This window comes from Dyadobacter bucti (assembly GCF_005869225.1).
Taxonomy (GTDB): Bacteria; Bacteroidota; Bacteroidia; order Cytophagales; family Spirosomataceae; genus Dyadobacter; species Dyadobacter bucti.
The window spans coordinates 227,157-284,827 of record NZ_SWFP01000002.1 but is presented as its reverse complement, the minus strand read 5'-3'; the positions used below and the strand labels follow the sequence as shown (position 1 = coordinate 284,827).

General features: G+C 45.7%; 52 protein-coding genes (2 of these 52 cut by a window edge). 19 read left to right on the top strand and 33 right to left on the bottom strand.

The window, feature by feature from the left end:
* Positions 1-2,626: the 5' portion of a DNA ligase D gene (gene ligD / locus FBF61_RS06500; RefSeq protein WP_138476398.1), read on the bottom strand. 77 nt of this gene lie to the left of the window's left edge; 2,626 of the gene's 2,703 nt are visible here — the first part of the coding sequence; the start codon lies at positions 2,624-2,626; its stop codon lies off the left edge, out of view.
* 145 nt (positions 2,627-2,771) lie between these two features.
* Here ligD and FBF61_RS06495 point away from each other — a divergent pair, with 145 nt between their 5' ends.
* The 9 genes from FBF61_RS06495 (at position 2,772) to FBF61_RS06455 (ending at position 12,586) form a co-directional block, all read left to right on the top strand.
* Positions 2,772-3,122 (top strand): hypothetical protein, encoded by a 351-nt coding sequence (locus tag FBF61_RS06495; RefSeq protein WP_229214936.1) that lies wholly within the window; start codon positions 2,772-2,774, stop codon positions 3,120-3,122.
* Positions 3,123-3,249: 127 nt separating this feature from the next.
* Positions 3,250-4,656, top strand: a complete 1,407-nt coding sequence (locus FBF61_RS06490; RefSeq protein ID WP_138476397.1) for an ATP-binding protein — start codon at positions 3,250-3,252, stop codon at positions 4,654-4,656.
* 27 nt (positions 4,657-4,683) lie between these two features.
* Positions 4,684-6,345 carry an NAD(P)/FAD-dependent oxidoreductase gene (locus FBF61_RS06485; protein ID WP_138476396.1) on the top strand — a complete coding sequence of 554 codons (1,662 nt, stop codon included), beginning with the start codon at positions 4,684-4,686 and terminating at the stop codon, positions 6,343-6,345.
* Positions 6,345-6,614: a UBP-type zinc finger domain-containing protein gene (locus FBF61_RS06480; protein WP_138476395.1), complete on the top strand. Its 270-nt coding sequence runs from the start codon at positions 6,345-6,347 to the stop codon at positions 6,612-6,614. The genes FBF61_RS06485 and FBF61_RS06480 overlap by 1 nt, the downstream gene beginning before the upstream one ends.
* Before the next feature lie 36 nt (positions 6,615-6,650).
* Positions 6,651-7,556 (top strand): helix-turn-helix domain-containing protein, encoded by a 906-nt coding sequence (locus FBF61_RS06475; protein ID WP_138476394.1) that lies wholly within the window; start codon positions 6,651-6,653, stop codon positions 7,554-7,556.
* A gap of 93 nt (positions 7,557-7,649) precedes the next feature.
* A complete protein-coding gene (locus FBF61_RS06470) occupies positions 7,650-8,414 on the top strand; it encodes an SDR family NAD(P)-dependent oxidoreductase (protein ID WP_138476393.1) in 765 nt (254 codons plus the stop codon).
* Positions 8,415-8,496: 82 nt separating this feature from the next.
* Positions 8,497-8,919, top strand: a complete 423-nt coding sequence (locus FBF61_RS06465; protein WP_138476392.1) for a response regulator — start codon at positions 8,497-8,499, stop codon at positions 8,917-8,919.
* 29 nt (positions 8,920-8,948) lie between these two features.
* Complete coding sequence (locus tag FBF61_RS06460) at positions 8,949-10,286, top strand: sigma-54-dependent transcriptional regulator (protein ID WP_138476391.1); 1,338 nt, start codon at positions 8,949-8,951, stop codon at positions 10,284-10,286.
* 440 nt (positions 10,287-10,726) lie between these two features.
* Positions 10,727-12,586 (top strand): T9SS type A sorting domain-containing protein, encoded by a 1,860-nt coding sequence (locus FBF61_RS06455; protein ID WP_138476390.1) that lies wholly within the window; start codon positions 10,727-10,729, stop codon positions 12,584-12,586.
* A gap of 94 nt (positions 12,587-12,680) precedes the next feature.
* Here the strand turns inward: FBF61_RS06455 and FBF61_RS06450 are convergent, their stop codons facing one another.
* From FBF61_RS06450 to FBF61_RS06380, 15 genes are all read right to left on the bottom strand, one after another.
* Positions 12,681-13,544: a helix-turn-helix domain-containing protein gene (locus FBF61_RS06450; protein ID WP_205748241.1), complete on the bottom strand. Its 864-nt coding sequence runs from the start codon at positions 13,542-13,544 to the stop codon at positions 12,681-12,683.
* Between the two features lie 67 nt (positions 13,545-13,611).
* Positions 13,612-14,622 (bottom strand): aldo/keto reductase, encoded by a 1,011-nt coding sequence (locus FBF61_RS06445; RefSeq protein WP_138476388.1) that lies wholly within the window; start codon positions 14,620-14,622, stop codon positions 13,612-13,614.
* 99 nt (positions 14,623-14,721) lie between these two features.
* On the bottom strand, positions 14,722-15,663 hold the full coding sequence (locus tag FBF61_RS06440) for an L-histidine N(alpha)-methyltransferase (RefSeq protein ID WP_138476387.1): 942 nt from the start codon (positions 15,661-15,663) through the stop codon (positions 14,722-14,724).
* An 18-nt stretch (positions 15,664-15,681) separates the two neighbouring features.
* The gene (egtB, locus tag FBF61_RS06435; RefSeq protein WP_138476386.1) at positions 15,682-16,839 is read right to left on the bottom strand and encodes an ergothioneine biosynthesis protein EgtB; all 1,158 of its coding nucleotides are present in this window, start codon (positions 16,837-16,839) and stop codon (positions 15,682-15,684) included.
* Positions 16,820-18,397: an ABC transporter permease/substrate-binding protein gene (locus FBF61_RS06430; RefSeq protein ID WP_138476385.1), complete on the bottom strand. Its 1,578-nt coding sequence runs from the start codon at positions 18,395-18,397 to the stop codon at positions 16,820-16,822. The genes egtB and FBF61_RS06430 overlap by 20 nt, the downstream gene beginning before the upstream one ends.
* A complete protein-coding gene (locus FBF61_RS06425; RefSeq protein WP_310590262.1) occupies positions 18,398-19,357 on the bottom strand; it encodes an ABC transporter ATP-binding protein in 960 nt (319 codons plus the stop codon).
* 72 nt (positions 19,358-19,429) lie between these two features.
* Positions 19,430-20,812 carry a mercuric reductase gene (locus tag FBF61_RS06420; protein WP_138476384.1) on the bottom strand — a complete coding sequence of 461 codons (1,383 nt, stop codon included), beginning with the start codon at positions 20,810-20,812 and terminating at the stop codon, positions 19,430-19,432.
* Positions 20,813-20,959: 147 nt separating this feature from the next.
* Entirely contained in the window at positions 20,960-21,895 is a 936-nt protein-coding gene (locus FBF61_RS06415) for a bifunctional riboflavin kinase/FAD synthetase (protein ID WP_138476383.1), read from the bottom strand.
* Positions 21,892-22,593 carry a tRNA pseudouridine(55) synthase TruB gene (gene truB, locus FBF61_RS06410; RefSeq protein WP_138476382.1) on the bottom strand — a complete coding sequence of 234 codons (702 nt, stop codon included), beginning with the start codon at positions 22,591-22,593 and terminating at the stop codon, positions 21,892-21,894. The genes FBF61_RS06415 and truB overlap by 4 nt, the downstream gene beginning before the upstream one ends.
* 32 nt (positions 22,594-22,625) lie before the next feature.
* Complete coding sequence (locus FBF61_RS06405; RefSeq protein WP_138476381.1) at positions 22,626-23,405, bottom strand: undecaprenyl-diphosphate phosphatase; 780 nt, start codon at positions 23,403-23,405, stop codon at positions 22,626-22,628.
* Complete coding sequence (locus FBF61_RS06400) at positions 23,402-23,617, bottom strand: DUF3098 domain-containing protein (RefSeq protein ID WP_138476380.1); 216 nt, start codon at positions 23,615-23,617, stop codon at positions 23,402-23,404. The genes FBF61_RS06405 and FBF61_RS06400 overlap by 4 nt, the downstream gene beginning before the upstream one ends.
* Before the next feature lie 60 nt (positions 23,618-23,677).
* Positions 23,678-24,556, bottom strand: coding sequence for a cell division protein FtsX (locus FBF61_RS06395; protein WP_138476379.1), 879 nt, complete (start codon positions 24,554-24,556; stop codon positions 23,678-23,680).
* 135 nt (positions 24,557-24,691) lie between these two features.
* The gene (locus FBF61_RS06390; RefSeq protein ID WP_138476378.1) at positions 24,692-25,288 is read right to left on the bottom strand and encodes a bifunctional nuclease family protein; all 597 of its coding nucleotides are present in this window, start codon (positions 25,286-25,288) and stop codon (positions 24,692-24,694) included.
* 350 nt (positions 25,289-25,638) lie between these two features.
* Complete coding sequence (locus FBF61_RS06385; RefSeq protein WP_138476377.1) at positions 25,639-26,613, bottom strand: electron transfer flavoprotein subunit alpha/FixB family protein; 975 nt, start codon at positions 26,611-26,613, stop codon at positions 25,639-25,641.
* Between the two features lie 46 nt (positions 26,614-26,659).
* Positions 26,660-27,397: an electron transfer flavoprotein subunit beta/FixA family protein gene (locus tag FBF61_RS06380; protein ID WP_138476376.1), complete on the bottom strand. Its 738-nt coding sequence runs from the start codon at positions 27,395-27,397 to the stop codon at positions 26,660-26,662.
* 97 nt (positions 27,398-27,494) lie between these two features.
* Here FBF61_RS06380 and FBF61_RS06375 point away from each other — a divergent pair, with 97 nt between their 5' ends.
* Positions 27,495-27,821 carry a tetratricopeptide repeat protein gene (locus FBF61_RS06375; RefSeq protein WP_138476375.1) on the top strand — a complete coding sequence of 109 codons (327 nt, stop codon included), beginning with the start codon at positions 27,495-27,497 and terminating at the stop codon, positions 27,819-27,821.
* A gap of 174 nt (positions 27,822-27,995) precedes the next feature.
* Positions 27,996-28,352, top strand: a complete 357-nt coding sequence (locus FBF61_RS06370) for a hypothetical protein (protein ID WP_138476374.1) — start codon at positions 27,996-27,998, stop codon at positions 28,350-28,352.
* A gap of 220 nt (positions 28,353-28,572) precedes the next feature.
* Here the strand turns inward: FBF61_RS06370 and FBF61_RS06365 are convergent, their stop codons facing one another.
* From FBF61_RS06365 to FBF61_RS06355, 3 genes are all read right to left on the bottom strand, one after another.
* The gene (locus FBF61_RS06365; RefSeq protein WP_138477067.1) at positions 28,573-29,877 is read right to left on the bottom strand and encodes a Gfo/Idh/MocA family protein; all 1,305 of its coding nucleotides are present in this window, start codon (positions 29,875-29,877) and stop codon (positions 28,573-28,575) included.
* 18 nt (positions 29,878-29,895) lie between these two features.
* Positions 29,896-30,717 carry a purine-nucleoside phosphorylase gene (locus FBF61_RS06360; protein WP_138476373.1) on the bottom strand — a complete coding sequence of 274 codons (822 nt, stop codon included), beginning with the start codon at positions 30,715-30,717 and terminating at the stop codon, positions 29,896-29,898.
* A 61-nt stretch (positions 30,718-30,778) separates the two neighbouring features.
* Positions 30,779-32,077 carry an acetylxylan esterase gene (locus FBF61_RS06355; RefSeq protein WP_138476372.1) on the bottom strand — a complete coding sequence of 433 codons (1,299 nt, stop codon included), beginning with the start codon at positions 32,075-32,077 and terminating at the stop codon, positions 30,779-30,781.
* Between the two features lie 165 nt (positions 32,078-32,242).
* Here FBF61_RS06355 and rluF point away from each other — a divergent pair, with 165 nt between their 5' ends.
* The 6 genes from rluF to pgi all read left to right on the top strand — a co-directional run bounded on the left by rluF (position 32,243) and on the right by pgi (position 39,020).
* The gene (rluF, locus tag FBF61_RS06350) at positions 32,243-32,992 is read left to right on the top strand and encodes a 23S rRNA pseudouridine(2604) synthase RluF (RefSeq protein WP_138476371.1); all 750 of its coding nucleotides are present in this window, start codon (positions 32,243-32,245) and stop codon (positions 32,990-32,992) included.
* 184 nt (positions 32,993-33,176) lie between these two features.
* Complete coding sequence (locus tag FBF61_RS06345) at positions 33,177-33,881, top strand: hypothetical protein (protein ID WP_138476370.1); 705 nt, start codon at positions 33,177-33,179, stop codon at positions 33,879-33,881.
* A 96-nt stretch (positions 33,882-33,977) separates the two neighbouring features.
* Positions 33,978-35,054 carry an AI-2E family transporter gene (locus tag FBF61_RS06340; RefSeq protein WP_138476369.1) on the top strand — a complete coding sequence of 359 codons (1,077 nt, stop codon included), beginning with the start codon at positions 33,978-33,980 and terminating at the stop codon, positions 35,052-35,054.
* 87 nt (positions 35,055-35,141) lie between these two features.
* Positions 35,142-36,347, top strand: coding sequence for a heparan-alpha-glucosaminide N-acetyltransferase domain-containing protein (locus tag FBF61_RS06335; protein ID WP_138476368.1), 1,206 nt, complete (start codon positions 35,142-35,144; stop codon positions 36,345-36,347).
* A 70-nt stretch (positions 36,348-36,417) separates the two neighbouring features.
* The gene (locus FBF61_RS06330) at positions 36,418-37,257 is read left to right on the top strand and encodes a sugar phosphate isomerase/epimerase family protein (protein WP_138476367.1); all 840 of its coding nucleotides are present in this window, start codon (positions 36,418-36,420) and stop codon (positions 37,255-37,257) included.
* Between the two features lie 113 nt (positions 37,258-37,370).
* Entirely contained in the window at positions 37,371-39,020 is a 1,650-nt protein-coding gene (gene pgi, locus FBF61_RS06325; protein ID WP_138476366.1) for a glucose-6-phosphate isomerase, read from the top strand.
* Here pgi and FBF61_RS06320 read toward each other — a convergent pair.
* Entirely contained in the window at positions 38,999-39,385 is a 387-nt protein-coding gene (locus FBF61_RS06320; RefSeq protein WP_138476365.1) for a VanZ family protein, read from the bottom strand. The two genes, pgi and FBF61_RS06320, sit on opposite strands and share 22 nt — an antisense overlap.
* Positions 39,386-39,577: 192 nt before the next feature.
* Here FBF61_RS06320 and FBF61_RS06315 point away from each other — a divergent pair, with 192 nt between their 5' ends.
* Positions 39,578-42,037, top strand: a complete 2,460-nt coding sequence (locus FBF61_RS06315) for a carboxylesterase family protein (RefSeq protein WP_138476364.1) — start codon at positions 39,578-39,580, stop codon at positions 42,035-42,037.
* A gap of 85 nt (positions 42,038-42,122) precedes the next feature.
* On the opposite strand, the gene FBF61_RS06310 is transcribed toward FBF61_RS06315, so the two are convergent.
* The 13 genes from FBF61_RS06310 to menB all read right to left on the bottom strand — a co-directional run bounded on the left by FBF61_RS06310 (position 42,123) and on the right by menB (position 56,804).
* The gene (locus FBF61_RS06310; RefSeq protein ID WP_138476363.1) at positions 42,123-42,947 is read right to left on the bottom strand and encodes an SDR family oxidoreductase; all 825 of its coding nucleotides are present in this window, start codon (positions 42,945-42,947) and stop codon (positions 42,123-42,125) included.
* The gene (locus tag FBF61_RS06305; protein ID WP_166444437.1) at positions 42,944-43,159 is read right to left on the bottom strand and encodes a hypothetical protein; all 216 of its coding nucleotides are present in this window, start codon (positions 43,157-43,159) and stop codon (positions 42,944-42,946) included. Before FBF61_RS06305 ends, FBF61_RS06310 begins: the two co-directional genes overlap by 4 nt.
* Positions 43,160-43,349: 190 nt before the next feature.
* The gene (gene dnaK / locus FBF61_RS06300) at positions 43,350-45,260 is read right to left on the bottom strand and encodes a molecular chaperone DnaK (RefSeq protein WP_138476362.1); all 1,911 of its coding nucleotides are present in this window, start codon (positions 45,258-45,260) and stop codon (positions 43,350-43,352) included.
* Positions 45,261-45,428: 168 nt separating this feature from the next.
* On the bottom strand, positions 45,429-47,978 hold the full coding sequence (locus FBF61_RS06295) for a phosphocholine-specific phospholipase C (RefSeq protein ID WP_138476361.1): 2,550 nt from the start codon (positions 47,976-47,978) through the stop codon (positions 45,429-45,431).
* Between the two features lie 172 nt (positions 47,979-48,150).
* Positions 48,151-48,495, bottom strand: coding sequence for a 50S ribosomal protein L20 (rplT, locus tag FBF61_RS06290; protein WP_138476360.1), 345 nt, complete (start codon positions 48,493-48,495; stop codon positions 48,151-48,153).
* Positions 48,496-48,598: 103 nt separating this feature from the next.
* Positions 48,599-48,793 (bottom strand): 50S ribosomal protein L35, encoded by a 195-nt coding sequence (gene rpmI / locus FBF61_RS06285; protein ID WP_138476359.1) that lies wholly within the window; start codon positions 48,791-48,793, stop codon positions 48,599-48,601.
* Between the two features lie 146 nt (positions 48,794-48,939).
* Positions 48,940-49,494 carry a translation initiation factor IF-3 gene (gene infC / locus FBF61_RS06280; protein ID WP_138476358.1) on the bottom strand — a complete coding sequence of 185 codons (555 nt, stop codon included), beginning with the start codon at positions 49,492-49,494 and terminating at the stop codon, positions 48,940-48,942.
* Positions 49,495-49,607: 113 nt separating this feature from the next.
* On the bottom strand, positions 49,608-51,551 hold the full coding sequence (gene thrS / locus FBF61_RS06275) for a threonine--tRNA ligase (protein ID WP_138476357.1): 1,944 nt from the start codon (positions 51,549-51,551) through the stop codon (positions 49,608-49,610).
* Positions 51,552-51,609: 58 nt separating this feature from the next.
* Positions 51,610-52,809 carry a tetratricopeptide repeat protein gene (locus FBF61_RS06270; RefSeq protein ID WP_138476356.1) on the bottom strand — a complete coding sequence of 400 codons (1,200 nt, stop codon included), beginning with the start codon at positions 52,807-52,809 and terminating at the stop codon, positions 51,610-51,612.
* 67 nt (positions 52,810-52,876) lie between these two features.
* Positions 52,877-53,764: a class I SAM-dependent methyltransferase gene (locus FBF61_RS06265; RefSeq protein ID WP_138476355.1), complete on the bottom strand. Its 888-nt coding sequence runs from the start codon at positions 53,762-53,764 to the stop codon at positions 52,877-52,879.
* A gap of 162 nt (positions 53,765-53,926) precedes the next feature.
* Positions 53,927-55,507 carry a hypothetical protein gene (locus FBF61_RS06260; RefSeq protein WP_138476354.1) on the bottom strand — a complete coding sequence of 527 codons (1,581 nt, stop codon included), beginning with the start codon at positions 55,505-55,507 and terminating at the stop codon, positions 53,927-53,929.
* Positions 55,497-55,919 carry an EVE domain-containing protein gene (locus FBF61_RS06255; protein ID WP_138476353.1) on the bottom strand — a complete coding sequence of 141 codons (423 nt, stop codon included), beginning with the start codon at positions 55,917-55,919 and terminating at the stop codon, positions 55,497-55,499. Before FBF61_RS06255 ends, FBF61_RS06260 begins: the two co-directional genes overlap by 11 nt.
* Positions 55,920-55,979: 60 nt before the next feature.
* On the bottom strand, positions 55,980-56,804 hold the full coding sequence (menB, locus tag FBF61_RS06250) for a 1,4-dihydroxy-2-naphthoyl-CoA synthase (protein ID WP_138476352.1): 825 nt from the start codon (positions 56,802-56,804) through the stop codon (positions 55,980-55,982).
* 141 nt (positions 56,805-56,945) lie between these two features.
* On the opposite strand from menB, the gene FBF61_RS06245 reads away from it, so the two are divergent.
* Positions 56,946-57,671, top strand: partial view of an AMP-binding protein gene (locus FBF61_RS06245; RefSeq protein ID WP_138476351.1) — the 5' portion only. It continues 351 nt past the right edge of the window; only the first 726 of its 1,077 coding nucleotides appear in the window; the start codon lies at positions 56,946-56,948; its stop codon lies off the right edge, out of view.

Here is a 57,671-nt window from a genome sequence, read left to right as displayed (position 1 = left end):
CTTCACTTTGGCTGCGTTCCACTGCGTTCAGTATCGTAAAATCTCTTAACTGAAGACCCTTTTTGACTTCCTCCCAATGCAAAGGCATCGATACGGTAGCACCCGGTTTCGGCCTGACAGAATACGGGGCTGCCAAGGTCGCCTTGGGCCTGTTCTGAAGATAGTCGATGTAAAGCTTGCCTTTTCTTTTTTTTGTCATGCGTTCGACGCTCGTAAAATCGGGAAGTTGCTGCTGCGCCTGCCCGGCGACCCATTCCGCAAACAACTGGCACTGATCGTAGGTATACTTTGCTTCCAGCGGAATGTAAATGTGAAGACCCGTGGAACCGGATGTTTTACAATAGGAAGGTACGCTGAGCGAGTCCAGGATTTTTTTGATGGTCAGGGCGGTTTCGATCACCTGTTCAAAAGTATTGGTGGTATCGGGATCAAGATCAAGCAGGCACCAGTCGGGGTTGTCGGGGGTATCGGTCAAGCTGTTCCATGGATTGATATCGATGCAGCCCAGGTTGACCATGTACAACAGCGCGTCTTCATCATTGCAGAGCATGAAGTTTTTATGCTCACCGTCGGAGGTGTAAGGAAACGTCTCGATCCAGGACGGCACTTTTCCTGTCACATCCTTCTGATAAAAACTTTTTCCGTTGATGCCATTTGGAAACCTGTTTAGAGATAATGGCCTGTTTTTAATGTATGGTAAGATAAATGGTGCGATCTGGTAATAGTAATTGATGAGGTCACGTTTCGTATATTTTTCCTCGGGCCAAAAGATCTTGCTGAGGTTACTGAATTTGATTTCGTTTCCTTTGATCTTTCTCACCTGGCTCTCGTCTGTCGGATTAAGAAGTGTTTTGCGTGAGCCTTTGACGGGTTTTTCAATAATTTCCTTCTTTTTGGCGGGCTTCTCAGTCACGACTTCCTCCACAGGTTTCTCAACTTCAATGACTACTTCTTTCGCCTTTTTGTCCTCACGCATGCCTTCGAACGAAGGATGCCTGAATACGCCGTCGGTGGTTATTTCTGCGAAGCTCACTTCGCATACCAGTTCCGGTTTCAGCCAGGTTGCGTCGGCTTTCGGCGGATTAGGACGGAAGCGCGATGGTTTATTGTAATCGGGTATTTCTTTGAAAGGGCTTTTCTTTGTTTCGAGCGGTTTGAACTTTGCCAGCATTTCTTTTTGCTGGGAATCTTTGAAGCCAGTCCCTACTTTGCCGACATACACTAAAACGCCGTTATCATAAGCTCCCAGCAGCAATGAACTGAACAACTTTGGCGACCCCGCGTTTCGTGTGTACCCCACTACAATGACCTCCTGCCGTTTGTTGATCTTTATTTTCAGCCAGTCCCTGGTTCGGATGCCCGGCGCATAAGTGCTGTCGGACCTTTTTGCAATGATACCTTCGAGCCCCATTTCCTCAGCCGCCTCGAAGAAGGCATTGCCGTCGGAAGCGATACTGTAACCAATTCTGAGCGGACCTTCCTCGGGTACGATGCTTTGCAACACCGCCTTTCTTTCGGTTAGTGTCAGTGCGGTTAGGTCTTTTCCGTCCAGCCACAAAACATCAAATACATAATAAAGCAGTTCGCCGTCCGCCTCGCTGCGCCAGTTTTGCAATGCCCCGAAATCGGAATGTCCCTTATCATTGACCACGACTACCTCTCCGTCCACCACAGCGTTGATCTTCCAGTCTTTCAGGCTGTCATATATGGGATAGAACTTCTCGTTAAATGATTTTTTGTTCCGAGATTTCAGTTCAGTTTGACCATTGTTCATGTATGCAATAGCCCGGTAGCCGTCCCATTTTACCTCATATTCCCATCCTGGGTCATCAAAAGGTTCGTCTACAAGCGTTGCGAGCATGGGAATGAGCGTGTCCGGGAATTTTTTTTTCCCGGCTTTTTTTAAAATCGAGGCGACGCTTTGCACAGACTCGTTCTTGATGTCCTGCCCGGCTTCCAGATATTCCTCTACGGCCTCAGCTCCCTTTTTTTGGGGCTTTTTTTTTGTGTCTTTTTTCTCCTTTTCCGGCTCTTCCCCGTAAATATGATCGCTTGTTTCCTTTATTTTTTCGAGGGTCTGGTTGGAAACAGCCGACTTGTCTTTTTCTGTAATATCCGACTCAGCGGCAAATTTGTCGCGGTGTTTGATCAGCAGCCAAGAGTTTTCCTCCATTCCTTTGGTCTTCACCAGCGCGAATTCCCCATGCAGCTTTTTACCTTTCAATCTGAATTTCAATGATCCGGATTTCAGCTCTTTGAGTAGCAATTTCTCCTTTTCTTTTTTTGTTTTAGCCTCTTCCAGCGGCTCGTAAGTGCCAAAATCCCAAACCATTACGGTACCTGCGCCATAGTTTCCCTCCGGGATTATGCCTTCAAAATCTTTGTAATCGTATGGGTGATCCTCCACCATCATCGCCAGTCTTTTTACCGCAGGGTCTGTCGAGGGGCCTTTGGGTACTGCCCAGCTTTTAAGCACACCGTCCATTTCGAGGCGAAAATCGTAATGCAGCCGGGACGCGTGGTGTTTCTGGATCACGAATATCAGTTCATCGGCCGCAGCTTTGCCGCCTTTGGGTTCCGGGGTGTGGTCAAACTTGCGTTTTTCCTTGTATTTAGCGAGTGTCATAGTAGTTCATGTTTGGTCAATTTCATAAAATAATCATACCGTGTTCCCGCGCATTGGCTGGTGGTGGGTCCGGCAGGAACAATTTTTTGAAAGACGTCTGATGTCCGGGCCATCAGGGGCTATTTATACATTAAACCGAATTGACATGAGTGTTATTGATATTTTGGGAGACCAGGAGGAAACGCTGGGGACTGCGGAGGATTTGCGGGAGGAAATTGTGGTTGATGTTGCGAGGCAAGAGGTTTCGGGAAGCAGTGTCAAGGTTGAATTTGAGACTTCGGCCGGACTTTGCACGGGGCATTATTTTTCCAGCGAACTGGGGCATGAAGAGATTGTTCTTGAGCCCGGTTCGGTAGAAATTCTGCAGGTACTTTACCCGTCTTTCAATGGTGTATTTCTGCATCCCGGCAACCGCGACTGGGTGGAGATCAGTTTGTCGGAGCATATTACCGGCCTTCCCGAATACAAGATCTACAATCGGATTGTTTTGGGCTGAAACGGGTGGTTAAAGTGAAGTGCGTGACGGTTTTCAATTTGAGTTGAACGGATTGAAGGAAAAAAGCGGTATTATCCTTAAATATTTTGGAAATTAGGAGATTGAGATACCACAACCTTTTCTTTTCATGAAGGACATCAACGTAGCGGATTTAAAGTCTATTGAAGTGTTTCACAATGTTCCGGATGATCAGCTGCAATGGATGATCGACCGGAGCGTGCATTATGAGTTGCAGGAAGGCGAAAATATGGGCGTACCCGAGGAGCCTATGACCGGCACACATGTGATTATCAGCGGGCGGATAGAACTTTACCGTTTACAAAACAACACAAAACATACCATTGCCGAGTTTACCAGTGGAGCCGTTACGGGGATTTTGCCTTTCTCAAGAGGTAAGGTCTACATTGCTTATGCGCAGTGCCGGGAACTGACGCAGGTCATGACTTTTCCCAAAGAACACCTGAAGGAACTCATCGTGTCACATTATGAGCTCACGCAGGCGCTGGTGATTGTGATGACGTCCCGCGTAAGGGAATTCACGTCCCTGGAACAGCAGAATGAAAAAATGATGGCGCTGGGAAAATTATCCGCCGGCCTCGCCCATGAACTGAATAATCCTGCTTCCGCAATTGTGCGCGGCTCAGCTTCGCTGAGAAAACATTTGCAGCTTCAGCCGGATGCTTTCAAAAAGCTGATTTCTGTAAAAATGCCCCCGGAGGAAATAGACGTGGTCATTGCGAGTATGTTTGCTGCCCTGGCAAGTACCGAACGTCCCGTACTGACGATGATGCAGCGGTCGGAAAAAGAAAACGAAATCATGGACTGGCTTGACGACCATCAGGTAACGGATTCGATGGACATGGCTGAAAATTTCGTCGAATTCGGTTTTGACGAGGCAAAGCTGAATGAACTTACACACCACATCCCTGCATCCGACCTGTCGCCGATACTGACCTGGATCAACATCAATCTTACTACCGAGCGCATGGTAACGGACATTCAGGAAGCCTCGAAAAGAATTGCTGACCTGATCGGCGCGGTGAAAAATTTCACACACATGGACAGGGGTGGAGAGAAAGAATTTACAGATATTCACACCGGCATCAGAAATACGCTGACCATGCTCACCTACAAGCTCAAAAAAGGCAATGTAAAAGTGACAGAGAAATTTGATCTCACGCTTCCGCCGGTGAAAGCTATGGTGGGCGAGCTGAATCAGGTCTGGACGAACCTGATCGATAATGCGATCGACGCGCTGGAAAATCAGCCTGAACCGGAACTGACGCTGATCACCGAGCGGGACAAGGAGTTTGTGAAAGTTACGATTTGCGATAACGGTCCGGGTATCCCGGAGGAAATCAAAACGAGGATTTTTGACCCTTTTTTTACCACGAAATCAATCGGAAAGGGAACAGGTTTAGGGTTGGATGTTGTTCAGCGGATTGTAAAACAGCATCATGGATCGGTGACCCTGCATTCCCGGCCGGGAAGAACCGAATTCCAGGTTTGTTTCCCGATCAACGGACAAGTTTAGTTTTCATCATTTAATAAAACACTCATCATGGGTTTGCCCATTATATTCTCAATTGACGACGATCTGCAGGTTTTAAGGGCAATCAGTCGCGATCTGAAAGCGCATTACAGAGATAACTACCGGGTGCTGAGCACATCTTCCGTCAGCGAGGCTATGGAAAGTCTGCTGGATTTACAGAACAGGGGCGAAGAAGTGGCGATATTTATTTCAGACCAGCGGATGCCTGAGATGCAGGGGGTTGATTTTCTGGAAAAAGCAATGGTACTTTTTCCTTTTGCCAAAAGGGTTTTGCTGACTGCCTATTCAGATACCGAAGCCGCGATCAAGGCCATTAATGATGTGGGGCTGGATTATTACCTCATGAAACCCTGGGATCCCCCGGAAGAAAAGCTCTATCCTGCCGTTGACGAATTATTGCGTGACTGGCAGGCAAATTACCGTCCGGATTTCACGGGTATCAAGGTGATTGGGTACCAATTTTCGCCAAAATCGCATGAAATAAAAGATTTTCTGGCCGGAAACCTGGTGCCGTATATGTGGCTGGATGCTGCTTCCAGCGAAGCAGGCAAACAGATCATTGCCACCAATAACCTTTGTCCGGTGGATTTCCCGGCTGTGATATTTGAGAACGGCACTGTTTTGAAAACCCCGTCACTGATCGACATAGCATCGCAGATCGGGCTGAATGCCAAAGTAAAACAGCAGATTTACGATGTGATCATCATAGGGGCCGGGCCCGCCGGACTTGCGGCGTCTGTTTACGGAGCGTCAGAAGGATTGAGCACTTTGCTGATCGAACGGAAAGCACCGGGCGGACAGGCCGGGACGAGTTCAAGGATCGAGAATTACCTTGGTTTTCCTACCGGTTTGAGCGGAGCGGAACTGACGCGCCGGGCGGTAACGCAGGCAGCGCGGTTTGGTACGGAGGTACTTTCACCACAGTCGGTGAAGGAGATCAAATTAAAGGATAAATATAAAACGATTGTCCTGGAAGACGGGAGCGAGATCAACGCAAAAGCGGTGGTGATCACAACAGGTGTCGACTACCGAAAGCTTGAAACCAAAGGAATAGGTGAATTTACGGGTAGAGGCATCTACTACGGAGCCGCGAGCACAGAGGCCAGCTCTTGCGGAAACAAGGATGTTTATGTGTTGGGAGGCGGGAATTCGGCGGGGCAGGCGGCGATGTATTTATCCAAATTCGCAAGAAATGTATATGTTATCGTGCGCAAAAATGACCTTACCTCGTCCATGTCGTCTTATCTGATAGACCAGATCAGCAATACTGACAATATCAGGGTGCTGGGCTGCACAGAGATACTGGAAGCTAAAGGCAGTGACCATCTGGAAGGACTTGCCCTTGTTGACCTGAATACCGGAGAGGAACGGGAAGTGCCGGCGGACGCGTTATTTATCTTCATAGGCGCCAGGCCGTATACAGATTGGGTGGGACTGGAGATTTTGAAAAACAGCAAAGGGTTCATCGAAACAGGGCGCGATATGAAGGCCCATGAAAGATTTGGCCAGATCTGGAAAATGCAGCGCGATCCTTACCTGTTGGAAACCAGCTCACCGGGAATTTTTGCAGCCGGAGACGTCCGTGCGGGAGCTATGAACCGGGTTACGTCAGCGGTGGGAGAGGGTTCTATGTCGATCAGTTTTGTTCATCAGTATTTAAATGAAATATAATGGGAGAAGTTTGTAGCCACATCACGGAAATCACAGAAATCAAGACTGCTGACAAGTATGTTTGCGAAGAATGTGTGAAAGCAGGCGGCAGATGGGTACACCTGCGTACCTGCCAGACCTGCGGAGTAACCCTATGCTGCGACAGTTCGCCTGCGAAACATGCCACACAGCATTTTCTGCAGACGGGCCACCCGGTCGTTATTTCATCGGAGCCGGGCGAAAAATGGCTTTGGTGCTATGCCGACGAATCTTTCGCGGAATATGAATAGCCTGATATCCTGATTTGAATTTCGTAATTTCGGGGTATGAACAAGCCAGCCACTGTACAGGATTTTTACAAAGATACTTCACAGATTGTCCCGGAGGCGATCCAGAAGGAGATAGGGCATTTTAATGTTTTCAGGATCGAGGATCTGCATCGCGGATCGAAGAACCGGACAATGCCTTATAACCGCAGGGCCTACTATAAAATCAGTCTGATCATTGGCAGGAACCGGGCGGAGTATGCGGATAAGGTGATTGATATTGAGCGAAATGCGCTCCTGTTTGCCACCCCTCAGATACCCTACAATTACGAACCTCTGGACGATGACCAGTCCGGGGCATTCTGCATTTTCACGGAAGACTTTCTTACCCAGGACAATAGCGGCGTCAGGCTGAAAGACCTTCCGGTATTTCAGCCGGGAGGCGACCCGATCTTCTTTCTCTCCGATGAACAGATTGAAGAGATCCGGTTCATTTTTAAAAAAATGTTCAGGGAAATAGCGTCTGACTATACCTTTAAGTACGATCTGCTCAGGAATTATGTGATAGAGCTCATCCACACCGGGCAGAAATTACAGCCTGCGACCTCGCTCTTTGTCGAGACTAATGCTTACAGAAGGGTTTCTTCACTTTTTATAGAATTGCTGGAACGACAGTTTCCAGTTGAGCCCCCGCACCAGAAGCTGCGCTTCCGTTCGGCGAAAGACTATGCCGATCAGCTGTCGATCCACGTGAACTATCTCAATAAAGTTTTGAAGGAAATTACCGGAAAAACGACGACGGAGCTGATCCTTGAAAGGATCATCAAGGAAGCAAAGATCCTTTTGAAACATACAGACTGGAACATAGCAGAAATCGCATACAGCCTGGGGTTTGAAGAACCTTCCCATTTTAACAACCTCTTCAAAAAACATACATCTGTCAGCCCACGCGCTTTCCGGCTGTGAGATTTGAATTTTGTAATTTTTGATTTGAAACCGGCAGCTTTTCGGGACCCGGTGCCTCTACCTTTGTTTCATTCATTTAAAACAAAGAAAAAAATGGAATCAGGAAACAAAATCGCGCTGGTTACAGGCGCAAGCCGCGGATTGGGTAAAAATATGGCGCTTAACCTGGCTAAGCAAGGGGCGGACATCATAGCAGTTTACAAAACGAACGAAGCGGACGCTCAGGCCACAGTTACAGAAATTGAAGGACTCGGCAGGCAGGCCGTAGCATTGCAGCTGGACACTTCGGACACCAGATCTTTTACAAGTTTTTTCAACAAACTATCGGAAAACCTACAGACAAAATGGGGTAGGAATAATTTTGATTTCCTCATCAATAATGCAGGAATTGGTATTCACAGCCCTTTCGCCGAGACGACGGAGGATTCGTTTGACGAGCTGATGAATGTCCATTTCAAGGGTGTTTTCTTCCTGACACAAAAAGCGCTTCCTTATATTGCTGACAACGGGAGGATCGTTAACCTGTCTACCGGACTGACCAGATTTGCGACGCCCGGTTACGCCGCTTATGCATCTGTGAAAGGTGCAGTAGAAACCCTGACGAAGTATCTCGCCAAAGAACTGGGACACCGTGGTATTACCGTTAACCTTGTCGCGCCCGGCATTATCCACACCGACTTTACGAAAGGGGCTTTCGAGCACCAGCCTCAGCTGGAAGATGCGATGAATTCCGTCACGGCATTGGGAAGGGTTGGCCAGCCCCAGGACATCGGAGGGATCGTGGCGTTTTTGTGTTCGGAGGAAGCAGGCTGGATCACAGCACAGCGTATCGAGGCATCGGGCGGTATGTTTCTATAAATGTAGGGCAGTTGCCATATTGGTATTGGTTCGAATATATACGATATTTACCCCGGTGTTTTACTTAACAACGATCCCGGGAATGTCACTAAAAGGGCCAATCATTGCGATTGAGGATGATGCAGACGATCAGTTTTTGCTCAAAAGTGTTATCGAAGAATTAGCGATACCCAACAAGCTTCTATTTTTTGGAAACGGCCTGGAAGCGCTCTTGTATCTGGAAACTACTCTGGAACAGCCGTTTGTAATAATATGTGATATCAATATGCCGGTAATGAACGGTCTGGAGTTGCGTTCGCGGATTGAACAGAACGACTTCCTCAGGAAGAAATCAATTCCTTTTGTTTTTTTCAGTACGGCTGACAATCCACAGATCATCGATAAAGCCTATTCATCGACTATTCAGGGATTTTTTAAGAAAGAAAGCAATTTCGACGAACTTAAAAGGAGGTTCAGAATAATATATGACTACTGGTCCTGCTGCCTGCATCCTAACAACTTTTAACCGATCATTGCCGTACCGCCTCTGAAAGCATGAAAAAAATACTGATCATTGATGATGAGGAAAAACTAAGGGGATTGCTGGCCAGGATTATCAGGCTTGAAGGTTTTGAAGTAACGGAGGCGGCAGATTTCAGATCAGCCTGGAAAAAGCTCGACCAGGCGGAAACAGACATTGTGCTTTGCGACGTGAAACTCCCCGACGGGAACGGTGTGGAAATGATCAGGGCAATCCGTGACAAATATCCTGCACTGGAAGTAATCCTTCTCACTGCCTATGGAAATATTCCTGACGGTGTTCAGGCGATAAAAAACGGGGCTTTTGATTACATTACCAAAGGTGACGACAACAATAAGATCATCCCGCTGATTTACCGCGCCCTGGAAAAGGCTGAGTTGAATAAAAGGGTTTTAAACCTTGAAAAACAGCTGGGAGAGAAAAGATCGTTTGACTCAATCATCGGGAAATCGAAAAGCCTGCTGGCTTGTATTGATCTTGCAAAAAGGGTGGCCCCGACCGATACAACGGTCCTGCTTCTGGGCGAGACAGGGACGGGGAAAGAGGTTTTTGCACAATCGATTCACCAGGCGAGTAACAGGGCCAGGAAGCCTTTTGTGGCTATCAACTGTTCTGCGTTCGGTAAAGATCTGCTCGAAAGCGAGATGTTCGGACACAAGGCGGGGGCATTTACGGGAGCAATAAGGGACAAGAAAGGATTGTTTGAAGAAGCCAGCTCCGGAACCATCTTTTTGGATGAGATCGGGGAGCTGGCTCTGGAACTACAGGCGAAATTACTGCGGGTGCTGGAAACGGGCGAATTTATCAAGATCGGCGAAACGCATCCTACGAAGGTGAATGTGCGAATTATTGCCGCTACCAACCGGAACCTGCCAAAGCTGATCGATTCAGGAGAGTTCAGGAGCGATTTGTTTTATAGATTGTCGGTTTTCCAGATTACGATCCCGGCACTCCGCGAGCGGGTTACCGATATTGCGGCGCTTGCGAACCATTTTGCTGCTATATTTTCGATTAAGGCCAATAAAAAAATCAAGTCACTGTCGGCTGGTTTTGTTGCTGCCCTGGAGCGTAATCCGTGGAACGGGAATATCCGTGAACTGAAAAACGTGATTGAACGAAGTGTCATCCTAACCGACGGACAGGAACTGGATGTGGAAAGCCTGCCATTTGAATTTGCGCAGCCACTGACGGACAATTCAAAAAATATGTCTGCATTTTCACTGGCGAGCGCTGAAAAACTGCATTTTCAAAAAGTATTGAATTACACCAAAGGCAACAAAGCCGAGGCCGCCCGGCTGCTGGAAATCGGCATCGCTACGCTTTACAGGAAAATTGAGGAATATAAGTTGTGAGATGATGCTTTGGTGCACCGAGGCATAATAGTTCTGGAGTATAGGCAGTACCGTTACGTTAGTTCAGTTTAAAACGTTTCGAAATGCAACAATTCAGAACGGCTGCCAGGTAATCTTCAAGAGCGATCCTTTCGATAAGAAACCTAACAGTGGTAGGTTGAGGAAATATTGCAATTACTTGTGAGAAGTTGAACGTAGGCGTGGCCTACGTTCGAGTTACACCGGTCTGTGACCGGTTATGAAAAAAGCGTATCCGCATTACAGGTGCCGGTTGGAAATCTGGCGGGGCCCAGGTTATGTAATTATTCACGCACCTGCTCAAAGACATACAACAGATCGCAAATGCGTTGGATAACTATTCCTACCGTCTGGTAATTCTTTTACAGTTTACATTACATCCCATATAATTTCAATTCATCATTCAACATAAAAGCACGAATATGGAAAGGAATTATACTGTAATTTTGCTGTTTACATTTTTTTGTACTATCAAACTATACGGACAACCAGGTTCCCTGGATCAGACTTTTGGACAGGGGGGGAAGGTTGTCACGGATGTTGATCAGATTTATAATCAGGTGTGTTCCGTCTTAATTCAAAATGACGGAAAAATTGTTGCAGTAGGGTACTCAACATCCCAGCAAGGCCAAAGTTACATGACGATCATTCGATACATGGCGAATGGATCACTGGATGGATCTTTTGGAGTAAATGGAATTTCAAAAATACAGATCTATGAAATTGCATTTGATCAGGCTTTTTGTGGAGTAATTCAGCCAGATGGCAAAATTGTAATAGCTGGTTGCGCTCACAATGGATACGATTATGACTTTGCAATGGTAAGACTGACTAAATATGGTGCGCGGGATTTGACTTTTGGTTCAGGTGGAATTGTAACAACTGATTTCAACGCCAGCGATGAGAAAGCAAATCAGATCGTGATCCTCCCAAATGGGAAATTAATCTTGGCGGGATATACTATTGACACTTCTGGTTTCCCGGATCATAATCTGGCTTTTGCAAGATACGAGAGCAATGGAAATATTGATACAAGTTTTGGCGCTAATGGCAGTGTTAGTATTAATTTGGGTGATCTGGGTTTTTGGCAGTCTGTGAGAGGCATGGCCTTACAACCGGATGGAAGGATTTTGGCAACCGGATTTACAGAGATTTATGATTTCGAGGAAGATGTCTACAAAAACGTCTTTTTTGTATCCAGACTAAATGAAGATGGCGGCCTGGACAGCTCGTTTGGAGCTAATGGCACTACGATTGCGGATGTTGGAGCTGAGAGTACTGCGCACGCTATTACTATTCAATCAAATGGAAGAATTTTAATCTCAGGCAAAACCAAAGCTGTATTTGGGGGATATGAGGACTTTGCATTGGTGAGGTTTAATTCGGATGGATCTTTTGATAACACTTTTGGCTCTAAAGGGATTGTGCTGGTATCTTTCGACACTACGTCGGATATTGCAATGTCTCTAGTTGTACAGCCGGATAACAAGATCTTGGCGCTTGGTTACACCGCAGTTCAGGCTGGTACTACGCTGGATTTTGCATTAGTAAGATTTAATTCGGATGGGCAGCACGATGTTACTTTTGGTAATAATGGAAGAGTCATAACAGATATCGCTGGAAACTGGGATTTCGGAACAGCCGTGGCTCTTCAAAAGGATGGAAAAATTGTTGTGGGAGGCTATTCCAGGAATGGTTCCGACTATAATTTTGCCTTGGTGAGGTATAATAATGATGCTGCGTTACCAGTGGAGCTGATTTCATTTGATGTAAAATCCTTTGAAAATCATGTTCGCTTGGATTGGCAAACCGGGTCAGAAATAAACAGTTATGGTTTTGAAATACAGCGAAGTAGCGATGGGAAAAGATGGGAACAAATTGAATCTGTAAAAGCGGCTGAATACACAATTAATTCTGTTGAATACCATTTTCTGGACTTAACCCCGAGAGACGGCAAAAACCTGTATCGGCTGAAAATGGTAGATCAGGATCGCACTTATTCATACAGCACGATTCGGTCGGTTCATTTTGCTGGATTAACGTCTCATGAAGAGGTGAAAATATATCCAAATCCTGCAAATGATAAGTTTACGATTGAATTGAAAAATCCGTCCTTGTTTAAAAGCGCGCAACTATTGGATCAGATGGGCAGGCAAGTATTTTATTCCGGAAAGATATTTGAATCAATCGATTTACATAATTTTTCCAACGGCAGTTATTTGCTAATCGTCGAACTGCGCAACGGTTGGAGACATCCGGTCAGAGTGGTGATAGGGAACTAGAATGCCCATTTTTCTTTCAAAATCCTTTGGTCAGGCGTAGGTTCCACCTACCCCCAACGCTGGGATCGGCCTATTTTTGAACTTGCCTCTGACATTAATTACCAACAAAATCCTTCCTGAATGCTGCCGGTGTCAGCCCTGTCTTGCTTTTGAACAACCGGTTAAAATATTGCGGATACTCGAAACCCAGGTTGTAAGCAGTTTCGTTGATCGACAGGTTCGTAGTCAGGAGGATTTCCTTGGCTTTTTCGATCAGTTGATTATGAATATGCTGCTGCGCACTCATGCCTGTGAGCGAGCGGAGCATGTCGCTGAGGTAGTGTGGGGATACATTCATTTGCTCCGCAAGATCATTAACACCGGGTATCCTGCTGATTTGATCTTCACTGAAAATCTGTGAAACCAGTTGTTCGAAACGGGCAACAGGCTCTTGTTCTGCATTGCTGCGGGTAATAAACTGCCTGTTGTAGAATCGGTTAGCATAGTTGAGAAGTAGCTCGATGTGAGAAACGATTACATCCTGACTATACCCGTCAATTTGCTGGCTGTACTCGTCCCGGATATTCCGCATAATCCCGTCAATCAGTTTTTCCTCTTTTTCGGAAAGATGCAATGCTTCATGGAGATGATAGGAGAAAAAACCGTAGCTGGCAATTTTCTTGGCTACCGGGTACTTTCGCAAAAAATCCGGGTGGATCAGCAGCATCCACCCGGTTATTTTAGAATAATCCATTTCCCTGTCCAGGGTGAATACCTGTTTTGGCAAAGAAAAACCCATGACCCCATTGCTGAAATCGTAATACTTGCGGCCATAGCCCAGCCCGTTTCCGATATTTCTCTTTAAAAAAATGCCGTAGAAATTATAGATCAGCTTATCGCCCGGCAGGTCCGGAATTTCCTGCCGGCATCCGATGTCCAGCACGCTGATCAGCGGATGCTCGGGCTGTGGTAAGCCCATGATCCGGTTGTATTCGGATAAGGAGTTGATAATCAGCGGTTCAGGCGATGTTTTTTTTATTTTTTAATTACAGATTTACGCCGGCCATCGCATTCTGGTCGTAGCGGTCGCCGAGAGCAGCTCCGCTTGGAACTATGGATTCCAGATGCGCAAGTTCCTTTTCCGTCAGTATAACATCACTTGCAGCAATATTGTCTTCCACATACTTGACTTTTTTTGTTCCCGGAATGGGTACGGTACCTTTTGCGAGCGTCCAGGCAATGGCCAGCTGTGATGGCGTAATGCCCTTTTCCGATGCGAGTTTCCCGATTTCAGTTACCAGTTCCAGATTTTTATAAAAATTTTCACCCTGAAAACGCGGAATGGTGCGACGGAAATCGTTGGCTGGAAAATCATCGGGCGTTTTGATGTCCCCGGTCAGAAAACCCCGGCCCAGGGGTGAATAGGATACAAAGCCGATGCCCAGTTCATGCAAGGTTTCCAGGATTCCATTGTCTTCCGGACTGCGTTCAAACAAAGAGTACTCTGTCTGAACTGCAGTGACGGGATGAACCGCATGCGCTTTGCGCAAGGTGGCTGCCGAAACTTCCGACAGGCCGATATACCTCACCTTGCCTGACTGAACAAGCTCGGCCATTGCACCAACTGTATCTTCGATCGGCGTTTCAGGATCTACCCTGTGCAAATAATACAGGTCTATGTAATCCGTTCCAAGGTTTTTAAGCGAACGTTCTGCCGATTTTTTTACATAATCGGGCTGGCCATTGATACGCCACGTAAGCTGTTCGTCGTCATCAACTTCGTATCCGAATTTGGTAGCGACAATATATTTCTCACGATTCGTGCCTAATGCCTTCTGTAAGAGCCTTTCATTTAATAACGGACCGTAAAGGTCGGCCGTGTCAAGAAAATTGACGCCCAGTTCCAGCGCACGGTGAATGGTGGCTATGGATTCCGTTTCATTTGCTTGGCCGTAAATATCGTTTCCGGCCAGTGACGTCATGCCCATACAACCGAGTCCCTGCACGGGAACTTCCAGGCCCTGACTTCCTAACTTGATTTTTTTGATGCTGCTCATTATTTAATTTTTAATGTTGCAATGATTACAGCACAAAGGTTGCTTTTCCTGTTGCGAACAGGTTATACAAAACGGGCTAATTTGTATACGAAGCGGAGTTCATTTTACCCATAAGCTATCGGTAAAATAATGTTTGCAATCAAGGAAATGCTCCATGACTGTAAACCCGTTTGCAGAGGCACTATTTTCGATTTCAGGTAATGTATATTTTTTCGAAAGCTCCGTCCGAATCAGTTCGTTTTGTTCAAAATCATAACATTTATCGGTTCGCTGGATATGCACCTTTTGTTTGACGAGGCTTACCAGATAGCTTCTCACTTCTCCGTTCACCGGATTGTAAAAGGAATAAAAATCAAACTGGCTGGTTTTGAAATTACCTCCAAGTTCGCGATTGATCCTATGTAAAAGATTGATATTGAATGCTTTTGTTATTCCTTTTGGGTCGTCGTACGCGTAACGTATCGTCGAGGGGTTCTTTTGCAGATCGAATCCCGTGAGCAGTTTGTCCCCTGTCTTCATACATTGATTGAAGCTCGCAAGAAGACTGTTCACTTCATGCACTTCGTAATTTCCGATGTTGCCTCCGAGAAAAAGAAACAGGCTTGGTACGCCGGAATGCGATAATTCTTCTATCATTGAAAAGTAATTCCCGATCATCGGCCGTATTTTCAGATCAGGCAGATGTTCCAGCATGTTTGCTTCAAGTGCTTCAATCGCCTTTTTTGATATGTCGATCGGGACGTAGGAAAAATCGACATTTGTCTCTACCAGTTTTTTGAGCAGCTGTCGTGTTTTGATACCGTCACCAGCCCCGAACTCGACGATGTTAAAAGGCGCATTGAAATCCAGCTTCTGAATAATCTCTGATCCTTGCATGGACAAGATCTCAAACTCGCAGGCAGTGGGGTAGTACTCCGGCATTTTCATGATTTCCTGAAAAATGCCGCTGCCTATATCGTCGTAAAAATATTTGGAAGAAATATGTTTGAGGGGCGCAGATAGACCTTTATGTATATCTTTTGCAAAAGTATTGTCTGACATAATGGGATGTTAAATCGTTTACTTCACCAGCCGGATACCGGTGTACTGCCAGCGCTCGTGCGCATGAAAAAAATTCCGGTAAGTTTTACGGCTGTGCATCGGGGATGTTGCCACCGACGCCCCCCTCAGAACCATTTGATTCACCATAAATTTTCCGTTGTACTCACCCACGGCACCGGCTGCCTTTGAAAAACCAGGGTAGGGGAGGTAGGCACTGTTCGTCCATTCCCAGCGTAATCCCCAGTTCAATTGTGCGGAAGCAGTTTCCCACTCCAATTCCGTGGGCAGCCTCATGTTTTTCCATTGTGCAAAAGCAGATGCCTCGAAAAAGTTGACATGGCTTAAAATCGCGTCCGGATTGACTCTTTGCAGCCCCGAGAGCGTAAAGTAATGCCACTCGCCTTCTATGTTATACCAATACATCGGTGCCTGCATCTTGTTTTCATTCACCCACGACCAGCCTTCGTCCAGCCATAAATTGAAATCCTGATATCCGCCTGATTCCATAAAAGCGATATAATCGGCATTGGTAACCAGAGACTTACTGATCTCGAATTGGTTGAGATATACCTTGTGCCGGCCAAGCTCATTGTCAAAACAAAAACCCTCGCCTTCAAAACCGATTTCGTAAACACCCTCGGGAATGGTCAGAAAACCGAAATCCTGATTCTGGTCGCCGACAAGATTACGTCCCTCTTTGTATACAGGGAACAATGGGTTATGTCCAAGAATGTATTTGATATCCGTGACAAGCAATTCCTGGTGCTGCTGTTCGTGGTGTAGGCCAAGCTCAATGAGCGAAATAGCAGTTTCGTCCGTCAGGTTGTCGATGAAATCCAGCATACACTGATCCACATATTGACGGTATGCATACACATTCCGGATCGTCGGGCGTGTAACATTTCCCCTGTCCGTTCGCAGCGTCCGGTTACCGATGTTGTTGTAATAACTATTAAAAAGGAAACTGAAATCTTCATTAAAAACCTTGTAGTCGGAAATAAAGGCTTTCAGTATAAATGTTTCAAAAAACCATGTAGAATGTGCCAGGTGCCATTTCGGAGGGCTTACGAACGGAACCGGCTGGGGTACATAATCCTCCGTTTCCAATGGTTCGCAAATCTGTTCCGAGTACTTTCTGACATTGTGATAAGCTTCCCTAATGCTGGTGGTTTTCATTAGATGAATAATTTTTTAAATCTGAAATGTTCTTAATATTCAAGGATTGTGCCTGCGTTCGCCTCATCATCAGGGCGTAGGCGTTATTAAAGCCGATCGGCCGGAGCCAGTTCAGCCTGTATTTACGGGAGAACTCACTTTTGACATAATCAAACACTTTTTCCCGGTCTCCCGAAATTTCATTCAGCTTTGTTCTGGTGGGTTTCAGAATAACCAGCAGACCTGTTCCTGTATATTCCGGGTACATGTCAATTTCATTATTGGTTAATGCATCGAAACAGATTTTTGTTCCACCCAGCCCTGTCCTGGTTTGCACTTTCAGCTCTGTATTACCTTCAATTAACAATTTGTACATATTGACCAGAATGTACTGCTCTGCAAAAATCTTGGAGCCCAGACGGACAACGCCTTTGTTTCCGTCAGTTGGTTTTTTATAGAGATCTTTGGAAAGCAAAAAGTCCAGTGCTACTTTTTCGGGGGATTGTTTGAGGTAATCGACTTTGTAATTCAGTTCTGTCATGACAGAATCATTGATTTTTCCAGCCAGCAGATCCAGTGCATGCTGTAACTCGGGATACCTTTCAAGAACGTCCTCCCTTATAAGGGGAGCGGCATTGTAGGGCGGGAAAATCTTTTTATCATCTTCCAGAGTTACCAGGTTATAGGCTTTGAGCCTGCCGTCAGTGCTGTACCCGCTGATTACATCGATCTTTTTTTCAAAAGCAGCCTTATACATCACCGCATCACTGATCACGACCGTCGGAATATTGAGCTGGTACTTGGATCTAAGGCCAAGATAGCCATCTTCCCGCCCCATAAATTCGGGGGTAAAACCGCCCAGAATTTCGTTTTGAGACAAAGGCGTGAGATAAAATGAGGACAGAGTGACCAGTATGATTGGCAAAAAAACCGATACCTTCCGGAGCCGTTTTACATTCAATTTCTGGACGAGAGAAAGCAGGAAGTCAAAAATGACGGCCAGCAAAGCTGAAGGAATCGCACCGGCCAGGATCATGTTCGAATTGTTTAAAGCAATGCCGCCGAAAATAAATTCGCCCAGTCCTCCGGCGGCGATATACGCTGCCAATGTGGCTACACCTACGTTCACAACAGTAGCGGTCCTGATCCCAGCAAGGATCACGGGCATTGCCAGCGGTAATTCTATGCTAAAAAGGATCTGCCATTTGCTCATCCCCATTCCCCTGGCCGATTCGGTTATCGCAGGGTCTACGCCGTTTATGCCGGTATAAGTATTTCGGATAATGGGAAGCAGAGCATATAAAAATAGCGCTGTAATAGCCGGCAAAGCGCCGATGCCCAAAAGCGGGATCATAAAGCCGAGCAATGCAATACTGGGAATAGTTTGTAAAATTCCCGCAAAACCCAATACAAACCAGGCAGCTTTTCTGCGTTGCGCAATCCAGATCCCGAGTGGCAGGCCGAAAAGGACCGCTACCAAAAGTGAAATGCAGGTAAGCCCGATATGCGCAAAGGTCTGGCTCCACAGCTTGTCGGATTGCTGTACCATAAATTCCCACAAGCTCTGCTGCTCTTCCATTTATCTGCTCTTTTTGAGTTTGTTATACCCCTGATGAAGCAATGAAAAGGATATGGTTTTCACAGATCCCGAGTTCCGGTCCGTGACAGTCACAGTGTCTCGTGCATTGTCCGAAAGCTGCTCCATAGCTTCCCATAAACTCTGACTGTCGGTCAGATCTGCATTTTCAGGAACACTTACTTCCGGCAGGTCATTCCATATTTCCCTGATTTTGATTGCGTTTAATTCCAGTAAAAATTTCTGGTGTCCCAGGAATTTCCGGACAAAATCGTTGGCGGGTTTGAACAGCAATTCCTGTGCAGTACCCGATTGGACAATTTTCCCCTGATCCATCAGCGAGATCTGATCGCCGAGCTCAAAAGCCTCCTGAACGTCGTGGGTTACCATCAAAATCGTTTTCTTTTTTAATTCCGGCAGTTCGAGGAATTCACGGCGGACATCCGTTCGGGTGATCGGGTCGAGTGCTCCGAAAGGTTCGTCCATCAGCAACACAGGCGGATTGGAGATCAATGCTCTTGCCAGGGCGACGCGCTGTTGCTGTCCTCCGCTGAGTTCCCCGGGATATTTGCTGCCGTATTCCGCAGCGGGTAGTTTGAGCTGGTGAAGCAGTTCATCAGATCTTTTTTGTATTTTTTCGCTTCTCCATTTCAGAAGCTTTGGCACCACGGCTATGTTTTCCGCTACTGTGTAGTGAGGGAAAAGACCATTGCTCTGAGATACGTAGCCAATGGTTCGCCGCAGCAGTTCCGGTCGCCGTTCAAAAATATCCTGACCGTTAATTGAAATTTTCCCTGATGATGCTTCGATCAGGCGGTTCAGCATTTTCAGCGTAGTGGTTTTACCGCAGCCGCTCGTGCCCAGCAAAACCATGGTATTCTCTTCCTTTACTTCGAACGAAATATCGTCGACCGCCTTGATATCGTTGAAAGTTTTACTGATGTTTTCGGCGACGACCATCATGTGAAGAAAGGGGTAAAGTTAGGTGCGCAATATAGTCCAGGCGATGATTTATATGTAGCAAAAATAAAAAAACTACGTATCCAGCTTCATGAACAAGTTATTTAAGGACTCCGCGTAGGTGGGGTGCGCAAAAACACCATTGCGTATCTTTTCATAAGTAACGTTGCCCATCATGGCCATTTGCAAGATGGTCACGATCTCGCCTCCCTGTTCCGCAAGTACAGCCGCTCCAAGTATTTTGCCCGTTTTAGCATCCACAACGGCTTTCATCATGCCGCGTTCATCACCCGTCTCTACCGCCCGGGCCACAGCGTAATTTTTTAGAATAGCTACACGAACGTCTAAGCCCTGCGTTTTTGCCTCTTGTTCGGTGATGCCGATACGGCCGAGCTGCGGGTCTATAAACATGCAGTAGGGAACAAGTCTGCCCGCTGTTGAAGCCTTGCCTTTTTCCAGAACATTTTCCGAGATAATCCTGTAATCGTCGTACGAGATATGCGTAAAAGCCGGGCCTCCTTTGACATCTCCCAGGGCATAAATACCTGGTTGACTGGTTTCCAGCTTGTCATTTACTTTTATATAGCCTTTTTCATCGGTTTGGATACCGGATGCAGGCAGGTTTAGCTCCCCGGTCTGTGGTTTCCGACCTGCGGCGATAAGAATATGAGAGCAATGGATCGTGCTTTTTCTGCTGCTTTTCTCAATATGCACTGTTAAGTCGCTACCTTTTTTCACGACAGCCACTGCGTGGCTGTTAGTCATTATTTTAATGTTTTCTTCTGAAAGGATCTTGGTAATCTCTTCGGCAATATCTGCGTCTTCGTGGGTAAGAATGCGTTCCGAAGGTTCCAGTATGGTAATTTCACTCCCAAACCGCCTGAACATTTGTCCGAATTCCAGACCAATATAACCGCTGCCGATGATCAGAAGGTGTTTCGGAAGCTCTTTGAGCTCCATGATGGTAGTGGAAGTCAGGTAATCGATATCCGTTATACCCTCCACGTCGGGAACGTCCGGCGCTAATCCGGTATTGATGAAGATCTGATCCGCGGCGTACTGTTCGGAGTCACCTTTGTTTAGCTTGACGGTAAGCTCTTTCACGCCCGAAAAAGTCGCCGAACCAACAACGAGGTCTAGATTGGCAGTTTCGGAAATTCCTTTTTCGACATTTTTACGCATGGAATTGACTATAGCATTTTTTCGCTTGATGATTGCAGCGAAGTCAATATGCACATTGTCAGCCGTAACACCGAGCGTTTTACCGTGATTCGCTGACCAGGCGTATTTTGCAGATGCAATCATGGCTTTTGTCGGTGAGCAGCCGTCGTTAACACACGTGCCTCCCACCCATCTTTGTTCGATTAATGCCGTTTTTAAGCCGGACTCGGCCAATTTTTTTGCCAAAGGAGTACCTCCCTGGCCGGAACCAATTACAATTGCATCGTATTTTTTCATAGAGCGGCGAGATTTTTCGTTTTTGATACGGTTTTGAAAATGCCTTTGTTTCTGATCACAAAGGATTAGCTGACGTATACCGATACGATATTAAAATTGTGCCGAATACAGGGAAGAAAGAGATGGGGGAGGAAAAGGATGGAGGACTTACTGGTTTCCGGAAAAATAGTTGAGAGCTTGTTCACGGTCGATATTGATCTGACCGACAAGCATATCCAGGCTTTCGAATTTTTGCTCCGGGCGTAGGTAATGCAGCAGTTCGAGTTGCAGGTCTTCTCCGTAAATTTCTTTATCAAAGTCAAAAAGGTGGGCTTCAATTGTTCTCACCGTTCCATCAACCGTCGGCCTCACCCCGATATTGAGCATACCCTTGTATTTCATGTCAAAATGTGTAGCCTCGATAATATAGACGCCGTTGAGCGGAACCAGCTTGTAGGATTCGTGAAGATGCAGGTTGGCGGTGGGAAAGCCGATTGTTCGTCCAAGCTGTTTACCTTTTACAACGGTTCCTGTTAATGTATACGGGCGTCCGAGTAATTCGTTGGCTTCATGTATATGGCCGGTAGTCAGCGAATTACGGATTCTGGAAGAGCTTATGGCCATATTTTCAATGTCGGCACGGGGGATTTCTTCCACCTCGAAGCCATAAGCTGCACAGTTTTTTTTCAGAAATTCAAAACTTCCTTCACGGTTTCTTCCAAAACGGTGGTCATAGCCGATCACCAGTTTTTTCGTGCCAATTTTATCGATCAGGATCTGCTGGATAAATTCATCGGACGAAAGCTCGGAAAAAGCTCTTGTAAAAGGGATTATAGCAAGGTGCTGGATACCCAATTGGGAAAACAGCTCAATTTTTTCGTCGATTGTAGAGAGCAACTGTAGCCCCTGGCTGTCATCAGATACCACAGTTCTCGGGTGCGGCCAGAAAGTAAGCACTAACGATTCGCCTCCGGACTCCTCGCTGATTTCTCTCAGGCGGGAAAGTATTTTTTTATGACCGAGGTGGACACCATCAAAAGTGCCACTCGTAACGACGCCATATTCCAGTTTTTTAAAGGAATCCAGGCTGTGATAAATATTCATTCGTCAACTGGTAACTTCAACTCTATCCTTTTCTGTTTGATGAAATCGGTCAGATTCCAGGCATTTTTTAGTTCAAATGCACCTATTCTTGTCCTGCACAATGCGCTCATGTAAGCGCCGCTCCCGACCAACTGACCAAAATCACGCACAATACTACGAATATAAGTGCCTTTTGAACAAATGATTTTAAAATCCACGGCAGGAAAGTTAATGGGATCAATTTCAAACAGCGAGATTTCTACTATCCGTTTTTTGATTTCTACCTCTTCACCACGTCTTGCTTTTTTGTAAAGCCGCTCACCATCAACCCTTAGTGCGGAGTAAATTGGCGGAGTTTGCTCGATCGTGCCGACAAGCTGTAACCGGGCATTTTCCAGTATTTCGGGAGTAATATGATCAGTTGGATATTCGGCGTCAAATTCAGTCTCCAGATCAACGGACGGAGTTGTTTTTCCCAATACCAAAGTGCCGGTATATTCTTTTTCCTGCGCCTGGTAGAGATCGATTTGCTTCGTCTTTTTGCCGGTACAAAGAATCAGCAGGCCGGTGGCAAGAGGGTCAAGCGTTCCCGCGTGACCGATTTTTTTGAATTTGCAGCCTCTTTTAAGCTTATTAGCTACGTCAAATGAAGTCCATTTGAGGGGCTTGTCAATTAAAATGACCTCGCCTTCATCCTGTATGTTGGTGTCGTTATTCAAATTAAATTAGTAATGTGTTAGGCTGGATATTGTCAGACAACATCCAGTTTGTATCCGGAGGCAAGCAATCCTAACAATACCAGGCCTAGAATGATCCGATAGTAGCCAAAAACTTTGAAGCCGTACTTGGTAAGGAAACTGATGAAGAATTTGATCGCGAGCATCGCTACGACGAAAGCAACCAGGTTGCCGATCAGCAAAACTTTGATGTCCGCCGCTTGAATCGTATCATAGGTTTTCAGCAATTTGTAGCCGCCGGCTGCGGCCATTGTAGGCACCGCCAGGAAAAACGAAAACTCGGCAGCTTGCTTTCTTGATAAACCCTGCAGCATCCCGCCAATGATCGTGGAAGCAGATCTTGACACGCCTGGTATCATTGCAATACATTGAAAAAACCCGATTTTCAGCGCATCAAAGTAAGAAATCTCTCTTTCTTTGGTCGAATCGTTGGCGATCCTGTCAATGAAAATCAGAATGATTCCGCCGACCAGCAGTGAGATAGCCACGACGACTACATTTTCCAGCAAAGCATCGATAAAATCGTTCAACAGGAAACCGATCACTGCCGCTGGCAGAAATGCCACGAAAAGTTTGAAATAAAAGTCGGTGGTTTGAAAAAAACGTTTCCAGTAAAGAACCAGCACGGACAAAATCGCCCCGAATTGAATGTTAACGGTGAACATTTTGGTGAATTCCAGATGACTGATCCCCATAAACGAGGAAGCGATAATCATGTGCCCGGTAGAAGAAACAGGCAGGAACTCGGTAATACCCTCAACAATAGCTAAAATAATCGCCTGCCAAATGCTCATGAATTAGTGGGTTTGCGTAAGATAGCCCAAAACTCAATGATGAAACCGGTGATCGTAACCAGCGGACCAAGGGTCAGTCCCAGAAAACCGAAACCAAATTCTGCACTGTCAAATGTCATGATCAGGAAACCTGCCAGAATAACGGCAATTCCAATCAGCATGGTAGTGTAATTGGATGTTGAAAAAGGAAGACTGTTTTTTGTATTGCTCATGTCTCAGATAGTTTCAATTACTCGTTTTTAATTTTTGCTTTCGTTTTTAACCGCCTGGAATTAATATAGGTCATCAAGCGCCATGCGGAGGTATTTGGCGAGGGACTGATAAGTGCTGGAAACACCCACCAGAATTCCCAGCAGCAAGACGGAACCGATCAGAATAACGATCTTATCATATTCCTGAAGCATAGCCAGCCCTTCTACGTTTCTGATTGCAAGCTGCTGTAAACCAATGAGCAACAGCCCGGCTAGTATACCGCCTACCAATCCCTGAACTGCACCGCGGACTACATAGGGACGTTGTATAAAACCATTGGTAGCGCCTACGAGCTGCATACTTCTGATCAGAAAACGCTGGGAATAAATCGCAAGCTTAATAGTATTGTTCACCAGCAGCACGATAATGATGAGCATGATCAGGGCGAAGCTGGCCAGGACGATGTAGATCTTGGTAACGTTTTTGTTGATATTATCGGCCAGGTCTTCCTGATACACGACCTCATAAACACCTTTAATCTGTTCGAGGTCTTTTTTGATCAGCTGTAGTTTGGCTTCTTCGAAATAATCTTCGTGGATTTTTACCCGGTAACTGTCCCTGAGTGGATTCTCACCCAGAAATGCTGCAAAATCCTCTTTTGTGCCTTCAATAAATTCTTTTGCTGCTTCTTCTTTTGATACGAATGTAATGGGCTTCACCTCTGTTGAGTTGAGCACATAGGGTTTTGTGTTGATAATGCTAAGTACCGAATCCAGGCCGGCTTTGGTTTCTTCTTTGTTCAAAAAAACCCTGACCTCAATATTCTGACGGATAATGGAAACGAGCTTTTTGGATTGTATAACAAGGAGTCCGCAAAAGCCGATCAGGAACAATGCAGCCGTTAGGCTCATGACGATCATGGCATTCGGGTAGCTCCCGATTTTCTTTTTTTTAGGCATAAGAGCGTATGGTTTCGCTAATGTATTCTTCCGGCCGGGAAACAAACGAACAGGGGCAAAAGTAAGGATTAAAAATTCAAAAATGCCCTTTTCGGGCATCCTTAACTATTTTTAACTTATTGCATGTGCATCATTTCAATTTCTTCTGCCCATCTCGTCGCGGATTTTGGCAGCTTTTTCATAGTCTTCTTTTGAAAGCGCATCATCAAGCATGCGCTGAAGATCTTCTGAGGACAGATCCCGCAACTGGTCTTTTCCAGAACCTGTAGTTTTAAGTGTCTCCCGGATTGCATCTTCGTCCTCATCCTCCTCTTCGGCCAGCGAGCTGGAAATAATCCCGGCTTCTGATAAGATGGCTTCATAGGTGTAAATGGGGATATCAAAACGCAAGCCTATGGCTATTGCGTCAGAAGGCCGGGCATCCACTTCCACTTCGCGAAGACCGTCCGTACATACTATTTTAGCGTAAAAGATGCCTTCCTTTAGATCGGAAATGACGATTTCTTTCAGTGTGTAATTCATGCCGTCGGCGAAAGATTTGAACAAATCATGCGTCATGGGACGGTTAGGGACAATGTTTTCGATCTGAACGGCAATCGCCTGCGCCTCGAACACACCAATTATAATTGGCAGACGACGGTTGCCCAGTTCTTCACCCAGGACCAATGCAAATGAACCGGCCTGGGATTGGCTTGGGGAGAGCCCCAATATTTCTAACTTAATTTTTTTCACGTTCAAGCTTGATGCGCAGGATTAATAGACAGTTGTGGTGAATATGTCCGATTCAGGTAAATATTTATGAAGCAGAATATGTCAAATTTTTCGTCGTAAATGAATGCTGATTTTCAGGTCTTTAACAACTGGATTCTATAATATGTTCCTAATCGTTTCCCTCCTTTAACCGGTAAAGGTTGCAAAAATAATTAACCCGTACTGCATAAAAAAATAGCAGCACGGGTTAGTTTTTCTAACACCCATTGTTCTGATCGCCTGATATTGTTAATGATCTGATTTTTAAGCTAATTTTTTTCAATCCGGTAATAATATCGGTTGAATTAATTTAAAAACAGCTCATTTTTGCCTCATTTTAAATTTTTGACGGCTTCGGTAAGTTTCGGTAAAACTTCGAAAAGATCTCCGACAATTCCGTAATCCGCTGCCTTAAAGAATGGGGCTTCGGGGTCCTTGTTGATCACCACAATGCATTTTGACCCGTTTACTCCGGCGAGATGCTGGATAGCCCCGGAAATACCGCAGGCAATATACAAGTCGGGTGCTACCTTAATGCCTGTTTGTCCGATATGCTCATGATGCGGGCGCCAGTCGAGGTCTGAAACTGGTTTGGAACAGCCAGTGGCGGCTCCAAGTGCCTTGGCAAGATCGAGGAGAGGCTGCCAGTTTTCTGGTCCTTTCATTCCTCTTCCTCCCGAAACAATGATGCTCGCCTCTGTAAGCGATAATTCCGAGGCAGCCTTTTCCACTTCCACTATTGTCGCCTTGAAATCTGAATCCCGCAGTACCGATGAAAAAGTTTCCACGTCAGCGTTAACTGTCCGTACCGATGATTCGTCCATTTCAATGGCGTTTTTCTTTACCACCAGCACTTTGATATCGGATTTGATTTCAGTTGTAGCGAAGGCTTTTCCTGTAAAAATACCCCTGGGCACCTTAAAAGATCCGTTTATTTCCGGCAATCCTGTCACGCCGGATACAATTCCGGCTTTTAATTTAGCGGCCGCACGTGCAGCCACTGCATCGCCCAGTCCCGATTTGGACAGAATGATAATTTTGCTGTTTTCCTGGTGAGCGGCTTGTGTCAGCACGTCTGCATAAGCAAGGCTGTTTTCCTGGTCAAGTTTGTCATCAGCGGCATGCAGGACTTTTCCGGCCCCGTAATTTCCAGCCTTCTCCAGTTCAGAAATATCGGCTTTTCCCAGTGCAAGCACTGCTACTTTGTCCCCGGTTTTTTCGGCAATCTTGGCACCATAGGCAACAGCTTCCAGAGATGTTTTTTTGATCGAACCGTTATCCAGCTCGACATATATAAGGACTGACATTTTTTATTCAGTTTAAACAATGAATACTAAATGAGGAAATACCTGTTCAGAGAATTTTTGCCTCCGTCTGCAAAAGCCTGATCAACGTCTCAGCTTCATTTGCAGGGATCATTTTGCACGTGCCTTTGGGAGCGGGAAGCGAATATTTCTCAGGAGTGGTCATTTCTTCAAGAGAAACCGGTTCTACTACCGTCAAGGGTTTGGTCCTGGCTGTCATGATCCCGCGCATATTTGGTATTTTCCATTCAGCAATGGGTTCCTGGCAACCTAGTACAAGCGGGAGAGGAGCTTTCAGGATTTCTTTACCCCCGTCAATTTCCCTTGAAATGGTCGCAGTTCCGCCGTCGATGTCAAGCTTCATCACCGGGGAGTAGGATGCAATCCCAAGCATTTCGCCCACCAGACCATGCACGACACCACTGTTATAATCAATGGATTCCCTTCCCATCAGGATAAGATCATATTTGTTTTGTTCGGCAATGTGGGCGATCTGCGCCGCGGTATAATAGGAGTCCAGCGGATCGGCGTTGACCCGTATTGCATCATCGGCTCCGATCGCAAGCGCTTTCCGGATCTGCGGATCTGCGTCTGCTTCACCCACATGGAGGACAGTCAACGTCCCTCCCGATTGTTCTTTCAGTTCAACGCCCCGGGAGAGGGCGTAGTCATCATACGGCCCGATGATGTATGGGATGCCGTTTTTATTGAGCTTTGTATCGTTGTCGGTGAAGCTGATTTTTGCAGTAGTATCCGGCACATTGGTAATACAAACCAGTATTTTCATAGTAATGTATTTACGTATTTAACATTTCTGGGGATAACTTTGTCCTTTGGCAAATTAAGGAAAAACTTAAATAGTATGCAAGCATAATAATTTCCCCATGAGCAACTCCATTCTGCCAAGTTTACTGGCTTTTTATGAAGAGGATCCCGGTGACCCTTTCAATGTTTATGCGCTTGCAATCGAATACACCAAGTCCGATCCGGTAAAAGCGGCGGAGTTTTTTGAGATTTTATTAGAAGCGCATCCCGAATACTTACCAACCTACTACCACGCCGGCGCATTTTTTTGTTTACAGGAGGATGTAAAAAAGGCAGAGGAGATTTATCAGAAAGGTCTGGCACTGGCGCTTTTACAGAAAAATACAAAAACGCACCAGGAGCTTTTGCGGGCGTACAACGGCTTTTTGGATGAATTTGATGATTAACGGATTTAATCTAAATTTGTACATTACTCTAAAAACCTGTACCTTGCATGATTACTAAGAATACTACATGCAAGACTGCTTTCGGTTAAAGACTTTTCCTCTGCTCAGTTTAGTTTGATATTTTAGGTTGAGTTCCCAGGTTGGTGGGAAAAGAAAAAATTATTCATTTATATTATGGAAAAGGAATTGTTTATTCCACTTGTTGTAAAGTGGGCACAGGCGCATGGGTTTAAGGATATACAGGCCAACATCGAAGGCTATGAAACACCTAAATCATACGAAAGAGCCGCTGACAACTTGAAGTTCACACCTGACGTAACAGGTGTTAATATGTTTAACAGGCATTATCTGGAGGTCTCCGTTAAGACGGATCAGCTTCGGGGCAGCATTTCCAAATGGAAGCTTCTGAGTGAGCTTGCTGGAATGAAGGGAGCAAAATTATATCTGATGGCTCCGCGCGGTCATGTGAGATTTACACGGGAGATCATTGATCAATACAATATCCCCGCAGAAGTTATTAAAATTGACTAAAACTTTTTTTGGTCATTTATTGTCAGAGGTGGTCAGGTTTTGTATCTGATCACCTCCTTTTTTTGCCTGCACGGCATTGGCATTTTTAGTCATGAATATTGCTGTTTGGGTCGGCGAGTTCCGGCTCAGTACAACCCAACTGCAAACAAATGATAAAACCTGACAACGAATGACACCCCTGACAACAAATGTCTGTACCTGACTGAATCTGACCAAAAATCTAAACCTTCGGATACTTCCACTCCCCACGATACTCCCTGCTCAGCAGTTTGTTGGCTTCGTCGTCACCCGGAATTATTTCTTTTTCGCCGTCCCAGATTATACTGCGGCCCAGCTTGTAGGAAAGCATGCCTAGCAGCGCAACATTTGTGGAACGCTGCCCCACTTCAATTTCACAGATCGGAGGCGTATTCGTTTTGATTGATGTCAGAAAATTGGCCCATAGCTGCTGTATGTTCTGATCATCAGGCTTGTTCAGCTGCGCATCTTCATGTATGACAGGTTTATTGGGATTGGTAGGGTAAAATGTCCAGCCGTCCAGCCAGCCCATGTGAAAGGTACCCTCAGTTCCGTAAAAGTAGACACCCACAGCTTGTTGAGGATGTGTCTTTTCGGCATGATTGGCCCCGAAAGTACGGTGCTCCCATTCCAGCGTAAAACCGTCAAAATCATAAACTGCCACCTGGTGGTCCGGGGCATCGGTATTGTCCTGCTTGATAGCCCTGCCGCCGGTTGAGTATACTTTCTTCGGATATTTCTGCTCAGACCACCATAGAACCTGGTCCAGCCAGTGTATACCCCAGTCACCGAGTGTTCCGTTTGCGAAGTTGAGATGGTTGCGGAACCCCCGGGTATGAATCGTTTTGTTAAATGGAACAAGCGGGGCCGGGCCGCAATACATATCCCAGTCCAGTCCCTGCGGAGTTTCAGAATCAGGTGTCTTTTGTCCGGCTCCTCCGCCATAGTGAACAAAAGCGCGCGCCATTCCTATTTTGCCGGCTTTTCCGGATTTCAGGAATTCCATACCGGACATATTATGCGGAGAAACGCGCCTGTGGGTTCCTACCTGTACAATTCTGCCATACTTGCGCGTAGCGTTCACCATCGCGCGGCCTTCCTTAATAGTATGGGAAATAGGTTTCTCTACATAGACGTGAGCGCCTGATTCGACCGCCGCTATACAGCACAAGGCATGCCAGTGATCCGGCGTGGCGACTATAACGATCTCCGGCTTTTCTTTGGAAAGCAGTTCACGGTAATCTTTGTAGAGTTTTGGTTTGTCGGAGGTAAGTTTCCCAACTTCGGCGGAGCAGACTTTCAATTGATTTTCATCCACATCACAAAGCGCCACAAGCTTGCACTCGCCAGACTGGATAGCGCAGCGGACGATGTTGGTACCCCACCAGCCGGTACCGATCAGCGCCACCCGATAGGGCGCGACGCGCTTTAAGGAAGTAAGTAATGGGAGGGAAGAAAAAGCGGCCCCCGCCAGCGCGGATTTTTCTATAAAACTTCTGCGATCCATCATATTTTTAAATATCGGTTAAAAATTAGCTAGTAACTCCTTAAATATCAGCGTCATTCCGGGTTCAGCTTTTCGGGCGGCTGCGATGATCGTTTCAATTTCTGCTTTTTCCAGCAATTCCGGAATTCCCAGGTCGGTGACGACGGAGAGCCCGAAGCACCGGATGTTCATTTGCCGGGCGGCAATTACCTCTGGCACTGTGCTCATACCGACTACGTCGGCACCGATTTGTCTTAAAATCCTGTATTCCGCACGTGTCTCGAGCTGCGGGCCTGATACGCTCACATATACGCCTGAGTGTGCCGTAATATTATTGGCGGCTGCGATATTCAGTGCTTTCTTTACGAGTGTTTGGTCATAAACATCACTCATATCAGGAAACCTGTCACCGAATTCCGGGATATGGGCGCCGATCAACGGATTGGTCGGGAGGAACAGGCTGATATGGTCATTGATCACCATCAGGTCGCTGACCTTGTAAACAGGATTGAGGCTTCCGCAGGCATTGGAAACAAGAAGGGTATGCACACCCAGCAGTTTCATAACGCGGACAGGAAATACTACTTCCTGCATGCTATAGCCTTCATAGTAATGAAAACGGCCTTGCATGCATACCACCTTTTTACCTGATAATCTTCCGAATATGAGTCTGCCGGAATGTGATTCAACGGTAGAAACAGGGAAATGCGGGATCGCTTTGTATGAAATAGAAAAAGCAATTTCAATTTCATTGACCAGCGAGCCAAGTCCGGTACCAAGAATAATCCCGTATTCCGGTTTGAAATTTTCCGAAAATTCTTCTAAAAAATGTGTGGCCCGCTGAATTTGTTCAAAAGACATAGGAGTTCGATAAATGGATACAGCAGCCCGGAAGCTGCTGTCGAAATGAGAATTAAGAAAATTATTTTGCTTTCAGTTTTTCAAGCAACCAGTTGCTCATCAGGTCTCTTTCTTCCTGATAGGTCCAGTGGCCGGTGTCCTGGTATAGTTTCAGTTCCTTTGGAGCGGTGGTCACGTTGTAGGCGGAGTACATGGATGTGGGCGGACAAGTTTCATCATTGAATCCCCACATATAAAAACCCGGTACCTTCACCCTTCTTGCAAAATTGACCACGTCATAATAACCGATGGTGTTGAGCTTTTCTTTTGTGTTGTTAAATTTAATATTGCCTTTGTCAAAATAATGCGGCCATCCTCCCGCACGTCCATGGAGGTAGCCGGTAACATCGCTCAACGCCGGATAAAATGCGCCCAGCCACTTTACCCGGGGATCAAGCCCGGCGGTGATGATAGAAAGCGCGCCGCCCTGGCTGCCGCCTGTAACTGCGAGGTTTGTACCATCATATTGAGGTAAGCTTGTCAGAAAATCATTAGCCCGGACGCAGCCCAGATATACTCTTTTGTAATAAAAACGGTCGCGGTCGTCGAGGTTGTAAGCGGGATAACCATTCAAAAGTCCGCCACCCATATCTGTGTAAACAGACGGGTCCATGATTACAGGAATACCGTGAATACCGATTTCCAGCGTAATAACTCCCTTTTCGGCGGTCGCGATGTCACCATTGTAGGGTCGCACACCCGCACCGGGTACCTTAAGTAAGGCCGGATATTTGCCTTCTTTTTTAGGAATGCATAATATGCCATAGACCCGCACGCCCTGACGCGTATTTTGCAGGTTCAAATGATAAACATTGACTTTTTCGGTGCAGCGTTCGGGTAGCAGCGTCATTTTTGCATCCATAGGTACAGCCGCGAGTTCTTTTTTTGCGCCGTCCCAGAAACTGTCGAAGTCGTCTGGATTGGCTACTGTAGGCTGGATTTTGAATGGGTCGAAACCGGCAGTGGCAAGGCCACGGTATTCGCCTCCGTCTACATTCGCATAGGCAACACACCTCAGAAAACCAGGGGTTTTCATGGTTCCGCCGTCAATGGTAATTTTGCCTTCTGCCGAAGTTTTCGTTTCTTTTATAGTAGGGTCCAGTTTTTCAGGGCCGATCTCGTAGCGTATAGGGGCATTTTTGACCAGGCTACCGTTGCGAAATACTGAAATAGTAAACTGTACTTTTTCGCCGGTCTTGTAAATCCAGTCCTCATGGTCGGCCGTGACGAGGACTTCAACCGGACGTTTGACGGGCTGAGCGTGGACTGCAGCCAGGGAAATCCACAGGAAAATGTTAATCAGTAAAAGACGGTTTCTCATAAGGGATAGCATTTCGAATAAAAATGGAATGGACATATTCAGTAGGATAAAGGGACAAATTAGCCGAATCTTTGATGATGCACAGATAATTTTTACGATTTGAATTAATTTGCTGCCTGATAGCCGGGACCAAGTCGGTTCAATCTCATACAAAACCATGGCAATTTGATCAGGATCAATAAATTTATCAGTGAAACAGGATTTTGTTCCCGTCGGGAGGCCGATAAGCTCGTGGAGCAGGGCCGCGTAACCTTAAACGGCCGGGTTGCCGTTTTGGGAGATAAAGCTACCGCCGAAGATGATGTGCGGGTAAACGGTAAGCCTTTGAAAATCAGGAAAGCGGGAGTTTATATCGCTTTCAACAAACCCGTCGGCATCACCTGTACTACGGAAAGAAATGTAAAAGGAAATATCATCGATTTTATAAAACACCCCGAAAGAATATTTCCGATCGGACGTTTGGATAAACCTTCCGAGGGGCTTATTTTCCTGACGAGCGATGGTGATATTGTAAATAAGATTCTGCGGGCGGGAAATAACCATGAAAAGGAATACCTGGTGACCGTAAATAAGACGGTTACCCCTGAATTTGTCAGAAAAATGTCGGCCGGCGTGCCCATACTGGATACCGTGACCAGGAAATGTTTTGTAAAAAAAGAAAGCACTTATGTGTTCACGATTGTGCTTACCCAGGGGCTGAACCGTCAGATCAGGCGAATGTGCGAATATCTGGGCTACGAAGTAACGAAGCTGAAAAGGGTCCGGATTATGAATGTGACGCTGAAAGATTTACCTGTGGGCAAATGGCGTGACCTCACCGATAATGAAATGAAGTTTATCAATTCGGCGGTTGAAAGTTCAGTCAAAACCGAGGATGGTTCATTGCTGAAAAACTGGGATGAAGAAGGCGATTAACCTGTGGCAAAAAGTTTGATCGGTGTTCTCTTTCTTCTGTTGGTTGCTTCGTATATGCCAGTCCGGGCGGGCTTATGAGAAATCTCCGGATCGGTTAGTCAGAAAGTCGACCCTGAAAGAAATGAGAATATCTCATCGATTTGTCTTAATTTATAGTCGGATATTAAAACTAAAATTAGATCTGATGAAAATAGTTCTTTCTTTTTTGGTTTGCTGGGGGATGCGCTCCTGGTTGTATGCACAGGAAGGAAACGGATTGTACCGCGTAAAAAGCGGCTCCGACGTTACGAAGACTATTCCCGTTAAAGAGCAGTTCCAGTATAAGGATTTTGTCGACGGGGTAGCGTATTATAGGAATGGAAGGAAGGCGAATGCAAAATTAAATTACAACCTGGCGCACGGGGAGGTGATGTTTATCAGCCCGGAGAAGGACACAATGCTATTTTCGGAAAACAAGTTTATTTACAAAGTCGATGTGGGCGGGAATTTATACTATTTCAACGAGGGTCTGGGGCATGTGGAGATAATTGGCGACTACGATAGGGCAAAGTTGGGGAGAAAGCAGTTTTTGGTCAGGGCTGGGGAAGAGAAGTACGCGGCTTATGGGCAGTACTCCTCCACATCGGCCACCACCGGATACTCTTCTTTTATCAATGCAAATGGGGAATTTCAGCATCTCCAGTCTGGTGACAAGATCGTAATGAAGCGCAGGGTCATCTATTATTTTATGGACAAAAATCTCACGCTTTACCTCGCTAACCGTTCTAATTTGCTAAAAATCCATCCTGGGAATAAGCGGGCGCTGAATGAATATCTGAAAGATAATCAGATCAGTTTTGACAATGAAGAGGATCTGCGGAATGTTCTGGAATTTTGTATGACCCTCTAGCTTTTATTTCGGAAATCCCACAAAAGGTCTGTCCACAGACTCAGATCCTCGTGCCGGAATGATTTTTTAGTATTCATTTTTAAAATCATCGGCTACATGAAGCAAGAATTATCAAAAATCGCAATCTGGGTTTTCATATTAATTGGTATTCCTGCGGGCCTGTATTTTGGGAAAACTTTTTTAGCTCCTTTATGCATAGGCGTAGTGTTGTCGATGATGCTTATTCCGATCATGGATTGGCTGATTTCCAAAAAGATCCCAAAAGGATGGGCTATTGCAGGAAGTACTTTGCTGTTACTGATGTTTTTTGCGTTTCTGGGCGGGCTGATCACAATCCAGGTAAAAATGATCACCAAAGACTGGCCCCAGATTGAAAAACAATCACTTCAGTTGCTGGAAGATGCCCAGAAATTTATTGAAGATAAGGCAGGACTAGCGCCGGATGAACAGCTTGCGCAGGCCAAAAACATGCTCTCCAAAATGGGTAGCGGAGGCACGGCAGCCCTCGGGACTATCGGCGGAACATTAGCCAATTTTATCCTCATCATCGTATATGTGGTGCTTTTGTTGTCGCAAAGAGACCGATTTAAAGAATTTATCCTGCTTAATTTCCCCAAACATGATCACATCCGTGTCCGGAAGGCTCTAAAAGAAATCAGGAAAACTTCGGGCGGCTACTTCTATGGAATGCTTAAAGCCATGATCATCCTGGCTATTCTTTACGGTACCGGTTTCATGATCGGCGGCGTGAAATATGCATTTCTGCTCGCCCTGATAGCTGCCGTTTTCTCATTCATCCCCTATGTGGGCAATGCGATTGGCGGAGGACTTGCTGCCTTGCTAGCGCTCGTTTCCGGCGGACCATCGAGTGTACTGATAGTCATCATCGTGATGACGGCCGCACAGATGATCGATAATTACATCACGCAGCCGTATGTCGTCGGTAAGGAAGTAGACCGGAACCCGTTTATGACGATCACTTCGGTGGTAGGTTTCGGGGTCTTGTGGGGTGTGGCTGGTGCCATTATCGCCATTCCGATTACAGGTATCATCCGGGTTACTTTTCAGTACCTGCCGGGCACCAAATCGCTGGCTTTTCTGATGGGTAATGAAAAACCTGTGATGGAAGTAAAGGCCGTCCAGGAACAGGTAGATGAGCGCAGCAGCGCCTGATAGTTGCAAGCAAAGGAATAAGTAGCGGGTTCTTCATGCATCGTATTCGATTTTTGAATAATTTACGTTCCCAACCCTTAAATCCTGATGCAGACATTGAAATCACCCTCACTCCGGCTGGATTCTATCGACATTTTTCGTGCCTTCACGATGTTTCTCATGATCTTCGTCAACGACCTTTGGTCGCTCGAAGAAGTTCCTAACTGGCTCGAACACAGCAAAGCTGCGGAGGACGCGATGGGCTTGTCGGATGTGGTTTTTCCCGGGTTTCTTTTTATCGTCGGGCTTTCGATCCCGTTTGCAATTGCCAACCGTCGTTCCAAAGGAGATAGTAATGGTGTCATTACAATGCATATTATCGAGCGGACATTTGCTTTGCTCCTGATGGGTATTTTCATTGTTAATCTTGAAAATGCCGTTCAGTCTGGTATGGTTGTGAGCAAATATGTTTGGGAAATACTAATGGTAGTGGCTTTTTTCCTGATCTGGAATGTGTATCCTGCCAATCCTGAAAAAAAATCGTTGTACACCGGCCTGAAAATCCTCGGTTACATGATACTGGTAGGACTGGCGGTAATATACAAAGGCGGGGACGAGGCCAATCCGTCATGGATGAAAACACATTGGTACGGGATACTCGGTTTGATAGGCTGGTCTTATTTTCTGTGCGCACTGGTTTATCAGGCTGCGGGCGACAGAATTGGGCTGATAGTGGGCGGCTGGTTGTTTTTTGTATTGTTTAATCTGGCCGAATTTGCAGGTATTCTTGATTTTCTCGATCCTGTAAAAGACTATGTGTGGATCGTGGGAGGCGGCTCGATGCCAGCTTTTACAATGGGCGGGGTTGTAGCATCGGTGATTTTCAGATTTTATTCGAGACAGAATAAAGTAAATACAACTTATCTCTGGATACTTCTCGCGCTGGGTGTAGTCTGTCTGGCGTACGGTTTCGGGACGCGACCTTTCTGGGGAATTTCCAAGATCCGCGCCACGCCTGCCTGGGTTGGTATATGCAGCGGAATTAGCTTTTTTTCTTTTGCGTTCCTTTTCTGGCTGGTGGATTTGAAAAAAATAAAGGACTGGGCCAATGTGCTGAAACCTGCCGGAACAGCAACTTTGACCTGTTATCTGATACCGTATATATGGTATGCCGTTATCACCCTGGCTGGTATCGGCCTCCCGTTGTACCTGAGAACCGGCATTGTGGGATTGATCAAGTCGGCCCTGTTTTCATTGCTGATCATCGTTGTGACCGGCCTGATCAACAAGATCGGAATCAAACTGAAGATTTGAGGCGGCCGTTGGTATATTTTACATTCCTTGCCTTTATAACATGGAGGTAAACTTAAAATCCGGAATTTTAATGAATACAAGAAGATCATTTGTAAAAAAAAGCCTGGCGGGCTTGGTCGCCGGCGGAGTTATTTCATTGAGAAAAGATGCCTATGCCGGTTCGGAGGCAGGTAAAAAAGAAGATACATTCAAACTGGGAATTGCGGGTTATAGTTTTGTCCATTTCAAGCTGGATCCATCACTGGAAATGATGAAAAAAACAGATGTACATTATTTATGCATCAAAGACTTTCATCTTCCTTACGCAAGTACCGCGGAAGAAATAGCTGCTTTTCATGCAAAATTGAAGGAATCCGATGTTACGGGCTACGCCGTCGGGCCGATTTACACCAAAACCACCCAAGAAATCGACAATGCATTTGACTACGCAAAAAGGGTAGGAGTGAACCTGCTTGTGGGGATACCTAATAAAGAAGACCTTAAATATGTTGAAAAAAAGGTGATTGAATATGATATCCGGTACGCTATACATAACCACGGTCCGGAGGATAAATTATACCCAAGTGCTGAATCGATCTATAATCTCATCAAGGACCTGGACTCGCGTGTCGGGATCTGTTTCGATATGGGGCACAACAAAAGGGACAACAAGGATTCGGTTGCGGATCTCGGAAAATATGCAAAAAGGATTTTTGATATACACCTCAAAAATGTGACAGCTGCTACTAAGGAAGGTAAAACATGCGAGCTGGGCAGAGGAATTATTGATATTCCTGCATTTGTGAAAATGCTCCGTAAAGTCAAATATTCAGGCTCGTGCAGCCTTGAATATGAGAAAGATATGAAAGAACCGCTGGCTGGGATTGCCGAGTCGGTAGGGTATTTCCGGGGGGTGTGTGCCGCAACCTGATGCCGGAAAAGTCGTTTTAAGTGCAGTAAAGTCATATTTTTGCAGAATACGAATGCCGGAGTACGATAAGGATTCCAGAATAAACTGATTTTTCACTCATAATATTTTAAGACATGCTTAAGACCACACCGTTCGATCAATTGTCTGCTTATAAGAAACTTAAAACGCATCATAAGACCATAGCCCAGAAGCATTTGAAAACCCTTTTCGAGGAGGATGCTGACCGTCATAAAAAATTCTCCATTCGTTTGGGCGACATATTTCTGGATTACTCAAAAAACCGTATCACTACCCGCACGAGGTCGTATCTGGTTCAGCTGGCCGAAGAAGCGGGGCTGTCGGACGCAATTGAGCAAATGTTTTCGGGAGAGAAGATCAATGCCACAGAAGGCAGGTCGGTGCTGCATGTTGCGTTGCGCAACCGTTCCAATGACCCGATTCTTGTAGACGGAAAAGATGTAATGCCGGATGTGAATGAGGTACTGGGTAAAATGAAGGAATTTTCAGGCAAAGTACGGTCGGGTGCCTGGAAAGGGTATTCGGGTAAGGAAATCACGGATATCGTTAATATCGGCATCGGCGGAAGTGATCTTGGCCCGGTAATGGTGACAGAAGCATTGAAAGCTTATGGTAAGGATGGTTTGAATGTGCATTTCGTATCCAATGTGGACGGAACGCATATTGCGGAGACTGTGAAAACCCTTGATCCGGACACGACTCTGTTCATGATCGCTTCCAAAACTTTTACAACCCAGGAAACGATGGCCAATGCGCACAGCGCGCGCAGCTGGTTTCTGGAAAAGGCTGTTGATCAGGAATTTGTAAAAAAACATTTCGTCGCAATTTCGACGAACCAGGCAGAGGTAGAGAAGTTTGGTATCGATACCGAAAATATGTTCGGGTTCTGGGACTGGGTTGGCGGGCGCTACTCGCTCTGGTCAGCTATCGGCCTGTCGATCGCATGTTTCATCGGTTTTCAAAACTTTGAACAACTTTTGGCCGGTGCGCATGATATGGACAAACATTTCAGGACTACCAAACTGGAAAGAAACATTCCGGTGATCCTGGCTTTGCTGGGCATCTGGTACAACGATTTCTTTGATGCGCAAACGCAGGCTATTCTTCCATATGACCAATATATGCACCGTTTTGCTGCATATTTCCAGCAGGGGGATATGGAAAGTAACGGAAAAAGTACCGGACGAGACGGGAAACCTGTGGGATATCAGACCGGCCCTGTGATCTGGGGAGAACCCGGCACCAACGGGCAGCACGCTTTTTATCAGCTGATCCACCAGGGTACTAAGCTTATACCGTGTGATTTTATCGCTCCTGCGGTGAGCCATAACCCCTTGGGAGATCATCATAAAATGCTGTTATCCAACTTTTTCGCTCAGACAGAAGCTCTGATGAATGGTAAAACCGAAGAGGAGGTCCGGGCTGAACTGGAAGGATCGGGCAAAAGTAAAGAGGAAATAGATTTTCTGACACCGTTCAAAATGTTCTCCGGCAACAGGCCTACCAACTCTATTCTGGTTAAAAAGATCACCCCGAAGGTTTTAGGAAGCCTTATAGCAATGTATGAACACAAAATATTTGTTCAGGGCATTATCTGGAATATTTTCAGTTTCGATCAGTGGGGTGTAGAGCTTGGGAAACAGCTTGCCAACAAAATCTATCCTGAACTACAGAATGACTGGCCGGTAACCAACCACGACAGTTCTACAAACGGATTGATCAATCAGTACAAACGCTGGAGATAACGATCCAGTACCAAAGTTTTGAATCCATATCCTATCAAGACGCCAGCAGCGTCTGCCACGGCATCCCACCAGTCGAAGGTGCGGTCGAAGGGCAGGAGCTGCTGGTAAAATTCAAGCCCCAGCCCATAAGCCATTCCCAGCAATAGCACGGTTGTACTTTTTCGGGGATATACCAGTAGCCACAATGTAGCCCATCCTACAAACAGACTGCTATGCACGAACTTGTCGAAACCCACGACAGGTGCGGAAGGGATATCTTTGCCTGGCCAGGTGCAGGCGATCAGAATTAAAATTGTCCAGAACCAGGCAAGCCAGGAATATCTCGAAAAATATTTAAGGAGAGAAGTAAACGCGTTTGTCAGCATGTGGAGGCACTTTTTTGTTTGTAAAGATAGTTTTACTTTTTGAACAACCCGATTGGAGGGAATACCAATTTGAGAGGAAAAGAAATAAGATTCCCGTCGGCTGTCTGTTATTTTATTAGATTATTAAATATTGTGGTACTAATTTTTAATTTATTTAATTAAGTTTAAAAGTTATAACGCTAACCTTTATTTATGAAGAAAACGCTTTTCACTCTTATTTTTCTAATCTCTTTATGCGCAGCAACAAGAGCGCAGTCGGTCTACTATTTTTCCGAAGGACTTGCTGTTGGGCCCTGTACCCAATATGGTCGCGAGGCTTTGTACACCGATCAGCTCGCTTACCTGCTTTATCAGGGCAAACTGGAAAAGCCTCAGGATGGTAACACGCTCGTTAAAAACGCAAAAGGTGAGGATATCAAATGGCGGAAAGTCGCGGCTGATACATCTCACCGGTTTCGGGGCGACTCATTCTCAAATGGTTATGTGTACCTGACCTATCAGTCATCCAAGGAACAAACTGCTATTCTTACATTGACCGGCCATGATATGGCCTATGTCAATGGTGCCCCGAGGGGTGGGGACATGTACCGTTACGGCTGGATGCATCTGCCCGTAAAATTAAAAAAAGGAACCAATGAAATTTATGCCCGCGTTGCAAGGTTCGGCAGATTTGGAGGAATTACTGCCAGTCTGACGTTTCCGGAAAAACCTGTTTCGCTCAATACAGCGGATCTTACTGTTGCTGATGTTGTTCCGGGATTAAAAAATGATTCGTTGTGGGTTGGTCTGACGATTGTCAATGCAGGATCAAAAACCCTGTCGGGTTTACAAATAAAATCTAGTCTGGCAGGAAAAGAAATTATCACGTCGGTTCCCACCTTACAAGCTATGAGCCTTCGGAAAGTTGGACTGGTAGTTAATGCTGCCGATGTGTTGGCTCCGGGCAAACAGGATGCAACTATTGTTTTGTTGCAGAACGGAAAGATCATTGATCAGACGAAAGTGACCATCGAATCAGTTGCGGAAGGAAAACAGTACCGTCGGACTTTTGTGAGTGAGATGGACGGTAGCGTTCAGTATTATGCGGTTTCACCCCAATATGGTTCGGTTTCGAAAGAAAAACCAGCTTTGTTTTTGTCTGTTCACGGTGCGGAAGTGCAGGCGATTAATCAGGCAAGAGCTTATAAACCAAAGGATTGGGGTGTTGTGGTAGCTCCAACCAATCGCAGGCCGAGAGGTTTCAACTGGGAAGATTGGGGAAGGCTTGATGCACTGGAAGTATTGGCTATTGCTAAGAAACAGTACCAGCCGGATCCGTCGCGTATATATCTTACCGGCCACTCAATGGGCGGTCACGGAACCTGGTTTTTGGGAGCAACTTATCCGGAAAAGTGGGCGGCGATTGCTCCGTCGGCAGGTTATCCGACCTTGTCTTCTTACGGCTCGCACGATGGTGTGATACCAGATAGTGCGGGTTCTCCGATGGAGTCAGTTTTGCTTCGGGCGAGCAATGCCAGCAATGTCCTGGCTCTGACTTCAAATTACAAAAGTCTGGGTGTGTATGTAGCGCATGGCGATGCTGACCGAACCGTACCGGTCACTTTTGCCCGTCAGATGAGAGATATTCTCGGAAAGTTTCACCGGGATTTCAGTTATTACGAACACATTGGTGGTGAGCACTGGTATGGGGACATCAGCGTTGACTGGCCGCCACTCTTCAATTTTTTCAGCTGGCATAGCATTCCAGCAGACACTGCGGTTAGTGCAATTGATTTTAAAACCGCTAATCCCGGAATTTCAGGTAAGATGCGATGGGCAACTATTCATCAGCAGATTTCGGGCTTGAATTATAGTCGGTTGCAATTGTCAATGAATAAAAAAGACAAAAGCTTCTCTGGTGCTATGGAAAACGTGGCTTTACTTTCTCTGGATTTGGCGGCATTTGAAAAAGGCACATCCGTAAAAATATCATTTGATGGCTCACCAGCAGTTACTTACGAGGTCAAAGAAAATAATGAGACTATTTATTTAAAGAAAGAAGCCAATTGGCAATTAACTGTGGCACCCGCCCCTACTCAGAAAGGTATTCACAGAAATGGAACGTTTAAAGACGGTTTTCGCCATCGGATGGTTTTTGTTTATGCAACCGGTGGTAACAAAGACGAGGCTGGCTGGGCATTGGAAAAGGCAAAATACGATGCTGAGACTTGGTACTATCGTGGAAATGGCGCTGTGGACATCATTTCTGACAAAGATTTCCGGCCTGAGAATTACGCAGACAGGAGCGTAGTGTTATATGGTAACAAATACTCAAATCTCGCGTGGGATAAATTGCTTGCCGCATGCCCGGTAACTGTGGAGAATGGGAAAATTTCCATAGGGGAGAAACAATTTGTGGGAGATGACCTCGCAGCTTATTTCGTCTGGCCCAGGCAGGATAGCGACGTAGCTTCGGTCGCTGTAATATCCGGCACTGGCAAGAAGGGATTTTTGGCAGCTAATGCCAATCAATATTTCAGCGGCGGAAGCGGTTTTCCGGATCTGATGATTTTTTCACTTGATATGTTGAAGAACGGAATTAAGGAAGTGAAGATGGCGGGTTTCTTCGGAAATGACTGGTCAGTGGAAAAAGGTGAATTTGTCACAAATTAATCTCTCATATAAAAGTTATGAAAAAGGACATCGGGAAAATCGCCCGGTGTCCTTTTTTTATTTATTGATGAAGTGAAATTAAAGGTTAGCCATTATCGGCAAATTCCGGGTAAAGTGTCATACCGCCATCGATATACAGCGTTTCTCCATTTACGTAATCTGAATCATCGGAGGCAAGCCAGGCTACAGCTTTCGCCACGTCTTGCGGAGTCCCGATTCTTTTGTAAGGTATCAGTTGCAGTAGATCTTTATATTTTTCGGGATCAGACCAAACCTCTTTGTTGATCGGCGTTTTAATAGCGCCCGGGCTTACAGAATTTACGCGAATCTTATGCGGGGCCAATTCCTGAGATATGGATTTCATGAACATCATGATCCCACCTTTCGATGCAGCGTAATTTACGTGCCCTGCCCAGGGAATTACATCATGCACTGAGCTCATTAGAATAATCTTGCCTACTGCAAGTTCGCTATGCTGAGGTTCCTCCACATTTTCTTCCTGCAACACAAATTGCCTCGCAGCTTCCCGGCAGCACAAAAACTGACCTGTCAAATTTACGTCAATAACTTTTTGCCATTGCTGCAACGTCATTTCCAGAAACGGAGCGTCTTTTTGCAAACCTGCATTACTGACGAGGATATCCAGCCGTCCGAAATGACTGATTGTCTGGTTGAACAAAGCTTTCACCTCTTCTTCATGGCTTACATCGGCTTGAACCAGAATTGCCTCTCCGCCAGCAGCCAGAATTTCATCCAGCGTCTTCTTCCCTTCTTCTTCATTCGAGCTGTAGTTGACAACAACCTTAGCGCCCAAACTTGCTAGATGAACTGCACATGCCTTTCCGATTCCGGAACTAGATCCCGTGACGATAGCTACCTGATTTTTGAATTTCAGAATCGGATCAGTCATATGATTTCTTTTTCGATGGATCTTAATTTTTTCCAAACTGCGCGGTTGACATTTTTAACTGCCCAGTTTTTGGCAATCAGAATTGCTTTGGAAACCGCCTCACGAGGAGAAATATTATTTGTTCTTAACAGGTCCTGCGCAATGATAACTGCCTTTTCGCGCGTAGTAGGAGATAAATACATCAACTCTGGTAATGCGATTATTCTGTCCATATTCAGTGGGAATTTTTAGTTATAATAGTTGACTGGAATTGACGATAATACGGTTAATACATAAAATTTGATGCCAGTAAGCAGGCGCGATTCATATTTGTAATACAAGAACCATAATACCCACTTTGGAAAAATTGCGTGTAAAAAAAATCCCCATCTGGTTAAGGACGGGGATTTTTAAGGAGTTGACTTACTTAACTTCTTCGAAATTAACGTCGGTCACATCGTCGGTTGCCCCATTGTTATCGGCTGCGCCTGGATTTCCTTGCGGACCTGCTCCTGGTCCAGGTTGGCCTTCACCACCCTGAGCGTACATTTCCTGGGAAGCAGCCTGCCATGCAGCATTGAGCTTTTCCATTGCAGCATCGATTCCGGCAACATCCTGGCTTTGATGAGCTGTTCTCAATTCAGCAAGTGCACCTTCGATGGCTGTTTTATTTCCTTCCGAAAGTTTGTCTCCGAATTCTTTCAGCTGTTTGTCAGTTGAGAATATCAGACTGTCTGCTGCGTTTATTTTTTCAACTTTTTCGCGTTCCGCTTTGTCAGCCGCTTCGTTGGCTTTTGCCTCTTCACGCATCCGGTTGATTTCAGCATCTGTCAATCCGCTTGAAGCTTCAATACGGATTTTCTGTTCTTTACCTGTACCTTTATCTTTGGCCGAAACATGAAGGATACCGTTTGCATCTACATCAAAGGTTACCTCGATTTGCGGGGTACCACGTTGTGCCGGCGGAATATCCGACAAGTGGAAACGGCCCAAAGTACGGTTTTGATTGGCCATCGGCCTTTCTCCCTGAAGAACGTGGATTTCAACAGAAGGCTGATTGTCAGCAGCTGTCGAGAATACCTCTGTCTTTTTGGACGGAATCGTCGTATTGGATTCGATCAGCTTGGTAGCAACACCGCCCAAAGTTTCAATTCCCAATGACAAAGGAATCACGTCAAGAAGCAATACATCTTTCACTTCACCTGTCAGTACACCACCTTGTATCGCTGCTCCAACTGCAACCGCTTCGTCAGGGTTAACGTTTTTGGAAGGTTTTTTACCGAAGAATTTTTCAACTTCTTCCTGTACCCTCGGAATACGTGTAGACCCACCTACCAGGATTACCTCATTGATATCACTGTTTGAATAACCTGCATTTTTCATCGCACGCTTGCAAGGCTCCATCATTCTCTGGAATAACGAATCAGCAAGTTGCTCGAATTTGGATCTGGTCAATGTGCGAACCAAGTGTTTGGGAATTCCATCGACCGGGAATATATAAGGAAGATTGATCTCCGTCTGTGTAGAGCTCGACAATTCAACCTTTGCCTTTTCAGCAGCTTCTTTCAGACGTTGCAAAGCCATAGGATCTTTTTTCAGATCAACAGCCTCGTCTTTTTGAAATTCGTCAGCAAGCCAGTTAATGATCACCTGGTCAAAATCGTCACCACCCAGGTGGGTATCACCGTCGGTAGATTTTACTTCGAAAACACCGTCTCCCAATTCAAGGATAGATACGTCGAAAGTACCACCGCCCAAATCGAAAACAGCAATTTTCATGTCAATATGCTGCTTATCAAGGCCGTAAGCCAAAGCGGCGGCAGTTGGTTCGTTGATGATACGTTTTACATCAAGACCTGCAATCTGGCCAGCTTCTTTCGTTGCCTGGCGTTCTGCGTCATTAAAGTAAGCCGGCACTGTAATAACGGCTTCTGTAACTTCCTGTCCAAGATAATCCTCCGCAGTTTGTCTCATTTTCTGAAGAATGAAGGCGGAAACTTCCTGTGGTGTATATAGCCTGTCGCCGATAGGGATACGAGGCGTATTGTTAGGACCTTTTTCTACGCTGTATGCAACAGTTTTCATTTCGCTGCTGACATCGTCGTATTTTTTTCCCATAAATCGTTTTATGGAACTGATAGTATGCTTGGGATTGGTAATCGCCTGACGTTTGGCTGGAGCACCAATTTTACGTTCTCCATTGTCCATAAATGCAACCACAGACGGAGTCGTACGAGCGCCTTCGCTGTTTGCAATTACAACCGGCTCGTTACCCTCCATGACAGCCACGCAGGAGTTCGTAGTTCCCAAGTCTATGCCAATAATTTTTCCCATTGTTCTATATTAAAGTTAAGTATAATTAAGATTCTTTTTCATGGCCGGTCAGCTTTGAAACCTCAGCCGTTTTGAGGTTTACTAAAAACCCCGTACCAGAATCTTTCGGATAAAATGGGAGTGACAAAGTGTCAGGCCCCGGATGGAGCCCGACGAGGGTAATAACCGCTAGCTGATCATCTGGCCCATAAAAGGATCACTCTGGGTTTCCAGGCCAGTTTCTACATGTCCGGCATGTCGTATTACAAAATCCGGTTCTCCTTCCAGAATTACCGAGAAATCATACCAGTTAAAGGTTTTGGAAGCATTGATGGTGACCACTTTTCCTTTCGTAACACCTCTTTGGTATTTAGGGATTGTTATGGTTTGATTTTCAGCTCCGTACGCATTATCCTTAACGGTTATTCTCACCTCCTTTGAAGGGCTTCCGTTGCTGATATCCAGCAGAATATTCCCCGTAAGCTTTTTGTTCTTATCGTATTCGAGTCTGGGCTCAACAGTCACGAATGAATTGTTGTGGTTACCGGCATATTCGCGGAAAAAACCGTTAGGACCGTAAACACGCAGATGGTACATTTCATTCTCAAAATCCGAAGGATTCCAGACACAATTGATCGAATCTCCGGCTCTGACCGCGTAGTTCCAGACCTTAACTTCTTCATTTTTATATTTTCCCGGCGCATAAATGATGAAAGGCGCACCGGCAGCTTTGTCGCGAAATATGTCATTTCCGGCTTTTAATTTGATCTGAAATGCTTTTTTGTCAGAGTTGTAAAATCCGTTTGCTTGCAGTTCGTAGGGGATAGGGCAGGCAGTTCGTGTCCCTTTTTCCTGATTTGGCATGATCGGTGAGGACGCAGGATTTTCATTAATCTGCTTGATTTCATTTTCAGTCAGTGCCTTGTACCCGTTTGGAAGCGCTTTGAACTTCGCATTATAAATGCTTTCCATGAACTCAGATCTTTCTACAAAAACGGGTAACGGAATTTGCTGCCCATCGTAAGGTGCAAAAGTTGAGCTCAGATCTCCGCAGATCGTACGTCTCCACTCACTGATGTTTGTTTCTTTAATTTGTTTACCGGATTTGTGGCTGACAAATTTTTCAAGGAACTGAAGAATGGAAGTGTGGTCAAATACTTCGGAGCATACCTTGCCGCCACGGTTCCAGGGTGAAGCTACAACCAGCGGTACCCGGAAACCAAGGCCAATCGGGCTTTCCCGGCTTTCTTTTTTAGCCTTTTTGGTCATATCCTGCTCCAGTGTCACAAATTCCGTTTTGCAGTCGATACCTTCTGAAACCGCCCCGGAATCCTGTACATAAGGATTAGGGACTACATAGGGAGGTACATGGTCAAAATACCCGTCATTTTCATCGTAGCATAAAATGAAAATGGTTTTTTTCCACACCTCAGGATCGGATGTAAGGATGTCCATGACTTCTGAAACATACCAAGCGCCATACCATGGCGAAGTCGGGTGATCGGAGAAGTTCTCCGGTGCTACGAGCCAGGATACGGTCGGTAGCTTCCCGGTTTTTACATCGGATCTGAACTGATGTAAAACATCACCCTGCGGTGCTTTTGCCTCATGTTCGATATCGCCATCCATGTATTTCACGGTGGTGATTTTCCGGTAATCAGGGTCATTCACATTGGTGGTGAATGCTTTTTGATGCAGGTTTTTGGCGCGTTGAGATAGTTTTTCAAACTTTTCAGCACTCCATCTTTCCGTTTCTTCTTTGGCCAGCGTTAGTGAAGACTGTTTTGCTTTAAGCGCTTTTTCCAATGCTCCTGCCTCTTTTCCATCTTTTGGAAGGGACGCCAGCTTTTTCTGTGTTTCTTCAATCTCGCCGGGCAATTCCGCCAGAAGCGCTTTTAGATGTTTTTGGTAACCAGTATGAAAACGGACCTGATATTGCGTGAACCATTCTATCGGGCTATCTGTGAAGTTGGCAAGCCAGGAATCTTCCTCTCCCTTAAACCCGGTGTCGATGCTCAATTCATTCTGATAAATTCTCCAAGAAATATTGTTGTCTTCCAGGCGTTCCGGGAACGTTGTCCAGGATGCTTCCCTATCGTCGGTGACATTTTCATTTCTAACATTTGCGTAATGGCTGGGTTCCGGTTTTTCCCGGATCGTTCCCGACCAGAGATAAAGGCGGTTAGGGGTGGTTCCGGTTAGCGACGAACAAAAGTTCTGGTCACAGACCGTGAAAGCGTCTGCAAGAGCGTAGTAAAATGGAATATCTTCTCTATTATAGAAGCCCTGGGTAAGGGGCATTTTAGCGTAATCCTTATGCCCGGCCTGCTTTGCTATCAACCATTTGTCATATTTTCCTCCATTTCTGGCATCCACCTGGTTGGGCCATGAATGCGGGAGAGAGCCCATCCAGGTAGCGTTGGACTCCTTCATATTCAGACGAAAAGGTACGTATGTTTCTCCAGATGCATTGGTTTGCATCCAGACAAGATTCTTGTTTGGCAGCGTAATGGCCCGAGGATCATTGAAACCGCGTACGCCTCGTAAAGTTCCGTAGCTGTGGTCAAACGAGCGGTTTTCCTGCATGAGTATCACTACATGTTCGGCATCGAGGTAAGTACTTCCTTTTTTGGGATCAATGGCAAGCGCTCTTTGAATGGAGGAGGGCAGCGCGCTGAACAATCCGGCTGCACCGGTAAGCATCGTAGCTTTTTTAATAAATTCTCTTCTTGAATCCATGGTGAGAAATGGGTTTTGATTCCTTGTCAGTATTACCTGACCATTTCGCTAAAGTACCATCCTTTCCGAATTATGAAGAATTAATTTATTGTAAACAAATACTAAACCTGTGAAGCCGGGCTGATATAAAATGGAGGGAAAAAAAAATCCCGCCGGAGGGCGGGATGCTGTTTTATTTTACCTGATCAACGATTGCTTTGAAAGCATCCGGGTGATTCATCGCCAGGTCAGCGAGAACTTTCCGATTCAGCTCAATGCCTTTTGCACTTAACTTACCGATAAGCGCTGAATAAGATAATCCGTGTTCCCTTGCACCGGCATTGATCCGTTGGATCCACAATGCGCGGAAATTACGTTTCTTTTGTTTACGTCCTTTGTACGCATAAGCCAAACCGCGTTCTACTGCGTTTTTAGCAACTGTCCATACATTCTTGCGACGGCCGAAATAGCCTTTCGCCAATTTTAATACTTTTTTACGTCTTGCACGCGACGCAACGTGGTTCACTGAACGTGGCATAATCTAACTGTTTTTGATAGTCGGCGCTCTGTTGAGACTTTAAATGCCTTCCATCGGGTTGAACAAAAAACCAGAATGGTATTGTAATAATTGGTTGAAGGGATTATTTTCCCAACATTGCCAGAACTTGCTTTTCGTTAGAAACATCGATCAGACCAGTCTTAACCAAACCGCGTTTACGCTTATTTGATTTTTTGGTCAGGATGTGGCTGTGAAAAGCATGTTTGCGTTTGATTTTTCCGGTGCCGGTAAGCGAAAAACGCTTTTTAGCACCAGAGTTTGTTTTCATTTTAGGCATAATTCAAAAAATAATAGTTGATAAAATATAAAACAGCGCGCAAAATTAGCCATAATGTTTCTAAAAAGAAAATCGCGTCTCCGGCATTTGCCAAAAACGCGATCACATGTATGTATTAAACAGCCTTTCAAGTGAAAGGCCGAGTATTATTTACTTTTAGCAGGTGCAGGGGCCAGTATAATAGTCATCCTTTTTCCCTCGAGTTTCGGTTCCATTTCAAGCTTCCCATAGTCGGAAAGTGCTTCCGAGAACTTCTTGAGCAAATTCACACCCCTTTCTTTAAAGACGATCGTGCGGCCCACAAAATGAACATAAGCTTTCACTTTCGAGCCTTCTTTAAGGAAGTTGATGGCATGCTTCAACTTAAAATCGAAATCATGGTCATCCGTATTAGGGCCGAATCTGATCTCTTTAATCACCACTTTCTGGGCTTTGGCCTTAATCTCTTTCTGCTTTTTTTTCTGTTCGTATTTGAATTTTGAATAATCCACTACTTTACAAACAGGAGGAACTGCCGTAGGGGCAATTTCAACAAGATCAAGGCTTTGTGCCTTGGCCATAGCGCGTGCGGTATTGATATCAACTATGCCTGGCTCTATGTTTTCTCCAACCAGACGTACTTCTTTTGCTGTAATTCGTTCGTTAATTTTATAAGGTTCTTCAGGAACTCTTAACCTTCCACTTGGGGGTCTTAATGCCATATAACTTGGGATTGGTGTTTTTTTGGGTTTTTGGTGAAAATCAAAAAAGTTAACATTGTTGTGACAAAAATAGTGCCTTGTTGCTGGAATAATAGTAAAAAGTTGTAAAAAGATCAAATAATACTGGCTTCTTTCTTAAAAAAGCTCGTAAATTCTTCAACAGTCATACTTCCCAGGTCACCTTCGCCTTTTCTGCGCACTGACAATTTGCCTTCTGCCATTTCTTTTTCACCTACAATTAACATAAACGGTACCTTGGTAACTTCTGCATCACGGATTTTTCTTCCGATTTTTTCGTCGCGGTGATCTACAAAACCTCTGATGTCGTGATCCTGTAACTGGAAGAATACGTCTTCAGCATAGTCTGCAAATTTTTCGGAAATCGGTAAGATTGCAATCTGGTCCGGAGAGAGCCATAATGGAAACTGTCCGGCAGTGTTTTCGATCAAAATAGCGATGAACCTTTCCATCGACCCGAAAGGCGCACGGTGGATCATCACCGGCAGATGCTTCTGATTGTCAGAGCCGGTATATTCCAGACCGAAACGTTTCGGCATCTGGTAATCCACCTGAATTGTACCCAGCTGCCATTTTCTGCCCAAAGCATCACGCACCATAAAGTCAAGTTTAGGGCCGTAAAACGCTGCCTCACCCAGTTCGGTCACGGTATTCAGGCCACGCTCCGCAGCTGCTTCGATAATCGCATTTTCAGCGCGTTCCCAATCTTCGTCTTTTCCGATATACTTCACTTTGTCATTAGGGTCGCGCAGTGATATTTGCGCGCTGTAATCCTCGAATCCAAGCGATTTGAAGACATATAATACCAGGTCGATCACGCGGATAAATTCTTCCTTCACCTGATCGGGACGGCAGAAAATGTGCGCATCGTCCTGCGTAAAGCCACGCACACGTGTCAGGCCGTGCAGCTCGCCGCTTTGCTCATACCGGTAAACTGTTCCGAACTCCGAAAACCGCAAAGGCAGGTCTTTATAGGAGCGGGGAGAGGTTTTATAAATCTCGCAATGGTGCGGGCAGTTCATCGGTTTCAGCAGATATTCTTCTCCCGGATTCGGGGTTTTAATAGGCTGAAAAGAGTCTTTTCCGTATTTTTCCCAGTGCCCCGAAGTTACATACAATTCCTTGCTTCCAATGTTGGGGGTAATCACAGGAAGATAACCTGCACGTGACTGTGCCTTGCTAAGGAAAGATTGAAGCCTTTCACGGAGCATTGCGCCCTTTGGCAGCCAGAGTGGCAATCCCTGTCCTACCTTTTCAGAAAAAGCGAACAATTCAAGTTCCTTCCCTAACCTGCGGTGGTCGCGTTTTTTTGCTTCCTCCATCAACGTCACATACTCTTCCAGCTCTTTTTGTTTTGGAAAAGTAATACCATAGATGCGGGTGAGCATTTTGTTTTCCTGCTTGTTCCGCCAGTATGCGCCACCGATGTTGGTCAGTTTAACGGCTTTGATAAACCCGGTATTGGGAATATGCGGGCCGCGGCACAAGTCTGTAAAACCACCTTGTTCGTATAAAGTAATAGATCCGTCTTCCAGGCCATCGATGAGTTCCAGTTTATATTCGTCCCCTTTTTGGGTAAAGAACTCAATCGCCTCGGCCTTGCTAATCGGTTTTCTAACGTATTCGTTTTTCTGGCGGGCCAATTCCAGCATTTTCGCCTCTATTTTTGGAAAGTCGTCCTGTGACAGGGATTTGTCGCCCAAATCAACATCATAGTAAAAGCCCTTTTCCAAAGCAGGCCCCGTACCAAATTTCACGCCCGGATACAGCGCTTCCAACGCCTCCGCCAGCAAGTGGGCAGAGGAATGCCAGAAGGTTGCTTTTCCATCGTCATCATTCCAGGTAAGCAGTTTTACCAGCGAATCCGTCGTTATTTCGCGGGTAGGATCCCAGATTTCATTGTTTACTTTGGCGGCTATCACATTGCGTGCAAGCCCTTCACTGATGCTAAGCGCGATACCAAGGGCAGTGATTCCTTTTGGATAGAATCGTTCACTACCATCGGGCAGGGTAATTTTTACTTGAGACTCGTCTTCCATTCAAAAAATATTCTATGATCGTTATTAGTGCCTTATTCGAAGATGGCTAGCTACAAAGCTATTGAATTTTAGCTTTTCGCGCAGAATCCACCCGGATATTTGTGGTTCCCCTTGGCTGGATGGGGCTGATTCGGACCCGGGTAGTGTCGAGAAGCCTGCTGTCCGTTTCATCGCCCTGGTCTGTATTGTAGTTGGAATAGAGGCTGGCCGTTTCTCTTTGCCTGATCCTGTACAGACCATATCGGGCGTCCTGATCGCCAGGGCTGAGTGCGAGTGCTGTCCCGTAATATTCTTTAGCCCTGGGGTAGTCGCCAGTTTTTTCATAGCAAAAACCCATCATATTGTTGATTTGCTTCGAATTGCGGCGGATTTTCATCAGCTTTTCCAAAGCAGGGATTGCCTGTTGATATTTGGTCAGGCGTATGCCCAGATCGGCTATCTGAAAAAGGGCTTCCTCGTAAGACGGATTAATTTGAGCCGCTTTCTGATAGCTTGTGATTGCCGTATCCGGTTTTGCCAGCGCCACAAAAATCTCACCCTGCTGAAAATAAAGATTTGCGATATCGGGAAATCTTTTGATAGCGCTGGAATTGATAAATAGGGCGCGATCAAGATTTTTAAGCTTACGGTTGATAACTGTACTTTGTTCATAAGCCCTCAAAAGTCTTGGATTGGCATTTATCGCAAAATTAAGGCTGGATAGTGCTGCGAGGGAATCGCCTTGCCTGGCTTGTAAAATCCCTTTTACATAATAGGCAGAAGCATCATAGGGAGCCATTTTGAGAGCCTGGTTGAGATAACTGGCAGCTTCATTAAAACGGTTTTTGGCCTGAAGGATATCTGCCAGCAGGATATAGAGTTCCGGGCTGCTCTGCTGCAAGGCTTCCGCACGCTGGGCATCTTCAAGTGCATCGTCTATTTTACCGAGTTCCCGGTTTACCTTGCCGCGAAGAAGAAAATATTCGCTGACATTATCCTGCTCATAAATTGACTCGTTGATATCGTCCAGGGCCTGAGGATATTGTTCCCTTTCCAAGTAAATACGTGCCCTTTTGAAATAATTTACATCTGAATCGACGCCACGGTTGATGAGGTCGGTGAGATGAAGCATAGCATCTTTTTGCCATTGTTCCCGTGACTTTTTAATTACCGGCGGTATGCGGGTGGCATTCCTTGCGTCACTCTGGCATGACTGTAAGAGCCCGGTCAGGGCGGCCAGGAAAAGTATGAAAAAGTATTTTTCAGGTGTTTGCTTCATGTAACCAGCCGGGGCCATTTTAGATATGCTCCGGCTACAATACAAAATTGGATAAACTAAACGTATTTTAAACATTTTGATCCGAAAATCGGGAAAAAACCCCAAGCGGCAGGTTTTTGCCAAAAGAATCTGGAATAAAAAGCTCACCGAACTCGTGGTGCTTCTGATCTCCAAAATGTGCCTTGATCAGGTTTTCGACTATGAGCGCCGAAAAGCCGAGGGAGTACAGATTGATGATAAAAAAGTAGTTTTCCTTTTTCAAAAGCTGGGCACAAAGTCTCAATATTTCATTAAGATTTTCTTCCAGGAGCCATTTTTCACCATCCGGCCCGCGACCATATGCAGGAGGATCCAGAATGATGCCGTTGTACTGGTTTCCGCGACGTACTTCCCGCTGAACGAATTTGAGCGCATCTTCCACAACCCAACGGATGTTATCAAGGCTGCTGAGCTCCATATTTTCTCTCGACCAGCTGATTACCTGTTTTACAGAATCTACATGGGTTACGTCAGCCCCGGCGGCTTTGGCTGCCAGGGACGCAATGCCGGTGTAGGCAAACAAATTAAGGACAGAGGGCTTTTCTTCGGGGATTTGTTTTAGTTTTCGGGTAATGTAGTCCCAGTTCGTGGCTTGTTCGGGAAAAACACCAACGTGTTTAAACGAGGACAAGGCAAGTTTGGCGCGTAAGTGCAGCGCCTGCGTCCTGTATTGAAAAACCCATCTTTCCGGCATGCCGGCTTTGGAAACCCATTGGCCCTTTTCCTGGGAATTTTTATCCCTTTTGAAAACAGCATTGGACTGTTTGTCCCATTCCTGTTCAGACAGAGATTTGTCCCAGATTGCCTGGGGCTCCGGGCGTGAGAGAATATACGGGCCGAATCTTTCGAGCTTTTCGAAACCTCCGGTGTCAATGAGTTGGTAATCTGTATGTTGGTCTGGTGAAAGAAGAATCAATGTCGTGGTGTTTAGTTTGGCGGTCGGCTTTCTGCTGTCAGCTTTCGGTTTTTTTTGATACTTAGTTGAATGTTAACGGATTTTGTGGGTTAATCAGGCGAGTTTGTCAGTTTGTCGTCAGAACATCAAATAGCGGAAAGCTGTCAGCCGACGGACGATCGCCTAAAAAGCAATTTTGCTTAAATAAAACACATTTCGCCTGCCCCGGGTTTGCGGATCTCCTGCGGCATTGATAATGCGTTGTTCGCCCCAGGCCAGGTAAAAGTTGCCATACCAGTAATCAATGTCGTCTGTGCTGGTTTTTCTTACTTTGTCGCCGTCAATATTTGTTTCATTCGGGATTACGCGGTCGCTGTCCACAACTTTGTCCCCTTTGATGATTTTGCTTCGGATAGAACCATTATGGCTGTACACCAGCTTGGAATTTCCGTTTGAGAGATTCTGTACCTTGATCTTCTCTCTCAGTTCCATACTTTTTACGTTATCAAAACTGATGCTGTTGTCCCATAATAGCTTACCGTTTTGGTCTACGTCGGCAATCACTGCGTGCGTGTACGTAAATCCGTCAAATACCTGCTGATTGTACCCGCGTCCGCCGTACATCGGGTTCCACAAATAAGGGTTGTAGAGTCCCATTCCGAAAGGATAACCCATTAATCCCCCATAACCCAGTCCACCCATCATATTAGGGTTTTGATAGCGGTATTCGGGATAAAATACTTCTGCTACAAGCAGAAAGTTATTGTTTCTGGGCACGATGTCGTGTACCAGCAAACGGTAGTTCAGTTTGAGGTCGTCGCCGCTTTCTTTCTTTTTCCTGATCCGCCTTTCCATTTTCTCCTGCTGGCGTTCATTCATGAAATTGAAGAAGTTGTGAAAATCGGTAAAACTGTGGTACCGCGTAAACACGGGCTCATCATTGACGATCTTGCTGATGTAAAGTCCCTGTGATGCCGCGTTACTGCTGCTCTGCATATTCCTGTAACCATAAGTACCGATCACAATTCTGACGGAATCATTCAGTACCTGGAGTCTGCCGCTGAGGAGCGAATATTCATCTTCGGGTGTTACGCTGACCTGGGTATAAAGTTCGCCCGTTTCTTCGTAAGACCGCGCTACAATCTGCGTCTGGCGGCCTTTTTTGACAGCAAAACACACATTTACCAAATGATTTGCGGTATCTACTTCTACGGTCTGGATCGCGTTCGAACCTTTAATGGCAGACGGCAACACCTTGGTTTGGGAAGTAGTAAGCTGGGTATAAATAAGCACCGGCTCATTACGCACCATTCCCGCCATGAAAACCGAATAACCAAGCGTTTTAAAGTCAGTTATTTCGAACCGGTCGAGGGTATTGATGATAAAAGTTTCGACGAAACCAGGTCCGATGTTCACTTTCACAATTTGATACAAAGAGCTGCGGTACTTACTGAACAACAGAAAAACCGCTTTTCCGTCATAAGAAGAAGTGATATAATCCAGGTTGGATTCGATAGGGCCGTCGATGGACCATATCCTGTCAAGATTACTATCGAATTTCTGAACATTGAAAGTCCCGCGGTCAGGTTTGGAAATCAGCAGTACACCTTGTTCTCCAAGCGGGACTGTCTGATATGCAGAGTTATTTCCCGCCAAAGGCAGTTCAATCCTTTTAACCCCCTGTGAAAAACCCGGGAACGAAAACAAGGCCAGCAATAAAAAAGGCCGGGCAATGCGCGATAAGAGACGCAGGTTACGATTCATGGGCCAGTGCGAGAATTACATCAAACTCCTCCGGCCGTACCGGAACGACGGATAGTCTTGAAAGACGAACGAGCGACATATTTTTCAGCCGTTCGTCACTTTTGATCTGAGCGAGTGTTACCGGCTTCGGAAAATGCTCTACCGGCACCAGATTTACCACGACCCATCCTTTTTCATCGGCTTTTTCTTTGGTAGTTGGATCGGGATAGTGCTCCTTCGATACTTTCGCAAGGCCTACCACTTCCTTTCCCTCATTGCTGTGGTAAAAAAGAACGAGGTCATCGACCTTCATTTCCATCAGGTTGTTCCTTGCCTGATAATTGCGGACTCCATCCCACATACCTTCTTTTTCCTTCACCAAATGGTCCCACGAATATTTGAAAGGTTCAGATTTTACAAGCCAGTGATTCATCCGTTTGTATTGTGATTATGGGTACTGTTTAATACTTATTTTTAGATAAACCGAAAGTCGTCAGGGGAATTTTGGGAATTTGCTGAAATCAGGTTTCCTTTTTTCAAGAAAAGATGTTTGTCCTTCTTTCGCCTCTTCGCTCAAATAGTATAAAAGCGTGGCATTTCCAGCCAATTCCTGGATTCCCGCCTGGCCGTCGAGCTCTGCATTGAAGGAGCTTTTTAGCATACGGATCGAAAGCGGACTTTTTTCCTGGATTTTTTTACACCATTCAATAGTTGTAGTTTCCAGATCTTCCAGAGGCACAACTTTATTGACCAGCCCCATCTGCAATGCTTCCTGCGCATCGTACTGGTCGCATAAAAACCATATTTCACGCGCTTTTTTCTGACCTACGACCCGTGCCAGGTAAGATGCACCGAAGCCTCCGTCAAAGCTGCCTACTTTGGGCCCTGTTTGTCCGAAACGCGCATTTTCGGCCGCGATCGACAGGTCGCAGATCACGTGTAGAACATGCCCGCCGCCAATCGCCCAGCCGGCAACCATGGCAATCACAGCCTTAGGAATAGAACGTATCATCCGCTGGAGATCGAGCACATTGAGCCTTGGAACGTGATCGTCGCCGATATAGCCGCCATGGCCGCGCACCGACTGGTCTCCGCCTGAGCAAAAAGCTTTTCCTCCTTCTCCCGTCAGAATGATTACATCGATCCTGGGATCTTCGCGGCAGATATGCATCGCGTCGATCATTTCCGTAACCGTTTGCGGGGTGAAAGCGTTGTGTTTATGCGGGCGATTAATGCTTATTTTTGCAATTCCTTCGTGAAGTAAAAAGAGAATTTCCTCGTATTCTTTAATGGTTTCCCATTGAACTGAATTGGACATAAAAAATCGAAAATCTAAATGAATGACTGATGCAAAGTGTAATTAAAGAGGAAATAGCCACTTCGCAAGAATCTGCGAAATTACAGATTGTTTGGGTTTCATTCAAAAACAAATGAATAACTTTCCACAGCTGCGTACCACATGATTTGGGTTACCAACAAGAATATTTTTTCTTCCCAACCGCGTCCTGAGCACCCTTATTTTGCCAGCGCGTATGATTTTATAGCTTCCTGGCTCGGCGGTCAGGATTCGTTTGTGCTGCATACTTCGGGGTCGACGGGCATACCCAAACCTATTTCTGTGACCAGAAAACAGCTCAGCAGCAGTGCGGCCATGACCGGAAAGGCGCTGGAACTTGGAGAAGGAACCAAAGCACTTGTATGTTTGAACGTGGCCTATATCGCTGGATTGATGATGCTGGTGCGGGGAATGGAATTAGATTGGAAGCTTACCATCGTCGAACCTTCTGCCAATCCGCTATCGGACCGTGGTCTTGACGACAACTTCGATTTCATAGCACTCGTACCAATGCAATTATTTGAAATTCTGAGTAATGAAAAGACAAAGGAGAAGGTGGACAACTTCAACAAAATACTTTTGGGCGGAGCTCCCGTGAGCGTGGCATTGGAACGGAAAGTTGCCGGCCTGAATGCAGCGGTTTATCAAAGCTATGGCATGACGGAGACCGTTTCCCACGTGGCATTGCGCCGTATGAACGGCTGCGAGGGGGAAGGGAATGGATACACAATGTTACCTGGCGTCGATTTTGGCGTGGATGAAAGAGGTTGTTTGTATGTTTCGGGGCCGATGACTGAAGGTGAAATTATTCAGACCAATGATCTTGTTGAAATAACCTCACCAAACACT

Coding starts and splice junctions, on each gene's coding strand:
- FBF61_RS06495 (WP_229214936.1), top strand. CDS start 2,772: ATGAGTGTTATTGATATTTTGGGAGACCAGGAGGAAACGCTGGGGACT.
- FBF61_RS06490 (WP_138476397.1), top strand. CDS start 3,250: ATGAAGGACATCAACGTAGCGGATTTAAAGTCTATTGAAGTGTTTCAC.
- FBF61_RS06485 (WP_138476396.1), top strand. CDS start 4,684: ATGGGTTTGCCCATTATATTCTCAATTGACGACGATCTGCAGGTTTTA.
- FBF61_RS06480 (WP_138476395.1), top strand. CDS start 6,345: ATGGGAGAAGTTTGTAGCCACATCACGGAAATCACAGAAATCAAGACT.
- FBF61_RS06475 (WP_138476394.1), top strand. CDS start 6,651: ATGAACAAGCCAGCCACTGTACAGGATTTTTACAAAGATACTTCACAG.
- FBF61_RS06470 (WP_138476393.1), top strand. CDS start 7,650: ATGGAATCAGGAAACAAAATCGCGCTGGTTACAGGCGCAAGCCGCGGA.
- FBF61_RS06465 (WP_138476392.1), top strand. CDS start 8,497: ATGTCACTAAAAGGGCCAATCATTGCGATTGAGGATGATGCAGACGAT.
- FBF61_RS06460 (WP_138476391.1), top strand. CDS start 8,949: ATGAAAAAAATACTGATCATTGATGATGAGGAAAAACTAAGGGGATTG.
- FBF61_RS06455 (WP_138476390.1), top strand. CDS start 10,727: ATGGAAAGGAATTATACTGTAATTTTGCTGTTTACATTTTTTTGTACT.
- FBF61_RS06450 (WP_205748241.1), bottom strand. CDS start 13,544: ATGGGCTTACCACAGCCCGAGCATCCGCTGATCAGCGTGCTGGACATC.
- FBF61_RS06445 (WP_138476388.1), bottom strand. CDS start 14,622: ATGAGCAGCATCAAAAAAATCAAGTTAGGAAGTCAGGGCCTGGAAGTT.
- FBF61_RS06440 (WP_138476387.1), bottom strand. CDS start 15,663: ATGTCAGACAATACTTTTGCAAAAGATATACATAAAGGTCTATCTGCG.
- egtB (WP_138476386.1), bottom strand. CDS start 16,839: ATGAAAACCACCAGCATTAGGGAAGCTTATCACAATGTCAGAAAGTAC.
- FBF61_RS06430 (WP_138476385.1), bottom strand. CDS start 18,397: ATGGAAGAGCAGCAGAGCTTGTGGGAATTTATGGTACAGCAATCCGAC.
- FBF61_RS06425 (WP_310590262.1), bottom strand. CDS start 19,357: ATGATGGTCGTCGCCGAAAACATCAGTAAAACTTTCAACGATATCAAG.
- FBF61_RS06420 (WP_138476384.1), bottom strand. CDS start 20,812: ATGAAAAAATACGATGCAATTGTAATTGGTTCCGGCCAGGGAGGTACT.
- FBF61_RS06415 (WP_138476383.1), bottom strand. CDS start 21,895: ATGAATATTTATCACAGCCTGGATTCCTTTAAAAAACTGGAATATGGC.
- FBF61_RS06405 (WP_138476381.1), bottom strand. CDS start 23,405: ATGAGCATTTGGCAGGCGATTATTTTAGCTATTGTTGAGGGTATTACC.
- FBF61_RS06400 (WP_138476380.1), bottom strand. CDS start 23,617: ATGAGCAATACAAAAAACAGTCTTCCTTTTTCAACATCCAATTACACT.
- FBF61_RS06395 (WP_138476379.1), bottom strand. CDS start 24,556: ATGCCTAAAAAAAAGAAAATCGGGAGCTACCCGAATGCCATGATCGTC.
- FBF61_RS06385 (WP_138476377.1), bottom strand. CDS start 26,613: ATGTCAGTCCTTATATATGTCGAGCTGGATAACGGTTCGATCAAAAAA.
- FBF61_RS06380 (WP_138476376.1), bottom strand. CDS start 27,397: ATGAAAATACTGGTTTGTATTACCAATGTGCCGGATACTACTGCAAAA.
- FBF61_RS06375 (WP_138476375.1), top strand. CDS start 27,495: ATGAGCAACTCCATTCTGCCAAGTTTACTGGCTTTTTATGAAGAGGAT.
- FBF61_RS06370 (WP_138476374.1), top strand. CDS start 27,996: ATGGAAAAGGAATTGTTTATTCCACTTGTTGTAAAGTGGGCACAGGCG.
- FBF61_RS06365 (WP_138477067.1), bottom strand. CDS start 29,877: ATGGATCGCAGAAGTTTTATAGAAAAATCCGCGCTGGCGGGGGCCGCT.
- FBF61_RS06360 (WP_138476373.1), bottom strand. CDS start 30,717: ATGTCTTTTGAACAAATTCAGCGGGCCACACATTTTTTAGAAGAATTT.
- FBF61_RS06355 (WP_138476372.1), bottom strand. CDS start 32,077: ATGAGAAACCGTCTTTTACTGATTAACATTTTCCTGTGGATTTCCCTG.
- FBF61_RS06345 (WP_138476370.1), top strand. CDS start 33,177: ATGAAAATAGTTCTTTCTTTTTTGGTTTGCTGGGGGATGCGCTCCTGG.
- FBF61_RS06340 (WP_138476369.1), top strand. CDS start 33,978: ATGAAGCAAGAATTATCAAAAATCGCAATCTGGGTTTTCATATTAATT.
- FBF61_RS06335 (WP_138476368.1), top strand. CDS start 35,142: ATGCAGACATTGAAATCACCCTCACTCCGGCTGGATTCTATCGACATT.
- FBF61_RS06330 (WP_138476367.1), top strand. CDS start 36,418: ATGAATACAAGAAGATCATTTGTAAAAAAAAGCCTGGCGGGCTTGGTC.
- pgi (WP_138476366.1), top strand. CDS start 37,371: ATGCTTAAGACCACACCGTTCGATCAATTGTCTGCTTATAAGAAACTT.
- FBF61_RS06320 (WP_138476365.1), bottom strand. CDS start 39,385: ATGCTGACAAACGCGTTTACTTCTCTCCTTAAATATTTTTCGAGATAT.
- FBF61_RS06315 (WP_138476364.1), top strand. CDS start 39,578: ATGAAGAAAACGCTTTTCACTCTTATTTTTCTAATCTCTTTATGCGCA.
- FBF61_RS06310 (WP_138476363.1), bottom strand. CDS start 42,947: ATGACTGATCCGATTCTGAAATTCAAAAATCAGGTAGCTATCGTCACG.
- FBF61_RS06305 (WP_166444437.1), bottom strand. CDS start 43,159: ATGGACAGAATAATCGCATTACCAGAGTTGATGTATTTATCTCCTACT.
- dnaK (WP_138476362.1), bottom strand. CDS start 45,260: ATGGGAAAAATTATTGGCATAGACTTGGGAACTACGAACTCCTGCGTG.
- FBF61_RS06295 (WP_138476361.1), bottom strand. CDS start 47,978: ATGGATTCAAGAAGAGAATTTATTAAAAAAGCTACGATGCTTACCGGT.
- rplT (WP_138476360.1), bottom strand. CDS start 48,495: ATGCCACGTTCAGTGAACCACGTTGCGTCGCGTGCAAGACGTAAAAAA.
- rpmI (WP_138476359.1), bottom strand. CDS start 48,793: ATGCCTAAAATGAAAACAAACTCTGGTGCTAAAAAGCGTTTTTCGCTT.
- infC (WP_138476358.1), bottom strand. CDS start 49,494: ATGGCATTAAGACCCCCAAGTGGAAGGTTAAGAGTTCCTGAAGAACCT.
- thrS (WP_138476357.1), bottom strand. CDS start 51,551: ATGGAAGACGAGTCTCAAGTAAAAATTACCCTGCCCGATGGTAGTGAA.
- FBF61_RS06270 (WP_138476356.1), bottom strand. CDS start 52,809: ATGAAGCAAACACCTGAAAAATACTTTTTCATACTTTTCCTGGCCGCC.
- FBF61_RS06260 (WP_138476354.1), bottom strand. CDS start 55,507: ATGAATCGTAACCTGCGTCTCTTATCGCGCATTGCCCGGCCTTTTTTA.
- FBF61_RS06255 (WP_138476353.1), bottom strand. CDS start 55,919: ATGAATCACTGGCTTGTAAAATCTGAACCTTTCAAATATTCGTGGGAC.
- menB (WP_138476352.1), bottom strand. CDS start 56,804: ATGTCCAATTCAGTTCAATGGGAAACCATTAAAGAATACGAGGAAATT.